This is a genomic window from Rhizobium sp. P1_E1, from assembly GCF_056406015.1.
On the sequence record NZ_JBFUAY010000006.1, the window covers coordinates 56,797 to 108,420 of the forward strand.

The window sequence follows — 51,624 nt, forward strand, 5'->3', positions numbered from 1 at the left end:
CTTGGCGGCCGGGATGAGCTGATCCGGCTCGACCACCTGATGCACGAGGTTCATCGCCTTGGCGCGGGAGCCGGTCAGCGACTGGCCCGTCGTCATCATCTGCAGCGCATCCTGGGCGTTCGCCAACCGCGGCACACGCTGCGTGCCGCCGGCGCCGGGGAAGATGCCGACCTTCACCTCGGGCAGTGCAATCTTGACGCTCTTGGCATTGGAGGCGACGCGGCCGTGGCAGGCAAGCGACAGTTCGAAAGCGCCGCCCATGCAGGTGCCGTTGATGGCGGACACCCAGGGCTTGCCCGATGTTTCGAGCTTGCGGAATAGGCCGCTCATGCGGCCGACCAGGCCGAAGAGGTTCTGCACCGCTGTCTCTGGGCTCTTTGCCTTCTCCTCCTGATAGGAGCTGAACATCGACTTGATCATCGACAGATCAGCGCCGCCGGAGAAGGAGGATTTGCCGGAGGTGACGACGACACCCTTGACGGCGGCATCGGCGGTCGTGGCGTCGATAATGGCGTCGAGTTCGGCCATCACCTCGGCGGTGAAGACGTTCATCGATTTGCCGGGCATGTCCCAGGTGACGAGAGCGATGCCGTCGGCGTCGGTTTCGAGCGTGAAATTGGTGTAGGTCATTGGGTTTCCTCCCCGATCAGGCCGGCAAATGGCTGCGCTGCGCGTCTAAGGTCTTCGTCTTTTCGGTGACGACATCGCCGGTGTGCTTGGTCTGCGACGGCTCGAAAAGCACGATCCAGCATTCCTCAGGCGCAACCGGATTATGCTCGACTCCTCTCGGCACGACATGAAAATCACCGGCCTTGAGATGCACATGCGGGCGGTCGCGATATTCGATGGTAAGCGAGCCCTTCCAGATGAGGAAAAGCTCGTCCTCGTCGCGGTGGGAATGCCAGGTCAGTTGGCCCTGGACCTTGGCGAGCTTGACGCTCTGGCCGTTGAGATCGGCGATGACGCGGGGCGACCAATGCTCGGTGACCTCGGCATATTCGGTTTCGATCGTGCCGGTGTTGAAGCCCATCGTCAGACCCTTTCGATAACCGTTGCGGTACCCATGCCGGCGCCGATGCAGAGCGTCACCAGCGCGGTGTTGAGGTCGCGGCGTTCAAGTTCGTCCAGCACCGTGCCGAGGATCATCGCGCCGGTGGCTCCAAGCGGATGGCCCATGGCGATGGCGCCGCCATTGACGTTGATCCTGTCATGGTCAATGTCGAAGGCCTGCATGTAGCGCAGCACCACGGCAGCGAAGGCCTCGTTGAGTTCGAAGAGGTCGATGTCGGACAGGCTCATGCCTGATCGTTTCAACAGCTTCTCGGTGACGTCGACGGGCCCGGTCAGCATTAGGGCCGGATCGGAGCCGATATTGGCGAAAGCCTTGATGCGGGCGCGCGGCTTTTTGCCCATGCTCTCACCGCCGGCTTTGGAGCCGAGCAGGACGACGCTGGCGCCATCGACGATGCCGGAGGAATTGCCGGCATGGTGGACATAGTTGATGCGCTCGATCTCCGGATGGGCCTGGATGCCGACGGCCTCGAAGCCGCCCATCTCGCCGGGCATCTGGAAGGACGGATTGAGGGAGGCGAGCGCCTGCATATCGGTGCCGGGGCGCATGTGTTCGTCCTTTGCCAGGATCGTCAGGCCGTTCTGGTCCTTGACCGGGATGACCGACTTGTCGAACCAGCCCTCTTCCCAGGCATGGGCAGCGCGCTTCTGGCTCTCGACCGCGTAAGCGTCGACATCGGTTCTGCTGAAGCCGTATTTGGTGGCGATCAGATCGGCCGAGACGCCCTGCGGCATGAAATAGGCCGGGAAATTCACGGAAGGATCCATGAACCAGGCGCCGCCGGACATGCCGAGGCCGACGCGGGACATGCTTTCCACGCCGCCCGCGATGACGATGTCGTCGGCCCCTTGCGCGATCTTGCCCGCACCGAAATTGACGGCATCGAGGCCGGAGGCGCAGAAGCGGGAGATCTGCATGCCGGGCGCCTTGGTGGAGTAACCGGCTTCGAAGGCGGCGGCCTTGGGGATGACGGCGCCGGCATCCATGACCGGATCGACGCAGCCCATGATGATGTCGTCGACCGTGTCCGTATTCAGCCCGTTGCGGTCGCGGATTGCCTCCAGCGTCTTTGCCGCGAGGCGGACGGAGGGCACTTCATGCAGGGCGCCGTCCTTCTTGCCACGGCCGCGCGGCGTGCGCACGTGGTCGTAAATGAAAACCTCGGTCATTTCCTCATCTCCCTGACGGCGCGGCGGCGCCGGTGAATTTCGTTCTTCCCTCTTTCGCCCAACAGGCCACCTCTGCCTGGGTCGAGCCACCGGTCTCGACCCGTCCTTCGGACCCCCGCTGGGGAGAAGAGGGGCACAATCAAAACGCTTCGGCGGCCAGTTCCATCATCGTGTCGGCGCCGGCCTCGATGCGAGCCTTGCGAAGCGCGGTTTCCGGCATCAGGCGTTCCATGAAGAAGCGGGCGGTGATCAGCTTGTTCTTCAGGTAATCCTCGCGAGCCGCATCGCCTGATGCAAGGCCATCCTCGGCGGCTTTCGCCATCTTCGCCCACATATAGCCGAGAATGACGAGGCCGAAGAGGTGCATGTAGTCGGTCGAGCCGGCGCCGGCATTGTCGGGCTTGGCCATGGCGTTCTGCATGAACCACATGGTCGCGCCCTGGACGTCGTTCAAGCCCTTCTTCAGATGCTTGGTGAAGAAGGAGAGCTTTTCGTTGCTGCGGTTCTCCTCGCAGAAATCGCCGATTTCCTTGAACAGGGCCATGGCGGCGCGGCCGCCGTTCAGGGCCAGCTTGCGGCCGACGAGATCGAGCGCCTGAATGCCGTTGGCGCCTTCATAGATCATGGCGATGCGGGCATCGCGCACATACTGGCTCATGCCGTGTTCTTCGATATAGCCGTGGCCGCCGAAGACCTGCTGGGCCATGACGGCATGATCGAAGCCCTTGTCGGTCATCACGCCCTTGAGGATCGGGGTGACGAGGCCGAGAATATCGTCGGCCGTCTGGCGCTCCTTCTCGTCGGTGGCGCGGTGGGCGATATCAGATTTGAGCGCAGTCCAGAGCAGGAAGGCGCGGCCGGCCTCGTTGAAGGCGCGGATGGTCATCAGCGTGCGGCGAATATCCGGATGGACGATGATCGGATCGGCTTTCTTGTCCGGCGCCTTGGGGCCGGACAGCGAGCGGCCCTGGATGCGGTCGCGGGCATAGCTGGCGGCGTTCTGATAGGCGATCTCGGAAATGGCGATGCCCTGCAGGCCAACCATCAGGCGAGCCTCGTTCATCATTACGAACATAGCGTTGAGGCCGCGATTTTCGGCGCCGATCAGGAAACCCTTCGCCTCGTCGTAATTCATGACGCAGGTGGCATTGGCGTGGATGCCCATCTTGTGCTCGATCGCGCCGCAGGAGACAGCATTGCGGGCGCCGAGCGCGCCGTCGTCGCCGACCAGGAATTTCGGAACGATGAAGAGCGAGATGCCCTTGGTGCCCTCAGGCGCACCCTCGATGCGGGCGAGCACCAGATGGATGACATTGTCGGTCAGGTCATGCTCGCCGGCGGAGATGAAGATCTTCTGGCCTGATATTTTGTAGCTGCCGTCAGCCTGCGGCACTGCCTTGGTGCGCAGCATGCCGAGATCGGTGCCGCAATGCGGCTCGGTCAGGTTCATGGTGCCGGACCACGTGCCATCCACCATCTTCGGCAGATAGGTGGCCTTCTGCTCGTCGGAGCCGTGGACGAGCAGCGCGGCGATCGCGCCCTGGGTCAGGCCGGGATACATCATCAGCGACATGTTGGCGGCCGAGGTATATTCGCCGACGGCGGTATGCAGCGTGTAGGGAAGCCCCTGCCCGCCGAATTCCTCCGGCACCGCAAGACCGATCCAGCCGCCGTCGCGATAGGCCTTGTAAGCCTCCTTGAAGCCCTTCGGCGTCGAGACGCTGGCATCATCGTGGCGCGTGCAGCCTTCCTGATCGCCGGAATAGTTCAGCGGAAAGAGAACTTCCTCGGCAACCCGTCCGGCCTCGCCGAGGATCGCTTCGATCATATCGGGGGTCGCGTCGGCAAAACCGGGCAGATTGTTGTAGCGTTCGAGGCCCAGCACGTCGTTCAGGACGAAGAGCGTATCGTTCACCGGGGCCTTGTAGACTGGCATCTCTCGAATTCCTCCCATTCGGCTGACCGGCTCGCGCCGGCCTTGGGCACTGTCTTACAAAATATTGACGTTTGCGTAAACGTCAAATTCTGCAGTTGTGAAGTCTTTTCATGAAAAAATTCGAGAGCGCGAATCCGCGGGCATGCGGCGCTGGGAGGAGACGCCATCTCATCTTCCTTGTCCACCGCAGAACGGCGTATAAGCTGAGGCGTCTTTCAAGCCGCAATCGCGGCAATGTTTCACGAGGGCCGCCGGCATGATCAGTTTCGAGGCGATAAGACAGCGTGCCGAGGAGCGAAAAGGCGGCGCGGCTGCACTTCAGGCATTGCTGGAAAATTACCGGCCGGATCATGAGCGGCTGCGCGCCATGCCCGACGATCGTATCCTGGCGGATATGACGCGACGCATCTTCTACAGCGGCTTCGTCCAGAAGGTGATCGATGCTAAATGGCCGGGTTTCGAAGCGGCGTTTTCCGGTTTCGATCCGGCGACGCTGAATATCGCGCCCGACGACTATTGGCACGCCCTGACGTCGGATGAGCGGATCATCCGCAATGGCGCCAAGATCATGTCGGTTCGGGCCAATGCCGCCTTCATCCGGGAACTGGCGAAGGAATATGGCAGCGCCGGCGTCTTCTTCGCCGACTGGCCACGGGACGACCAGATCGGGCTTCTCGACCTGTTGAGCAAACGCGGCAACCGGCTCGGCGGCATGACCGGGCAATATTTCCTGCGGGGCATCGGCCGCGACAGTTTCATTGCCACGATCGACGTGCTCGCCTGCCTCAGATCCGCCGGCGTGTCGCTCTCCTCGTCGGGCACGACGAAGAAGGACCAGCAGTCGATCCAGCAGGCCTTCAACGACTGGGCGGGGGAAACCGGCCTTTCCTTCATCCATCTCTCGCGCATCAGCGCCTATTCGATCGATTCGGCGCAATCGCACTGAAATTCCAGTCGAGTGGTGGTGCAAACCGTCCGGGCTTCCTACGTCATCAGGACGATCCATCGAGGAAGATATCATGACCGACTTTCCCTATGAGAGCGCACTCATCGTCGGCGCCGGCTCCGGCATCAGCGCATCGCTTGCCCGGCAATTGTCGGCGCAGGGCGTCAACGTCGGGCTCGCCGCCCGCAATATCGAGAAACTGCAAGGGCTCATCGCGGAGACCGGCGCCAGCGCCTTTACAGCAGACGTTTCACAGCCGGCGAGCGTCGCAGCGCTGTTCGACGAGGCCGCTGCCGCAATCGGCGGACCTGACGTGGTGATCTTCAATGCCAGCGCCCGCCTGCGCGGCCCGCTCGCCGAACTCGATCCCGCCGAGGTCGAGAAGTCTATCGCGACCACCGCTTTCGGCGGTTTCCTGGTGGTGCAGCAGGCGGCGCGGCGGATGATTCCGCGCGGCCGCGGCGCCATCCTCATCACCGGCGCCTCGGCAAGCGTGAAGGGCTTTGCGCAATCGGCCCCCTTCGCCATGGGCAAGTTCGCATTGCGCGGCCTTGCCCAGAGTGCAGCCCGCGAACTCGGGCCGATGGGTATCCATGTCGCGCATTTCGTCATCGACGGCGCCGTGCGCTCGCAGATCCGGCCGGACCGGGCAGATAGCCCGGATGGCACGCTGCTGCCGGAGGCGATCGCCCAGACCTATGTCGACGTGCTTCGCCAGCACCGCAGTGCGTGGTCGCTGGAGGTGGAAGTCCGGCCCTGGACGGAGAGCTTCTAAGCCCCTGCTAACGGCGGACAAGGCAACTTTCGCGGCGGTTTCAAACAGGCTAGACTTTGCCGTCAACGCTGGCTGGGAGGATACCAATGCCGCGCCTCGACCATGTCACCATCGAGACCCGCGATGCGCCTGGGATGATCGGCTTCCTGGAAGCCGTGCTCGGCGTCAGGGAAGGCTATCGGCCGCCCTTTCCCTCGCCCGGCCATTGGCTCTATCTGGACGACCGCCCGGTCATCCATCTCAGCCTGACATCGCGCAGCACCGATTTTCCACCCGGCATCTTCAACCATGTCGCCTTCAGCCTTTACGAATTCGGGCCGGCGCTGGAACGCATCAAGGCGGGCGGCTATCGCTACGAATATTACGATATTCCCGACACCGATCTCGGCCAGGTCTTCGTCTACGGGCCCGAAGGCGTGAAGATCGAGCTGCAATATCCCAGGCCCGCCTGAACGCGCCGTCGCCATTCGATGTGACGCGTTCGGGGGCAATTGCCGCCAAAAACGGCGTTTGGAACACAAACGTTAAAAAATTCCCATCGGCATTAACGGCTTGTTTACCACGTTTCGTGAAAGGTGCGGATTGAGCAGTAGCGATCCGCATTCCTTTCCCCAGTCTCGCGTTCCTAAGAGATGCCGCTACATCGTTCAGCTTGAGGAAAGTCTAATTGACTATCGTCTTATGAATGATGCGCTCCGGTCCGCGTAAAGACGCGGGCAGCAGACGGAAAAGCCAAAGATCGAGCTCTGACGAGAGGTCGAGCAGTCGAAGCGAGCAAGAAGATGAACGGATCGCGATCAAATCCTTCCCGACAGTCCGACAGGACCTCGCTCGATGCGCTGAACCGCACGATCGAAGGGCTGGAGGCACGCATCGAAGGGCTGATGGGCAGCGGGCGCGAGCAGCGGCCGCGCACGGCAACGGCCGAGCGCGACCCATATGCCGGCTCCCACGCTCCCCGGCCCGCAAAGGCCCCACCAGAGCCGCGGCCGGATCCGCTCGCCGAAATCCGTCAACGCCAGCGCACGCTCGAAGCCGGCCGCGAACGGCCCTACGCACGCGAACAGGCCCCGCAGCTTCGTGAACCCACGCCCCGCGCCGCCGCCCCAGTGCCGGCGCCCGTCTTCCGCGCCGGCGACGACACGATGACGGAGATCGCCCAGGCGCTCGTCAACCTGCGCCAGGACCTGAAGCGCGACATTTCCGAGGGCGTCACCCGCGAGATGAACGCGCTGCGCGCCGAGCTGCGCGAAATCAAGACAAATGCCGGAGACGGCCATTTCGCCGACGACATGCGCGCCGATATGGGCCGCCTTGCCCAGAGCATCACCCAGCTGACCGGCCGCTCCGCCGCGCCGGAGGCCACCGGCCTTCGCGAGGATTTCGAAGAGCTGCGCTCGCTGATGGACGGGCTGGCGCGCGAGGATTCGCTGCGCCACATGGAAAACCGTTGGGACGGTTTCGAAAACCGGCTTGCGGCGCTCGATACCGAAGGGCTGCAGGAAGAGCTCGTTTCGCTCGCCTATCGGCTCGACGACATCAAACGCCATATCGGCGGCATGGGCGAAAGCCCGGCCGTTCGGGCGCTGGAAGACAAGCTGATCTCGATCGCCACGGCGATGGAGCATTTCGGCAATATGATCCAGCCGCACGACCGGGTGATGTCCGAACAGTTCGCCGCCATGGATATGCGGCTCGACGAGATCAGCCGGGCGATCGCGGCAAGCGGGCGCACGGCCGCCACCAATGATCCGGGCCTGATGCAGCGGTTGGAAAGCCGGCTTTCGGCGCTGGCCGATCAGATCGACCTGATGAGCCATGACGCAGCCAACCGCGTGAACCCGGCCGACGAGCTGGCGATGCGGCTGGAGGCGCTGACGGGACGCGTCGAGGAGCTGACCAAGGCGGAAGCGACGTCGCGGCTCGACGAACGGCTGGAACATCTCTCCTATCTGTTGGAGCGCACGCAGGAGACGGCGCCGCAGCCCGACCTTACCGGCCCGCTTTCCGATATTTCCCGCAAGATCGACGCGCTTGAGAACGGCGCCGTCAACGATGTGCTGGCTCAGCGGCTCGACCATCTCGCCCGGCGCATCGACGAGATGGCCCATCAGCAGCAGGCGCCGGCGCCTGCCGCTGTGGCCGACGACGGCGCTTTCCGGCGCCTCGAAGGACGGCTGAGCGACATCGCCGCCCGGCTGGAGGAAAGCACATCGGCAGCGCCGACCGATCCGCGCGCACTGAAGAACCTCGAAGACCAGATCGCCAATCTTTCGGCACTGATGAGCGCGCCGCGCGAGAGCGCCGTAATACCCCCCGAACTCGATCAGCGCATGGGCGCGATCGAAGACTATATGGCGACGAGCGATGAATATATCATCGAGGCGGCACGCCAGGCGGCAGAGGCCGTGGTCGAAGCCTATTCGCGCCATGGCGGTCCGCAGGGTGTCATGCCCGCCGCCGACATGTCGGCGCTGACGGCGCTGGCCGAGGATCTTCGCCACCTCGAGGATATCAGCCGCGACAGCGAGGAACGCACCCACAAGACTTTCACGGCGCTGCACGAGACGCTGGTGCATATCGCCGATCGCCTCGACGGCATGGAAGATCGCGGCCGGCCGGTCGCCCAGATGCCGGTCGCCGACGTCGATTTCGATGTCGATCCCTATGCGCTGATGGTGGCCGAAGCGGAGATGGCCCGGACGCCGGCCGCTGCCCCGACAGCGAAGGCTTCTCCTGTTATCCGCACGGCCGAGGTCGCAGCCGAACCTGCCGCCCCGGCGCAAGCCACCGCCATGAGCGGAACGAGCGCGATCGCCATCGAAGCCGCGACCAGGACGACGGAAGCTGCGACAGCGGCCCGGGCACAGGTCCCGGCGAAGGCCAGCCTGCTCGCCAGCCTCGGCAAGCGGCTGCTGCCCGGCAAGAAAGCCGAGAGCCGGGCGAGCGAACGTCCGATGATCGACCCCGCGCCGTCGATCGATCCCACCGACGTGGTGCCGACGGATGCGTCGAACGAATTGCTCGAGCCGGGCTCGGGCGCACCTGACGTGAAGAAGATCCTTGAGCGGGTTCGCGCCAGCCAGAGTGCGGCACGCGGCAAACCTGCCGGCGAAACCGATCGCGCCGATTACATCGCTGCTGCGCGCCGTGCGGCGCAGGCGGCCGCGATGGAGGTGGATGCCAATCCGAAGCAGCCAGCCGTCAAGGCCGAGAAGAAAGGCGCGACCGCCGACAAGGCCGGCAAGGCTTCTGACAAGACAGGCAAGACCAGCGCCTTTTCGCGCTACCGGCGGCCGATCCTGCTGGCGGTCGGCGCCGTGCTGCTCGCCATCATGGCCTTTCCACTTGCCCGAACGCTGACGAGCGGCGAGCGCGCGCCGCAGCCGCCAGCGGAAGTCTCGGCACTGACCGGTGCTGCGGAAAACCCGGCGGCGGCCTTGCCTGAAGCGACACCTGCCCAGCCGGATGCCGCCGCTCTCGGAACGACCACTCCGGCAATGGAAGCTGTTCCGCCCGCCGCCGAACAGGCGCAGCCGGAAGCAACCCCACCGGCCGGTGGTGACCATCTGACCGACATGACGCCGCTTGACGGCGAAGGGGCAGCGACCCTTGCCCCTCCCGGTCCGTCCGGCGCAGCGCAGGAAACATCGGGCTTCGTTCCCGCACCCGCACCGCAGGCCGCCATCACCATTCCCGACACCGTCCAGCCGAAATCGCTTGCCGATGCGGCGAGCGGCGGCGATGCGCTGGCGCTGTTCGAAATCGGCGCGCGTTATTCCGACGGCCGCAACGGCATGACGGTCGATCAGAAGCAGGCGGCGAACTGGTACCAGCTTGCGGCCGACAAGGGCTTTGCGCCTGCGCAATACCGGCTCGGCAGCATGTACGAGAAAGGCAACGGCGTCGAACGCGACATCGCCAAGGCAAAGGGCTTCTACGAGCAGGCGGCCAACCAGGGCAATGCCAGCGCCATGCACAATCTCGCCGTCCTCTACGCCTCCGGCGCGCTGGGCCAGCAGGATTATGCAACGGCCGCTTCGTGGTTCACCAAGGCTGCGAACCTCGGCATCACCGACAGCCAGTTCAACCTGGCGATCCTCTGTGCTAGGGGCAACGGGGTTCCGGCGGATCTCGAAGAGTCCTACAAATGGTTTGCGATCGCCGCCAAGGCCGGCGACAAGGATGCGGCGCAGAAGCGCGACGAAGTGGCCAAAGCCATGAAGCCCGACCAGCTCGAACGGGCGCGCGGCAAGGCTGATCTCTGGAAGCCGGAGCCGGTCGACCACCGCACGAACGCCATCGACATCCCCGACGAATGGGCAGGCACCGGGGCGAAGACGGCGACCGTCGACATGAAGAAGGCAGTCCGCAACATCCAGGCGATCCTCAACAATAACGGCTTCGACGCCGGAGTGCCGGACGGCGAAATGGGCGCGAAGACCGTGACCGCGATCAAAAACTTCCAGAAGTCCGTCGGGCAGGAGCCGGACGGCAAGGTGACCGATGCGACCGTGAAGGCGCTGCTCGAACACAACAAGCAGGGCAGCAAGGCGATCTAAAGGGGCCTGGCGGCACTACAGCGCCGCGCGTCTTTTCAGACGCGCAATTGACGCTGTAACCCGCTGAATTACTGCTTAATTTATCCTTCAATCGGAATCGATTTAAGGATAAATTATGCGGTAGGCCGCAAGGCTTTTTCCAATTTTGCCGTCGCCTGTCACAAAACCTGAAAAAAGCCGGATTATGCCCGGACATATCGATCCGCGCATCCGGCGAATCCTCTGCCACCGATCTCTCCGCCAATCTCTATGGCTAATCACGGGGCCGATCGAAAGCCTCTGGCAACGATTTCACAGTATGGTGCGCATTCGAACGGGGACGTGACAAGAAACCGCCCGGCAGGAGCGGTCATCATTCGGGGTCGGCTGTGACAATCTATCTGCCCATCGCAGAATTGTCGGTGAACATTTTCATCATTCTCGGCATGGGGGCGGCCGTCGGATTCCTGTCTGGAATGTTCGGCGTCGGCGGCGGCTTTCTCATCACCCCGCTGTTGATCTTCTACAACATCCCGCCCGTCGTCGCGGTCGCGACCGGCGCCAACCAGGTGGTGGCGTCGTCGATATCGGGCGCGATCACGCATTTCCGGCGCGGCTCGCTCGACGTCAAGCTCGGCACGGTGCTGCTGGTCGGCGGTCTTACCGGGGCGACAGTCGGCATCTGGATCTTCTCGCTGCTGCGCGCCATCGGCCAGCTCGATCTGATCATTTCGCTGATGTATGTCGTCTTCCTCGGCACCGTCGGCGGACTGATGCTGCTCGAAAGCATCAATGCCATGCGGCGAGCAGCGCGCAACGAACCGCCCGCACCGCGCAAGCCTGGCCACCAGCACTGGGTGCACAAGCTGCCGCTGAAGGTGCGTTTCAAGAAATCGAAGATCTATCTCAGCGTCATTCCAATCGTCGCACTCGGCTTTGCGATCGGCATCCTCACCTCGATCATGGGTGTCGGCGGTGGATTCATCATGGTGCCGGCGATGATCTACCTGCTGCGCATCCCGACCAATGTCGTCGTCGGCACATCGCTGTTCCAGATCATCTTCGTGACCGCCTATACGACGATCGTGCAGGCGGCGACGAACTTTTCCGTCGACATCGTGCTTGCCTTCATCCTGATGGTGGCCGGTGTCATCGGCGCGCAATACGGCGTGCGGGTCGGCCAGAAGCTGCGCGGCGAGCAGCTGCGCGCCCTGCTCGGCCTACTGGTGCTTGCCGTCGGCCTGCGTCTTGCAATCGCGCTGGTGGTGGCGCCGGCCGACGTCTATTCGGTGGTGATGGGAGCGGGCAACTGATGCGCCTGCTTGTTTTCGTCATCGCGTTGCTTTGCCTGCTGCCGGCCTCTGCCGGAGCCCAGTGGCTGCCGGGGCAGGCATCGGAGGCGGTCCGTGAAGGGTTGGAAATCGGCACGTCGACCAGCGAAATCGCCATCACCTCGGATTTCCACGGCGCGGATCTGACCATCTTCGGGGCGCTCTCGAATACCGACCAGCTGCTGCTCGCCGTCGGCCAATATGACGTGGTCGTGGTGCTGGAAGGCCCGCGCGAGGACGCGACGGTGCGCAAGAAGGAACGCGTCTTCGGCATCTGGGTGAACACCCGCTCGATGACCTTCGAAGCGGTGCCGCATTCCTATTCGATGTCGAGTTCACGCATGATCGACGACATCGTGACGCCGCTTGACCTGATCGATCAGGGGATCGGCATCGACCACATTCCGCTGACGCCGGTCGGCTTCGTCGGCGACGGCAGCAATCTCGGCGAGTTCCGCGAGGCCTTCCGGCGACTGCAGCAGGGCGGCGGGCTCTATGACCGCAATCCGAGCGGCGTGCGGTTCGTTTCCTCCAACCTCTTCAAAGCGAGCCTGCGTCTGCCGGCAAACATTCCGAACGGGGTGCACAGCGTGCGCGCCTATCTGTTCAAGAGCGGCATTTTCGTGACCGAGAAATCGCTGCCGCTGCGGGTCATCAAGACCGGCATCGAGCAGACGATCACCGATGCGGCGCATGATCAGCCGATCCTCTACGGCTGTGCGGCGGTGCTGCTCGCCGTGATCACCGGCTGGGGTGCCAGCCTAATCTTCCGTAAGGACTGATCCGCCGCAAGGCGCTCAAGCGGATTTCTTCCTGAAAATAGGCTCGGCAAGACACCCGGGCACGAGGAGCCTGCCCGGCGGCAGCTGCTTGCCCGGATGTTTTGGCGGCAGTTCATCCATGCCTCCAAAAACCGCTTGCATTTCGCTATCAGTCGATCTAGTTTCAACCAGTTGCACCTCGCAATCGGTTTTATCTCGGTTGGCAATTCAGAAGGAGGATGGAAATGAGAAAGCTTGTTGTCTGGAACCTGATGACGCTCGATGGTTATTTCGAAGGCACGAAGCCGTGGGATATCGACTTCCACAATCTCGCCTGGGGACCTGAATTGCAGCGCTATGCCGAACAGTTCGGGAGGGAAGGCGATCTGCTGGTATTCGGCCGCAAGACCTATGAGGGCATGGCCTCCTACTGGCCAAGCGCCGAGGGCGAAGGTGAGATCAAAGCCTATATGAACGGCATCGCCAAGATCGCCGTGTCGCGGACGATGACCGAGCCCGGCTGGAACAATGCCCGTGTCGTCAACGATCCGGTCCCCGAACTGACGAGGCTGAAGCAGGAGGACGGCAGGACGATCTTCATCTTCGGCAGCGCCGAGCTTGCCGACAGCCTGCTGAAAGCGGGGCTTATCGACGAAATCAGGGTTTGCCTGGTGCCTGTCATTCTCGGCGGCGGCAATCCGCTTTTCAAACAGGCAGAGGGCCAGGTGCCGCTGAAGCTCATCGAATCCTCGACGACGGAGGGCGGCGCGGTGATCCTGCGCTACGAGCCCGTCAAGGCTTAGCGGCGCTCACCCATTGAGATTTTGACACGATGCCGTCCCGATGGTCAGGCCAGGGTATCCATCCCTGGTCGCACAAGAGAGCAGCCTGGGAAGTTCGCATTCGACTAAAAACCGGTTTTTAACATTTACGAGTTAGTAATCTCTCGGAAACGAGAGGTTTTGTCATGCGTACTCGTATCGTTCTGACGGCCATGGGTCTCGCGCTGCTTGCCGGCTGCGCGACGGCGCCGAAGCAGACGAGGAACATCTGTGCCGTCTTCGACGAGCGCGACGGGCTTTTCTCCAGCTGGCAGAGTGCCGCCGAGCGGACGGAGAAGAAATATGGCGTGCCCGTACCGATCCTGATGGCGACGATGTATACCGAATCCGGCTTCCAGCCCTATGCGCGGCCGCCGCGCACCAAACTGTTCGGCTTCATTCCCTGGACCCGGCCTTCGACGGCCTACGGTTATTCGCAGGCACTCGACGGAACCTGGGATCACTATCAGTCGCAGACGGGGAACTGGACTGCGCGACGGGCGAACTTCGCCGACGCGATCGATTTCATCGGCTGGTATCACTACCAGAACAGCGTGGAGACCGGCATTCCTCTGAACGATGCCTATAATCTCTATCTCGCCTATTATTCCGGGCCGACGGGATACAAACGCGGCGACTGGCGCTCGAACGGGCAGCTGCAGCAGACGGCGCAGAAGTTTGCGCGGATGGCCGGGACGTATCAGCGGCAGTTGCAGGAGTGCGATTGAGGATAGTTGAGGGCGTGCCATGTCCGCCCCTCTGCCCTCAAATAACAGGCGCTATCCCCACAAATTGCCGTATCTGACAGAATAGATCCGGTCCTTGCCAAGCAGATGCGCGATCAGCGACCCCCGGTCGAAAAGACCGTGCATCGCCTTGTGGCGAAGGTCGAGACCGCCGCTCATGACGCCGAAGGCCGGCATCAGTAGGCGGGCGCCGTCGGTGGCAAAGCAGGGGCGGCGGACGGATTTCTCGCGACGGCGGACGGTCGCCGACGGATGCAGGTGGCCGGCGATTTCTCCACTCTGCAAGCCGTTCTTCGGCTCGTGCCGGAAGGTCAGGCCGGCATAATGCATCTCGTCAGCGGATGTGCCCGGCAGATCGACGATGCCATCCGGATCATGGTTGCCATTGATCCAGATCCATTCGCGGCCGCGGGCCATATTGACGATCAGCGTGCGGAAATTCTCCGGCAAATGCTTCGAACCGATGCGGTCGTGGAAATTATCGCCGAGCGAGATGACGAGCTTCGGATCATAACGCGAGATGACGGCGGCAAGGACGGTCAGCGTCGCCAGCGTATCGTAAGGCGGCAGCATCATGCCGCGGCGGGCGAAAGCTGCGCCCTTTTCCAGGTGCAGGTCGGAAACGACGAGCAGGCCGGCATCGGGCAGATATAGGGCGCCGAGCGGATCACAGACCGCGGCAATGCCGTGGACCGATGTCTCGATGCCCGGCATGGCGGCCAGTCCTGATATGTCGCGCGCCAGCGCCAGGCGGTTCATCACGGTCGTCATTCCCAAATCGTCGTCGGGCCTAAATCGTCGTCAGGCCTAAATCGTCGGGCCCTAATTCTCATCAGGCCCGATTCTCGTCAAGCGAGCGCTTCGGCGATCAGATCGTCCGCCGCTTCGGCGAGCAGCGCGTCATGGGCCTCGCCCGGCACCGCCTCGCGTCCGATTTCCAGCATCACCGGCACGGCGAGCGGGGAAATATGGTCGAGAGCGCGGTGGGTGATGTGGCCCCTGATTCGTCTCAGCATATCGCCAAGACGGCCAATATCCAAAAGTCCCGTCGCCGCATCCTGCCGCGTCGCCTGCAAGAGGATGTGATCCGGCTCGTGGCTGCGCAGCACGTCGTAGATCAGATCGGCGGAGACGGTGATCTGGCGGCCGCTCTTTTCCTTGCCCGGATGACGGCGCTCGATCAAGCCGGCAATCACGGCGCAATTGCGGAAGGTGCGCTTCAACAGGAAGGATTCGTCCAGCCAGGCTTCGAGGTCGTCGCCGAGCATGTCTTCGTCGAAGAGGTCGGAGAGGCTGAGCCGGCCATTGCGGATCATCAGCCCCATATCCTCGAGGCCCCAGATGGCAAGCGAATAATCGGTGGCGACGAAACCGAGCGGCTTGGCGCCTATCCGCTCCAGCCGGCGGGTCAGCAGCATGCCGAGCGTCTGGTGGGCGAGACGGCCTTCGAAGGGATAGGCGACCATATAGCCGCGGCTGCCGCGCGGGAAGGTTTCGATCAGGAACTCGTCACGCTTCGGCAGCATCGACTTGTCGTTCTGCAGCGACAGCCAGTCGCGCACCTGATCCGGCAGGTGGCGCCAGCGATCGGGATCGGCGATCATCGCCCGCACCTGCTCGGCGAGATAGGTCGACAGCGGAAACTTGCCACCATTATAGGAGGGGATCTTCGGATCGAGCGAAAAGGCCTGCGACGCCAGGCATTCGTTTTCGCGGATGCCCTCGAAGCGCAGCACCTTGCCGGAGAAGACGAAGGTATCGCCCGGCGACATCTGCTCGAGGAAATATTCCTCGACCTTTCCCAACGTAGCGCCGCCGCGGCCGATCCTGCCGCCCTCGCCGCGCTTGACCATGCGGATATTCAGCATCGGGCTTTCGACGATGGTGCCGAGATTGAGGCGGTATTGCTGGGCGACTGCAGGATTGGAGACGCGCCAACGGCCCTCCTTGGTCTTGCGGATACGGGCGTAACGCTCATAGGTGCGGAGCGCATAACCGCCGGTGGCGACGAAATCGACGATGCGCTCGAAGGTCTCCCAGCTCAGATCGGCATAGGGCGAGGCGCTGGTGACTTCATCGTAAAGTTCAAGCATGTCGAAAGGCTCGGCGCAGGCCATGCCGAGCACATGCTGGGCGAGCACGTCGAGCGCGCCGCGGCCGACAGGCGGGGTATCCTGCGCGCCGATATAATTGGCGTCGAGGGCGGCCTGGCACTCCATGACCTCGAAGCGGTTGGCGGGCACAAGGATCGCCTTCGAGGGCTCGTCCATGCGGTGGTTGGCACGACCGATGCGCTGGGCAAGACGTGAGGCACCCTTCGGCGCACCGACATGAATGACGAGATCGACATCGCCCCAGTCGATGCCGAGATCGAGGGTGGAGGTGGCAACGACGGCGCGCAGCCGGTTTTCGGCCATCGCCGCCTCGACCTTGCGGCGCTGGGCGACATCGAGCGAGCCATGGTGGAGGGCGATCGGCAGGTTGTCGTCATTGATCGTCCAGAGCGCCTGGAACAGCATTTCGGCCTGGCTGCGGGTGTTGACGAAAAGCAGCGTCGTGCGGTGTTCAACCAGTTGCCGGTAAACATCGGGAATGGCGTATCGGGCGGAATGGCCGGACCAGGGAATGCGCTCTTCGGTCGACAGAATCGAGATATCGGGCTTGGCGCCGCCTTCGACGACGACGAGGCCTGCATGATGCTCGCTGCCCTCTTCCTGTCCGACCAGCCATTTCTGCAGATCCATGGGTTCGGCGACAGTGGCCGACAGACCGATGGTCTTGAAGCCGGGGGCAAGGCGGCGCAGGCGGGCAAGGCCGAGCGAAAGCATATGGCCGCGCTTGGAGGTGACCAGCGAATGCAGCTCGTCGAGGACGATATATTTCAGGTCCTTGAAGAAGCGCTCGGCCTCGCGGTTCGCCAGAAGCAGGGCGACCTGTTCGGGCGTCGTCAGCAGAATATCCGGCGGGTTGAGTTTCTGGCGCTGGCGCTTGGCGTTCGGCGTGTCGCCGGTGCGGTTTTCTATCGTGACCGGCAGGCCCATCTCCTCGACCGGCTTCATCAGGTTGCGCTCGATATCGATGGCAAGCGCCTTCAGTGGCGAGACATAGAGCGTATGGATGCCGGTGAAGGCGGAGCCGGGCGGGATCTTGCCGCGACGGGTGAGATCGGTGAGCGAGGGCAGGAAACCGGCGAGCGTCTTGCCGGCGCCGGTCGGCGCAATCAGCAGCGTGCTTTCGCCGGCCTCGGCGCGGGCGAGCAGTTCCAGCTGATGGGCGCGCGGGCGCCAGCCCTTTTCCGCAAACCAGCGGGTAAAGGCGGCAGGAAGCAGGGCACGGGCTTCGGAATCGATCTGGTCCACGCCCTGAAACTAGTGAAACGCCGGGGAAAGAGAAGAGCGGCCAAAGCATGTCGCGCAAAAGTGTGCCGCGGTTTTGCGATAACGACATGCGTAAAAACAAAGACCTAAAGTGCGATGAGCGAATCTGAAAGATCGCGACGCGCTTTAGCAATTCACATGGCGATATAGCGATCCTTGCGGTGGTTGATGGCGATCGTGAGGTTGAGAACGATCGCACCGAGCACGGAGCAGGCGATGATGAAGGGGCTTGCGACGAAGAAGGAGAGCGCCAGGATGACGCCGTCGAAGCCGAGCTGGACGAAGCCGGCGCGCCAGCCGAAGCGATCCTGGATATAGAGGGCGAGAATGCCGATGCCGCCGAGGCTGGCGCGGTGGCGGAAGAGCGCCAGCATACCGGCGCCGATGACGAGGCCGCCGAAGAGCGCACCAGCGATAGGATCGACATGCGCCATGCTGATGAAGCCCGAGATGAATTCCGACAGAACCGAGGTGAGCGCGATGGCGGCGAAGGTCTTGATGGTGAAGGCAGCGCCCAAGCGGCGGAAGGCGAGATAGTAGAAGGGCAGGTTCACGACGAAGAAGCAGAGGCCGAAGCTCAGGCCGGTCGCATAATGGGCGAGGAAGGCAAGGCCTGCCGTGCCGCCGGCAAGCAGCCCCGCGCCGGAGAGAAGCGATACGCCGAGCACGGCGAGCATGCTGCCGGCGACAATGCCCTGGGCGTCGTCCAGCAGCGAGTGACGATCGGCGCTGGAATTCAGAAGGCCTGCGAAAGCGTTGGATGCCATGTTGTTCCCCTGTCGGCTTTGCCGTCTTCTATCCGGGGTCAGGATAAAGGCAAGTGGCAAGCAACGAGGACACCTCTTGACAGCCAGCATAATCGTGGATATTTTTTATCCACGAATTGAGGAGGCCAGGTGCATGAAGATGGGCGATGGGGTCGAGCAGGCCATTCACAGCGTTGCGATGCTTTCCGGCCTTTCCGAAGGCGGTGTGCTTTCGGCCGCCGCGCTGGCGGAATTCCACGGCGTTTCGACAAGCTATCTGCTGAAGCATCTGCAGGCGCTGTCTGGCGCCGGCATCCTCGATACGGTTCCGGGGCCGAAGGGCGGATATCGGCTGGCGAAGGCGCCGAAGGAGATTTCGTTGCTCGACATCGTGCTCGCGGTCGAGGGGTCTGCCCCGGCTTTCCGCTGCGCCGAAATCCGCCAACGCGGGCCGAACCCGGTCTCCGATCGCTTGTTCGCCCAGCCCTGCACCATCAACGCGGCGATGCTGAAAGCCGAACGGGTCTATCGCGCCGAACTCGCCAAGACGAGCCTCGCCGATATCGGCATTGAACTCACCGCCGTCGACGACGGATCGATCGCAGCTAGAGGCTGCGCCTTCCTTGAAATCCATGAACGCAAGACGGCTCGTTGAGCCACCAACAAAGGAGAAAGATCATGCAACCACGCTTCAACTTCGCCAAAGCCGCTCCCGATGCCTACAAGGCGGTCGCCGCACTCGAGCAATATGTCCAGTCCTCCGGGCTGGAGCGCCGCTTCATCCACCTGATCAAGCTGCGCGCTTCGCAGATCAATGGCTGTGCCTATTGCGTCGACATGCATGTGAAGGAAGCCCGCCATGATGGGCTCAGCGAACAATGGATCAACCTGATGTGCGTCTGGCGGGAATCGCCGGTCTATGACGCCCGCGAACGGGCGCTGCTCGGCTGGGTGGATTCGGTGACCAATATCGCCAAGACAGGCGTGCCTGATGCCGACTACGAGACGCTGAAGGGGCATTTTTCTGAAGAAGAAATGACGAAGATTACGGTGGCGATCGGCGCCATCAACATCTGGAACCGGCTTGCCGTCGGCTTCCGCTCGCAGCATCCGCTCGATGCGGCAACGAAGGCAGCCTGAGATTTCTGCTGAGAGGGAAATCATCCTTGCAACCGACCCGAAAATCTCGGGTCGGTCGAATATCGGATCACTCGTGATCCCGAGTGGCCCGTACGGCAACGGCGTCAAACCGATTGCCCGGGAGGTCGATGCTGTTGAATATGTCTCGGACGACTTTCGCAATTTCTTCTGCGGAAGCGCCCTTGGCGTATTCTTCCTGCATACGGCGTCTGACAAGTTTTTCCAAATCTGACATAGTTCACCTCATCAAATCCGGCGCGAGATGAGTTTCGCGCCGAGACCGATCACAGGCAAGTTACGTTTTATTTAGAATGGCTTACCGATTGGTAATGTTAGCATCTCGCGCAAAAGTGTGCGGCGGTTTTGCGATAACGACATGCGTAAAGTTAAAGCGCGATGTAGCGATCAGCCCGGTGATTGATGGCAACGAAGAGGTTGAGGACGACGGCGCCGAGCACGGAATAGAAGACGACAGGCGGCGTGGTGACGAAGAAGGCGGCGGCGAGCACGCAGATGTCGATGGCGAGCTGGACGAGGCCGGCTCGGATGCCGAAACGTTCCTGCAGGTAGATGCCGAGAATGCCGACACCGCCGAGGCTGGCGCGGTGGCGATAGAGCGCCAGCAGGCCGAAGCCGAGCAGCAAGCCGCCGAGAAGGGCCGCCCAGGCCGGATGGATGCTCGAAATGGACAGAAAGCGCGACTGCACATCGGCAATCACCGAGGTCAGGCCGATGGCGATGAAGGTCTTGACGGTGAAGGCCATGCCGAGGCGCTTCCACGAGAGATAGAAGAACGGCAGGTTGAGCAGGAAGAAGGCAAGGCCGAAATTGACGCCGAAAGCATAATGCAGGAGGAAGGCCACGCCGGCGGTGCTGCCGGTGAGAAGGCCGGCGCTGGCGAGCACATAGAGGCCGAGAGCGGCAACCAGGCTGCCGGAGAATATGCCCTGCACATCTTCGATCGGGGTGTGGCGCGTCGCAGTCGTATTCCAGAAGCCAAGGGCATTGATGAGCTGTGTCATGTCGCCAGTCTCCACGGCAGACGATTTTAAAAAACGCGCTGGGAGAGGCCCGGGCGCAACGGAATTTTGCATAATGAAAGAAGCCGGAGCGCCTCGGCGATAATTGCCGGGCATCTCTGCAGATGCAGTGCAATATCGGGTTTTTCGGTCTTTTGATCAAGCAAAATAGGTAAGCAATGCTGACCTATTAAAAAATCGCAAGAAATGTTCGCTCACGCTGGTTTGCGCGTAAGGAACAGAATGCCGGCAACCGGTTTTCCGCCATCTTTGCGAATAACCGACTTGACGGTCGCAAGGATTTGCAAGCCATAACGGGCAAGAAGCATCCTGACATAGCTTTCCGAGTGGGCGTAACGCAGCGACTGAGCGAGATGAAAGCCCTCGCCGTCCCCGGCATCCTCGACGGAAAAGGCGATATCGGCGCCTGATGCAGCGAGTTCTCCGACGATGGCAAAGACGCTCTCGAGATTGCCGAGATACATCAGCACATCGGCTGCCGTCACCAGATCGGCGCGATGGCGCGCGGCCTCCGCAAACAGGCCGGAGAGCTCGGGCGCGAGCGAGAGATCGGCCTGGGCGAGACTGTCATAGACCCGTTTCTCGGCAGCCTTCACGAGCATATTCTGCGAGAGGTCGAAGCCTTCAAGGCGGTCGACATTGGCGCGGATCTCCGGGCCGAGCAGACCGGTGCCGCAGCCGAGATCGACGGCGTGTTCGTAGCGCCTGCCGGTGGAGGCGACGAGCGCTGCGAGCTTCTGCGGGACGTTGTAGTCGAGCTTGTCGACAAGGGCTGATTCGAACCGATCGGCATAGTCGTCGAAGAGGCGCTCGACATAGCGGCTCGGCGGGCGGTCGGGCGTGGCCGCGTAGCCGAGAAGGGCAAGCTTGAGGGCGGCACCAAACATGTCGTCGGGATCGAGGGCAAGCGTCTTGCGATAGGCCTCGATCGCGGCTTCGCCCCTGCCCGCCTTTTCGCGATAGGTGGCGAGGCGATACCAGCCGGCGGCCCAGGCGGGCACGAGTTCGAGGGCCTGTTCCATCAGCTCAGCGGCCGCTTCCGGCTCGCCGCCTTCTTCAAGCATCCTGGCATAATCGGCGCGGCGGTCGGCGATAACGTCGCCTGAGGAAAGCTGGTGGGGCTGCATCAATGGACCTAATTGGTTGGCCCGCATTTGGCGGCGGCCACAAAAAAACTCAAGTCCTATTTCAGAGGCGAAGCGGCCAATTCCGGAAAGGGCTTGCGGGTGGCACGCCGCGACCTTATTCCAAGGGCAAACAGGAGATGGCTTATGTCCGATCAGGCGAACAGGTTCCTCGGCGATTCGCTCGGCCGTACATTGATAAAGCTTGTCGTGGTGTCGCTGATCGTCGGTTTCGTCATGACCGTCTTCGGCCTGACGCCGTGGAGCATCATCGATGGCGTCCGCGACTTCGTCCTGGAAATCTGGCATCGGGGCTTCTCGGCCCTCGGGCGCGTCGGCGACTATCTCATCCTCGGCGCGACGATCGTCATCCCGCTCTTCGTCATCCTTCGTCTTTTCAGCTACCGCCGGTAACATGACATCCATCGATCTTTCCAGGCGTGGTCTGCTGCGCCTTTCCGGACTTGCACTCGCCGCCGGCATCGCCGGTTGCACCACGACCCCGCGGATGGCCGGCACGCCTTCCGACGGCGAGGACGAGACGGCGAGCGTGCTGCCGCTCGTCAACCAGCTGCGGGCGAAGCACGGCCTGCCGCCGCTTGCCGCCGATCCGGCGGCGAGCACTGCCGCCCTGTTCCAGGCGAAACGCATGGCGAGCGCCGGCAAGATGGCACATCTGATGGGGATGACCGACAGTTTCGGCGCGCGCGTCAAGGCGAGCGGCGTGCGGCTACCGGCGGCCGAAAACATCGCCTCCGGCCAGCAGAGCGTCGATGCCGTGGTGACGGCCTGGATCAACTCGCCGCATCACCTGGAAAACATGCTCGGACGTTATGACGGCCTTGGCGTCGCCGTCGCCCATAATACATCTTCCAGGAACCTGCCCTATTGGGCCATGGTGCTTTCCAGCTGAGGTGATTCCGCCTGCAGCAGTTCAAGTGATGCAGCGTCTTTTGCGCGTCTAACGACGCTTGGCGCTGCCGCGACGAGGCCGGCATGGATACACGCAGCAATCACAACGCGCTTGCTTTTGACGTGACGCACCGGCTGGTGCTGGCGATCGCCATTCCGATGACGCTCGGCTTCATGACGACGCCGCTGCTCGGGCTGACGAACACCGCCGTGGTCGGCCGTATGGGCAATGCGGAAGCGCTGGCCGGGCTGGCGATCGGCGCCATGCTCTTCGATCTGATCCTCGGCAGCTTCAACTTCCTGCGCGCCTCGACCACAGGCCTGACGGCGCAGGCCTATGGCCGGCGGGATCAGCACGAGCAGCAGGCGGTCATCGCAAGGGCGATGATTTCGGCGCTCGGCTGCGGACTGGCGCTGCTCTGTCTTTCGCCGCTGCTGATGGCGGCGGGGTTGAGGCTGATGGGCGCGGAAGGAGCGATCGCCGAGGCAACCGGCACCTATTTCTCGATCCGCATGCTGGCAGCACCGGCGGCGCTGGCGAATTACGCCATCCTCGGCTTCGTGCTCGGGCGCGGACAGGGCAATATCGGACTGCTGCTGCAGGCGATCATCAACGGCATCAACATCCTGCTTTCGATCTATCTCGGCCTGACGCTCGATTGGGGCGTGGCGGGGGTCGCCTGGGGAACAATGGCCGGCGAAACCGTCGGCGCGCTCGCAGGGCTTGCCATCGTGCTGCGCGGCTTCGGCAAGGCAGCGCGGCCGGCATGGTCCGAAGTCTTTTCCCGGCACCGGCTGGCCGAGCTTTTCGCGCTCAACCGCGACATCCTGATCCGCACCTTCGTGCTGATCGGCGCCTTCACCATCATGACGCGGATCGGCACCAGCTTCGGCGCGGTGACGCTTGCCGCCAATGCCGTGGTGATGAATTTCTTCCTGCTGTCCGGCTATTATCTCGACGGGCTTGCCAATGCCGCCGAACAGATCATCGGCCGGGCGATCGGCGCGCATTACCGGCCGGCCTTCGACCGCGGGCTGAAGCTGACGACCTTGTGGTCCTTCGGCCTGGCGGCGATCGGCTCCGCCTTCATCTTCCTCGCCGGCCCCTGGCTGATCTCGGTGCTGACGACCTCACCCGAGGTGCGGCAGGCGGCCGAAACCTATCTGCCCTGGGCGGCGGTGACGGGCCTTACCGGCGCACTCGCCTTCCTGATGGACGGGGTTTTCATCGGCGCCACGTGGTCGGCCGAGATGCGCAACCGGATGCTGATATCTTTTGCCGGCTATCTCTTGATGCTCGCGGTCTTCGTGCCGCTCTTTGGCAATCATGGCCTGTGGCTGGCGATGAACGCCTTCCTGCTCTTCCGCGGCATCTTCCTGGCGATGCTCGTCAAGTCGCGGGCCGATCAGACCTTCCGCGCCGCCCAATAATCCAGCCGGGTATCGCGCAAGTCGCGGATCGAGGCGGCTTTTTCGCGGTCCAGCAGTTTCGAGAGGCCGCGGACGATATCACCGGCCAAGCCGGGGCCTTCATAGACCATGCAGGAATAGAGCTGGACCAGATCGGCACCCGCCCTGATCTTCTCCAGCGCCGTCTCGGCCGAGGAGACGCCGCCGACGCCAATGATCGGCAGATCAGGGCCGACGCGCTTGCGCATCCTGGCGAGCACGGCCGTCGACTTTTCGAATAGCGGCACGCCGGAAAGGCCGCCCGCCTCCTTCGCCTGCCGCTGATCCTTGAGGCCATCGCGCGACAGCGTGGTGTTGGAGACGATCAGGCCGTCGAGCGCATGCGAGAGCACTTCCGCGGCGATATCGTCCATGCCTTCCTCGGTCAGATCAGGGGCAATCTTCAGAAAAACCGGGATCTTCCGGCCGGATGTCGCCGTCATCTCATCGCGCGCCGCAAACACTGCGGACAGCAGTACCGCAAGGCTTTCGCGCCCCTGCAGGTCGCGCAGGCCGGGGGTGTTCGGCGAGGAGATGTTGGCGGTGAAATAGCGTGCGACGGAATAAAAGCGGCGGATGCCGGCGACATAATCGGCGATGCGGTCCTCGCTGTCCTTGTTGGCGCCGATATTGACGCCGATCATGCCACCGCCGCTTAGCGCGGCGAGGCGCTCGAAAGCGACATCATGCCCTTCATTGTTGAAGCCGAGACGGTTGATGACGCCTTCATCCTCCACCAGGCGGAAGATGCGCGGGCGCGGATTGCCGGATTGCGGCTTCGGCGTCACCGTGCCGATCTCGGTGAAGCCGAAGCCGAGCTTCAGCAGCGCCTCCGGCACCTCGGCATTCTTGTCGTAGCCTGCGGCCATGCCGAGCGGATTTTCGAAGGTAAGGCCGGCAACGGTCTGGCGCAGGCGCGGATCGGGCGTGAGCTGGCAGGCGGGCACGAGGCCGGATTTCAAGGCGGCGATCGACATGCCGTGCGCCGTTTCCGGATCGAACAGGAAGAGACCCTTGCGGGCGAGACGCTTGAAGGGATCGATCATGGCTGCAGCTCCGGGAAAATATGGGCGCCGGCTTCGTCGAGCGGCAGCGGCGCCTCCCAGAGCACGGTTGCAAGCGGCAGGTCGGCGTAGAGATGTGGGAAGAGATCGCCGCCGCGCGAGGGCTCAAAGACCAGCTTGTCGCCAAAGCCGCGGCCATCGACGGCAATCAGCAGCAGGCCGGACTGGCCGGCAAAGTGCAGGCCAGCGGTCTGCTTCACCTGGTCCGCCGTCGAGAAATGGATGAAGCCATCTTGGAGATCGATGCCGGCGCCATGAAAAATGCCGGTTTGTCTGGCTTGCTGCCAGAGCGTTTCCGTCACGATCTTGTAAAGGGTCGGTGTCAGGGTCATCATGGCCTCACGATGGGCTGTTCCTTGGTCACGAGGGCTTTGCCGGAAAGAGGCGGCGATGTCCACGCCCCGGCGCGAAAAACGGGACCGCCACAAGCAAAATCCGGAGGATGAGACGATGAAGGTTTTGATTCTGACGCTTGGCGTTTTTCTCATGCCGTTGGCGGCCGCGGCGGCCGAAGCCGATGCCGGCCGCTTCCAGCTGGAGAAGAGCGGCGATCATTTCGTCCGGCTCGACCGGCAGACCGGGGCCATGTCGATCTGCCAGGACAAGGACGGCGCCCTCGTCTGCCGGATGGCAGCCGACGAGCGGGCGGCCTATGAGGACGAACTCGACCGGCTGGCAAAGCGGGTGACGGCGCTCGAACAGGGCAATGTCGCCCAGCGCGCGCTGCCGAGCGACGCCGAGGTCGACCGTTCGATCAGCATCATGGAGCGGATGATGAAGAGTTTCATGGGGATGGTGAAGGAGTTCCAGGCTGAGGAAAACACCAATCCCCTTCCGCAGAAGACCTGATCTGATATAGTCATGTCAGCAAGCCGACATGCAACGCGGAGGGATGGCGTCGCATGCAAGGCATGATCGGGCTCTTGGGAGGGAGTTTTCGATGCAGGAACAGACCATCATCATTGCGGACGATCATCCGCTTTTCCGCGACGCGCTGCGCCAGGCAGTGATCGGCATGGAAGGCCGGCAGGCGATCGTCGAGGCCGGCGATTTCGCTGCCGCACGCAGGGCGGCAGGCGCCCATGCGGACGCCGACTTGATGCTGCTCGACCTCGCCATGCCCGGGGTCAGCGGCTTTTCCGGCCTGATGGCCTTGCGCTCAGAATTTGCCAGCCTGCCAATCGTCATTGTGTCGGCAACCGATGACGCGACGACCATCCGCCGGGCGCTGGAACTCGGCGCGTCCGGCTTCATTTCGAAATCCTCCGGCATCGAGGATATTCGCCGCAGCATCCAGACGGTGCTTGCCGGCGACATCGCCACGCCTGAAAGCTATCGCGACGGCCAGGAGCAGGATCCCGATGTCGCCGACCTGATCCACCGCCTGCATACGCTGACGCCGCAGCAGAGCCGGGTGCTGACCATGCTTGGCGAGGGGCTGCTGAACAAGCAGATCGCCTACGAGCTCGGCGTCTCCGAGGCGACGATCAAGGCGCATGTCTCGGCGATCCTGTTGAAACTCGATGTCGACAGCCGGACGCAGGCGGTGATCCAGCTCGGCAAGATCAACATGGCGATGGTCGCCTGAGCGCAGCATGCCATAACAGGATTTTATTCCTCTTCTATCTTTACTCAGGCGGCGCGGTCGGTTAATATTCCGCCGGGTTGGAGCGCGGCGTTGAATGAGCCGCGACGGAATCGCGCATGCTGTCACACGACCAGATCTGGGAAGCGCTCGACAGGCTTGCCGAACGGCACGAGCTGACGCCATCCGGACTTGCGCGCCGCGCCGGCCTCGACCCGACCTCCTTCAACAAATCCAAACGGCTTTCCGCCGATGGGCGCCTGCGCTGGCCCTCGACGGAATCGATCGCCAAGGTGCTCGACGCCACAGGCGCGAGCATGGAGCAGTTTATGGCCTTCATGCGGCCGGATGCCGGCTCGGCACAGCAGGAAGGCGCATTTCCTCAACGAGGCGGCTCCATTCCGCTGCTCGGCTTCGCGCAGGCGGGCGCCGGCGGCTTCTTCGACGATGGCGGTTTTCCGGCCGGCCAGGGCTGGGACGTGGTGGAATTTCCGGCGGCCCCGGCACAGAAATCAGGCGTCTATGCGCTGGAGGTGCAGGGCGAGAGCATGATGCCGCTCTACCGCGACGGCGATGTGTTGATCGTCGAGCCGGGGGCGCAGGTGCGCCGCAATGACCGCGTCGTCGTGCGGACAAACGAGGGCGAGGTGATGGCCAAGGTGCTGCTGCGCCAGAGCCCGCGATCGATCGAGCTGATGTCGCTCAATCCCGAACATCCCAACCGTATCCTCGAGCTTTCCGACGTCGCCTGGATCGCCCGCATTATCTGGGCCAGCCAATAGGAAGATATTCCATGCGCCCTGCCGCCTTCATTACAGGTATCACGGGGATGGTAGTGGTGGTCGGCCTGCTGATGGCGGGCGAAGCAAGGCTTGGTGGCGGCACGGCCGACGAAGAAACGGCGTCCGCAGGGGAGACAGAAACCGCACCGGCGAATGCTGCCCCGGACGCCGGCAAGCCCGCGACGATGTCGGACGACCGTGCCGAAATGATTGCTCGCTCGGTCGAACCGGCGGCCCCACCCGCTCCAGACCCGGGCGACGGGGTGACATCCAAACCGGCCGATCTGCCGCTACAAGCGGAGACGGCGATCGGGAAAACGGGAGGTCCGACGACGAAAAGGGCGATGGAGCTGGCGCGGCCGGCGGTCGACAATGCCGGCATCCTTTCCTTTGGCGAGCGGAGGCTTGAGCTTGCCGGCATCGTGCCGACGCCGGTCGACAGGATTTGCGGGCCGGCGGACCGGCAATGGCCCTGCGGCATGATGGCGAAGACGGCGCTGCGCCTGCTGTTGCGCAACCGCAGCGTCACCTGCGACCTCGAGAGTGCGGAATGGAAGGAAACGGCGACGACTGCCTGCCGGCTCGGCACACAGGATCTCGGCTCATGGCTTGCCGAAAACGGCTGGGCGGAAGCAGCGGCGGGTTCGCCGCTTACGGAGATCGCCGAGACGGCCAGGCAGGCCAGAAAAGGCATTTACGGCGACGATCCGCGCCGCAAATGAACCGGCAGCCTTGGCAAGCGATCGGAGAGCCCGGATCGGGCCGATCCCTTGTAATGGCTGTCGCCAATTCCTAATCTGGGCTGATCGAAAAAGGAATCAGAGATGAATAAGCCGCTTTCCGCCCATGATGCGCTGATCTACGTGATGGTGATGGCATCCGCCGTCGACAGCACGATGAACGACAGGGAACTGGAGAGGATCGGCCAACTGATCGGATTCCTGCCTGTTTTCCGGGATTTCGATGACGACAAGCTGATTGCGGTGGCGCGCGACTGCGCCTCTCTGCTCGCCGGGCCGGAGGGCCTCGACGTCGTGCTCGAAACCGTGCGCGACACCCTGCCCGCAAAACTTTACGACACGGCCTATGCGCTGGCCGTCGAGGTGGCATCGGCCGATCTCTCGGTCAAGGCGGAGGAGTTGCGGCTGCTCAGCCTGCTGCGCGACCGGCTCGGCCTCGACAAGCTCACCTGCGCGGCAATCGAGCGCAGTGCGATTGCCCGGTTCCGCAAGGGCTAGGGGCTAAAGCGCGTCTCGCGTCTTTTAGCGGCTTCAATAGAGCCCGTAGGGAAAGTAGCGCAGATAGATTTCCTGGAGGCGGCCGTTGCGCGACAGCGTGGCGAGCGCGTGGTCGATGGCGGATGTCAGCACACTGTCCTTCTGCCGCAGCATGATCGTCATGCCCTCGCCAAGAAATTGCTCGGAGAGATAGGGACCGTCGAACAGCGCGCAGCATTTTGCCGAGGCCGGCGAAAAGACCCAGAAGGAAAGCTGCAGCGCATCGGCAAAGGCGGCATCGACCTTGCGATCCTTGAGCGCCGCCAGCAGGGCGTCCTTTGTGTCGAATGGCTCGGCCTTGATCGCCGGGAAGAAGGCTGCCAGCATTGCCTCGTGCACCGTACCCCTGACCACACCGACCGGATGTTTCGACAGGGCGGCAGCGGTCTTTCCGTCGAGCGGCACGGCGAGATTGCGCACGAAGCGCGCCGGCAGCATCAGGTAAGGTCTGGAGAAGACGAATTTCCGGCGCAACTCCGGGGTCACGGCAAAACCGGCGATGACGGCATCGCCCTGCGAGGCGGCGAGCGCGTCCCTGAGGTCGGCGAAGGGGAGTGCCTGGATCTGGCACTTGTCTGAAATCTCCAACTCGCTGCAGATTTCGCGGGCGAGGTCGACATTGAAGCCGGAGAGCTTGCCGTTCTGATCGGTGAAATTGAAGGGCGGGAAGTCGACCGAGGTCAGGAAGCGCAAGCGCACCAACGAGGAGAGATCGGGCTTGGCAAGACGTTCGCGTGCATCGAAGAGCAGCGGCAGCGAGGGGGACGCCTGCTGGGCGGCTGCGGCCAAACTCGAAAGAAGCACGCCCAGAAACAGGCCGAACGCGAGAAAACCCTTCAGAGTCAGGGATGCCAGCTTGGATTGCATCATCGTGATCTTGGTCTCTGGGTTAAGCGCGAAGCATTACGGCGTCGGCGAGATGTATCAGAGTCATGCGTGGTGGGGAATATGCGTGGAGGTGAGCCGGATCGTGGCGAGGGCACGTCCCCTCACCCCGTTTGTTACGCGGAGAGGGTTAGGGTGAGGGCAGCCGGCGCGGACCGACAGCCGTGGCAACGCACCCGAGATGACAATTCAGCCCCTAAAAATCACAGTCATCCGCCGCCCGGTGTTAGCGCGGAATTAAAGAATATCGCCTTTATTTGTCGCGACGACATCGGACCCCGCCAGCCGATCGCATGATGCAAGCGTCAGCCCAAACGTAATCCCTAAACCGCAATATTGAAGCAGCGTTTTTCTGCAACAATTGATTTCAAAAGCACCGGGCGCGCGACACGCCCCGTCAATCGGGTGACATTTCCATGCTGAAACATCTGAAAATCCGCACAAAAATCATATCGGTCGTGGCGCTGCTCGGGCTGATCACCATGGCCGGGCTGATCTATGTCATCTCCGAATTCCGCCGCGCGGATGCGGCCTACAGCGCCTTCATCGATCATGAGGCGCAGGCCTCGATGCTGAGCGCGCGCGCCAGCGCATCGGCGGTGGCCTCGGTGTTGCAGGTCACCCTGCTTGCCGACATGAAGCCCGATACGCCGGCATTCCAGACGGCGCTCGCCACTCCGAGCAAGCTGCCGCAGGCGCGTGACCGCATGAAGCAGGCACTGGCGCTGGTGCCCAGCCGCAAACCGGCGATCGATGAAATCCAGGCGGGAATCGATGAGATCGAAACCCTGGCAAACAAGATCACCGAACAGAGCAAAGCCAAGGACAGCGCCGGCGCGCTTTCGAATGTTGCCCTGATCAATGCCAAGCTCAATGCGCTGACGCCGAAGATGATCGCCAACAATGATGCGATGATGGCGATGCTCAACGATGGCGGCGACGCGCTCTCGGCTTCCGTCAACGGGCGGATCGTCTTCTGTTTCGTGCTGATCGGCATCGCGGTTCTCGCCGCCGTCGGCTTCAGCGTTTTCGTCGCCCAGATAGGCATCGCCGGCCCGATGGCACAGCTGCGCCAGCGCATGACGCGGCTTGCCGAGGGTGACACAACAAGCGATGTCAGCGGCCTCGACCGCGGCGACGAAGTCGGACAGATGGCAAAGGCCGTTTTGGTCTTCCGTGACAATGCGATCGAGCGGGCCCAAATCGAGGCACGCGCCGAAGCCGACCGCAACGTCAGCGACAGCGAGCGCCGCGAACGCGAAGCGCAGAAGGTCCGCGAAGCATCCGAACTGGAACGCGCCGTCACCGCACTCGGCGACGGCCTGCGCCGCCTTGCCGCCGGCGATCTCGCCTCGCATATCGACGAACCCTTCGTCGCGCATCTCGATGCGCTGCGTGCGGATTTCAACAACTCGGTCGAGAAGCTCAACGAAACCCTGCATACGGTCGGCGCCAATGCCCGGGCGATCGGCGCCGGCGCCAATGAAATCCGCTCTTCCGCAGACCAGCTTTCGCAGCGGACGGAACAGCAATCTGCCTCCGTCGAAGAAACGGCAGCGGCGCTGGAGGAGATCACGACGACGGTGCGCGACGCCGCCAAGCGGACCGAGGAAGCGAGCCAGCTCGTCGCCCGTACCCGCCTCGGCGCTGAAAAATCGGGCGAGATCGTCCGCAAGGCGGTCTCCGCCATGCAGCAGATCGAGAAATCTTCGGGCGAAATCTCCAACATTATCGGTGTCATCGACGACATCGCCTTTCAGACCAACCTTTTGGCTCTGAACGCCGGCGTCGAAGCGGCGCGTGCCGGCGAAGCCGGCAAGGGTTTTGCGGTCGTCGCCCAGGAAGTGCGCGAGCTCGCCCAGCGCTCGGCCAAGGCGGCCAAGGAGATCAAGGCGCTGATCAGCACCTCTGGCACGCATGTGCAGACCGGCGTCTCGCTGGTCGGCGAAACCGGCAAAGCGCTCGACGCGATCGTCGCCGAGGTGCAGGAGATCAACCAGCACGTCCACGCGATCGCCGAGGCCTCCCGCGAACAGTCGATCGGCCTGCAGGAGATCAACACCGCCGTCAATTCCATGGACCAGGGCACACAGCAGAATGCGGCGATGGTCGAGGAATCCACTGCCGCCAGCCACAACCTCGCCACCGAAGCGGCAGCGCTCAACAATCTGCTTGGCCAATTCAGGCTGACCGGCACCGGCGGCTTCACCGCCAGCGCGCCTATCGCCACAGCAGCACCACGCGCGCCCGCCCGCCCGGCAGCAAGGGCAGCCCCGATCCGCGTCGCTAGGGAAGGCACCGCCCGCCCGGCCGCCTCGCCGGCCCGTGCGCTCGGCCAGAAGATCGCCAACGCCTTCGGCGCCGGCGGCAGCACGTCGCCGAGCCAGGATCCTGACTGGACGGAATTCTGAGCCGGTCAAAACAGGCATTGGCAAGGGCGGCTGCGGCCGCCCTTGCTATTTGGGGACCTAACCCTGTCGCCAGCCGATCTCGACCAGGATGTTTCCGGGCGCCGTGCAATAAAATAGCCAGCCGCCGCGCATGGCGGCCGGCGGGCCGGACAGCGCAGCACCGGCAGCCGCAAGCCCGGCATGGACCGCATCGACATCCGCCCTTTCGGGCAAAATGAAGCCGATATGATAGGTCTGGCGCCCGATCTCCACCTGATCGGCGGTGCCGAACTTGGCGATGGCGTGGCTGAGGACAATTTCGAGGCCGGCATCGTCTTCCAGGATCGCGAGGCCGTTCTGGCCGCGCATATCCTTAAGTCTCAGGCCGAAATGACGGATCAAGAAATCCGCCGTGGCAGCAATATCGGGAACGTGGAAATCGAGATGGTTCAGGCGCATGACAGTCTCCGTTCGAAAAAATCCCGGGACTGCCTTTTTGCCGTCTCCGCACGCCGCCGGGATCCCGCATCTTCATGCGGATCACGTCGCGGGTTCTCGTGCCATGGCACGGAGCAGAGCTTCGCCGGAGCGCTTAACGCTCCAGCGGAAGGGACCGGGCTTACCTCAACCGATCCTGCCTTTTTCGACGATGCCGATCTAGCAGATGGCACCGGTTTCGGCAATGGATGCGTCGGTGCACCACTGGTGGAACGGGATTGTCACCCTAATATCAATAGGTGGCCGTCGGCCACTCGATCACAGCGTCCCCGGCGACGCTTCCCGAAGGGTTGAAGAGCGGCATGGGCATTCGTGTCGTGAACCCTCTCCGGCAAGGCGTAGAGTGATACTGTTCACGGCATTCGGAGGGATGGACATGAAACCTGCAATCATCGGCCTCATCGGCACGCTCGTTCTCGCCGGATGCAGCACCGTCACCTATGGCGGCCCCGGCCTCGAACCCATACCGGGAAGCATCACCTATAGCGGCCAGCCCCGTACCAAGCTCACCAAATCACCGGTTGGTTCCGCCTTTCCGCATGATTTTATCGACCAGTACGGCCAGCAGGTGGAGGAAACCTACATCATCCAGCCCGACAGAAGCCTGATCATCGCGCATCGTCGGTACAAGCCGATCCGGTTTTTCGGGGATTAGGCGCATCAGGTATAGTTTGCGGGAGCTGGAGCGGGTGAAGGGAATCGAACCCTCGTATTCAGCTTGGGAAGCTGCTGCTCTGCCATTGAGCTACACCCGCGATGAAGCGAGATTTCCAACAGATGGGGGCCGCTGTCAAGTCGCGGCCGCCGGGAAGGCTCAGATGCGGAAGTGCTTCGAGAGCTTGAGGCCCTGGGCCTGATAGTTGGAGCCGAGGCCGGAGCCGTAGAGGCTGGCGGGCTTTTCCTGCATGTGTTCGTAGACGAGGCGGCCGACGATCTGGCCGTCTTCGAGGATGAAGGGCACTTCGTGGCTGCGCACTTCGAGCACGGCGCGGCTGCCGCGCCCGCCGGCAGGCGCATGGCCGAAGCCCGGATCGAAGAAGCCGGCATAATGGACGCGGAATTCGCCGACCAGCGGATCGAAGGGGGTCATTTCGGCGGCATAATCCGGCGGCACGTGCACGGCCTCGCGCGAGACGAGGATATAGAACTCGTCCGGATCGAGGATCAGTTCGTTGCGGCCACGGCTGTAGAGCGGCTCCCAGAAATCATAGATGTCGTGCTGGGCCTTCTTGTCGACATCGACGACGGCGGTGTGATGCTTGCCGCGATAGCCGATCAGGCCTTCCTTGTCTCCGGCGAGGTCGATCGACAGCGCGATGCCGCCGCCGGAAACGTTGGGCAGCTTACTGGCGACCAGCGTCTCGCTTTCATGCAGCTTCAACAGTTCCGGCTCGCCGAGCAGAGCCTGGCCGACGCGAAAACGGATCTGCGACAGGCGCGAGCCGCGGCGCACGACGATCGGGAAGGTGCGTGGGCTGATTTCGAGATAGAGCGGGCCGGCATAGCCTGATGGAATCTTGTCGAACTCCTGGGCGTAATCGGTGATGACGCGGGTGAAGATATCGAGGCGCCCGGTCGAGCTCTTCGGATTGGCCGAGGCCGACATGTCGGCCGGCAGCGCCAGGCTCTCCATCAGCGGCACGATATAGACGCAGCCGGTTTCGAGCACCGCCCCCTCGGAGAGATCGATCACATGCAGGCTCAGCCGGTCGAGCTTGTCGGACACCAGATGCGAGGGGCCGGGCATGAAGCTGGCGCGCACGCGAAACGCCTTGGCGCCCAAGCGCAGGTCGAGACTTGCCGGCTGGATCTGGTCACGGTCCAGCTCCCGTTCGGAGATCAGACGCTCCGTTTCGAACAGCGCGGAGATCGCGCGATCCGCCAGAATTCCCGTTTCACGAGCCATCATGCCTCATCCATCATTTGCCGCCGACAAAACCAAACTCGGGGAATTGACGCAAGCAGCTAACAGCAGTATTGCAGAATTATCCCGTGGTGATTTGGCCGGTCGGCTTGCAGCCACGTTAAACAAGTGGCTAAAAAGACCGGGTTGAAACCGGTCTGCTTTTGCGACCGGTTTTTTTGTTATGTGAAGGTGATGGCATGAGCAAGACCTGGCGCCCGGCAACCCAACTCGTCCACGGCGGCACGCTGCGTTCGCAATATGGCGAGACGTCCGAGGCAATCTATCTCACGCAAGGGTTCGTCTACGAGACGTCGGAGGCAGCCGAAGCCCGCTTCAAGGGCGAGACGGAGGGCTTCATTTACGCCCGCTACGGCAGCCCGACCAATGACATGTTCGAAAAGCGCATGTGCATGCTCGAAGGCGCCGAAGACGCCCGCGCCACCGCTTCCGGCATGGCCGCCGTCACCGCGGCGATCCTTTGCCAGCTGAAGGCCGGCGATCATATCGTCGCTGCACGTGCCCTCTTCGGCTCCTGCCGCTGGGTCGTCGAGACGCTGGCGCCGAAATACGGCATCGATTGCACGCTGATCGACGGCCGGGATCTTGCGAACTGGGAAAAGGCGATCACGGCGAAGACCAAGGTGTTCTTCCTGGAAAGCCCGACCAACCCGACGCTCGAAGTGATCGATATCGCAGGCGTCGCCAAGCTCGCCAACCAGATCGGCGCCAAGGTCGTCGTCGACAACGTCTTTGCGACACCGCTCTTCCAGAAGCCCTTGGAGCTCGGCGCCCATATCGTCGTCTATTCCGCCACCAAGCATATTGACGGCCAGGGCCGCTGCCTCGGCGGCGTTGTCCTTTCCGACAAGGAATGGATCGACGAGAACCTGCACGACTATTTCCGCCATACCGGCCCGGCGATGTCGCCGTTCAACGCCTGGACTTTGCTGAAGGGCATCGAGACGCTGCCGCTGCGCGTGCGCCAGCAGACCGAGAATGCGGCGAAGATCGCCGATTTCCTGGCCGAGCAAGGCAAGATCGCCAAGGTGATCTATCCCGGCCGCAAGGACCATCCGCAGGCCGATATCATCGCCAAGCAGATGACCGGCGGCTCGACGCTGGTCGCCTTCGAGCTGAAGGGCGGCAAGGATGCGGCCTTCGCGCTGCAGAACGCGCTTGAGATCGTCAAAATCTCCAACAATCTCGGCGACAGCAAGAGCCTGATCACCCATCCGGCGACGACGACGCACAAGAACCTGACGGAAGAGGCGCGCGCCGAACTCGGCATCTCGCCTGGTACGGTCCGCCTTTCGGCCGGCATCGAGGATACCGACGACCTGATCGAGGATTTCGCGCGGGCGCTTGCCAAGGTTTCGGCCTGACCTAGGGATAAAGGCGGCCGGACCTCATTTGGGGTTCGGCCGTGCCGGATCTCACAAAGTGAGGCCGGGGGAACAAGTTTGCCCGCCGCGGCGTTCCGAACCGGAATTAACACTGACAATTAGGCTTAACGATCGAAAACCCTTCGAACCATAGCCGTTTCAGCGATGATAATTGTTCCGTTTCTTGACGGACAGGGCCTCTTATAAGATACGGGTAACATATCTTGACTAAGGTGCAAGGCATGTATCGCGCCCTCACAAGAGACATCGAAGTTGTAGTCGAACCGTTCTATCTGGAGGAGCAATCCGATCCGGACGACGATCGTTATGTCTGGGGTTACCGGATTGTTATCAGCAACAATTCCGGCATCGCCGTTCGCCTGGTCAACCGTTACTGGAACATCACCGACCAGAACGGACAGGTGGACGAGGTCACCGGTCCCGGCGTCGTCGGCGAGCAGCCGCGGCTCAGCCCCGGCGACACCTACGAATACTCCTCCGGCTGCCCGCTCGACACGCCCTCAGGGCTGATGTTCGGCCATTACCAAATGGAAACGGATGAAGGCGAGATGTTCGATGTCGACATCCCCGCCTTCTCGCTGGATTCCCCCGGGCTGCTGCGCGTGCTTAACTGAGGCGATAGCGCACCGCCTCTTTTCAGAACTATTCGGCCGGCTGAAGCTCGGCCGGCTCGAAGCGGTAGGTGGTCGAGCAGAATTCGCAGGTGACGGCGATCTCGCCATCTTCCTGGCTGGCTTCGATCTCTTCGGCCGAAAAACCCTTCAGCACACCCTTGATCTTGTCGCGCGAGCAGCTGCAGCGATCAAAGACGGCGCGCGGTTCATAGACGCGCACGCCGCGCTCGTGGAACAGGCGAAACAGCAGCCGTTCGGTACCGACAAGCGGGTCGGTGAGTTCATCGGCGTCGATGGTCTCGACTAGCGAACGGGCTTCGACCCAGGCATCGTCCTCGCCATGCGGGCGGTTGCCGGTGTCGCCGTCGCCGCCGTGGAGATCCGGCTGGCGCATGCGCTCCGGCGCTTCCGGCAGGAACTGGGCGACGAGGCCGCCTGCCCGCCAGCGATGGCGCGGCTTGCCGGCATCGTCACGATCGAAGAGTTCAGCGGCGGCAAGGCGGACGCGCGTCGGGATCTGCTCCGACTGGCGGAAATAGACGCCGGCAATTTCTTCGAGCGTAGTGCCGTCGAGCGCGACGATGCCCTGGTAAGGCTGGCTGAACTTGCCCTGGTCGATGGTGAAGGCGAGCACGCCCTTGCCAAGCAGTTGCTCCGGCTCGGTTTCACCAGACTCGATCGCCTTGTTGAGCAGCGCCTGATCGAAACGGGCATAGGCGCGGACATTTTCCGGCGTCGAGAAATCGGCGACGAGGAGATCGACCGGGCCATCGCCCTTGGTCTGCACCGTGAACTTGCCGTCGAACTTCAGCGAGGTGCCGAGCAACACCGTCAGCACGACGACTTCGGCAAGCAGCCGGGCAACGGGTGCGGGATAATGATGGCGCTCGAGGATCGCATCGAGCATCGGGCCGAGCTGGACGGCGCGGCCGCGCACATCCAGCCCCTCCACCTGGAAGGGGACGACATGGTCATCGCCGGCGAAATCAAACTGGCCGAGGGCGGCTGCAGCTTCTGCCATGGCTTTCACTCCTAGTTTAGAGCGATGGGCCAGCGTGCCCTTCGCTCACGCGGTCGCGAGTTTGTGACTCGCGACGTCCGATTATGGTTCAGATCGCGCCCAGGCACCAAGCAAGAATCGACTTCTGCGCATGAAGACGGTTTTCCGCCTCATCGAAGACCACGGATTGCGGACCGTCGATCACTTCGTCCGTCACTTCCTCACCGCGATGGGCGGGCAGGCAATGCATGAACAATGCATCATTGCCGGCTTTCGCCATCAAGGCCGCGTTGACCTGATAAGGCTGGAAGACATTGTGACCCCGGGCCCGATGTTCCTGATTCATGGAGACCCAGGTATCGGTCACCACGCAATCGACGCCGGCGACCGCACGGTCGGCATCATGGCAGAGCATGATTTCGGCGCCCTCATTGCGGGCCCAGTTCAGATAGTGATCCTTGGGCTCGGAGCCAAGGGGTACGGCCATGTTCATGCGGTAGCCGAAACGCGCGGCACCCTCGACCAGCGAATGCAGCACATTGTTGCCGTCGCCGGTCCAGGCGATGGTCTTGCCCTTGATCGGGCCGCGGTGCTCTTCGAAGGTCATGATGTCGGCCATGATCTGGCAAGGATGGGTGTCATCCGTCAGCGCATTGATCACAGGCACGGTCGCATGCTCGGCAAGCTCGACCAGCCGCGAATGTTCGGTGGTGCGGATCATGATCGCATCGACATAACGTGACAGCACCTTGGCGGTGTCGCCGATCGTCTCGGCGCGGCCGAGCTGCATCTCGGTGCCGGACAGGAACAGCGTTTCGCCGCCGAGCTGGCGCATGCCGACGTCGAAGGAGACGCGGGTGCGCGTCGACGGCTTCTCGAAGATCATCGCCAGCATCTTGCCGGCGAGCGGCTTGTCGCCCTTGCCGGCCTTGAAGGCCTGCTTGCGGGCGAGCGCATCGTTCATGATGGTTCTGAGATCGGCTGATGTGACCGCCGAAAGATCGAGGAAATGTTTAGGGCTCATATCGTCTTCTTACCTGTGCTGCGCCCGAAGGCGGCAATCTCTTCAAGCCGTCTTCTTGACCTTGGAGGCGCGAATGCTTTCGGCGGCGCGCTCGATGCGGGCAAGGCCCTCGCGGGCTTCCTCGGCGGTAACCACGAGGGGCGGAAGAAGGCGGATGACGTTGTCGCCGGCGGGTACGCCGAGCAGATGGGCGGCGCGGATCGCCTGCAGCAGTTCGGCGGAGGGAACGGCAGCCTTGATGCCGAGCAACAGCCCCTCGCCTCTGATATCTTCGATCACATCGGGATAACGATCCTTCAGCGAGGCGAGGCCCTGGCGGAAGACCAGTGCGACGTCGCGCACATGCTGGAGGAAGCCATCGGCAAGGATGATGTCGAGCACGGCACTGCCGACGGCCATGGCGAGCGGATTGCCGCCATAGGTCGAGCCATGCGTGCCGGCCTTCATGCCGGAGGCGGCCTCTGAAGTGGCAAGGCAGGCGCCGAGCGGAAAACCGCCGCCGATGCCCTTGGCGACAGCCATGATGTCGGGGGTGACGCCCGCCCATTCATGGGCGAAGAGCTTGCCGGTGCGGCCGACGCCGGTCTGGACCTCGTCGAGGATCAACAGCAGGCCGTTGTCGTCGCAGAGCTGGCGGAGCGCCTTCATGAATTCGGTGGTGGCAGGACGGACGCCGCCCTCGCCCTGCACTGGCTCGATGAGAATCCCAGCCGTGGCATCGGTAATCGCGGCGCGGACCGCTTCGATGTCGCCGAAAGCCACCTGATCGAAACCCGGCGCCTTGGGGCCGAAGCCTTCGAGATATTTCTCCTGGCCGCCGGCGGCGATCGTCGCCAGCGTCCGTCCGTGGAAGGCGCCTTCGAAGGTGATGATATGGAAGCGCTCGGGATGGCCCTTGGAAAACTGATAGCGGCGCGCCGTCTTGATCGCGCATTCGAGCGCCTCGGCACCCGAATTGGTGAAGAACACCTTGTCGGCGAAGGTGGCGTCCGTCAGCCGCTTTGCCAGACGTTCCTGACCGGGGATCTCATAGATGTTCGACAGGTGCCAGACCTTGTCGGCCTGCTCCTTCAGTGCGCCCACAACATGCGGATTGCTGTGGCCGACTGACGTGACGGCAACGCCAGCGCCGAAATCGAGATATCGCTCGCCGCTTTCGGTGATCAGCCACACGCCCTCGCCTCGCTCGAACCGCAGCGGGGCACGAGAATAGGTGTCATAAAGCGGCGCGGCTTCAGCCATGGCGCGATCTCCATCAAAGTTGCCGGGCAATGACTCCGGCTAAGGAAACCAGGCCCGAAAAATCAAAAATGCCGCCTTGCGGCGGCGAGGGGCACTATTTCCTTTTCGCGCTGCAATGTCAACAAAACTGCGCCCTTAGCGTATGCAGCAAGGGTGTACAGCGGCATTTTCAGTCTTCAACAGGCATTATTGCAGAAATGCCACGCAGAGGCAGCAAGTTGGGGAAAACTACGAATTCGATTCATCCGGATTCATGCGACTCTTGTCACGGAGTCAGCCTCACACTAGGTTAAAGATCAATTACTAGACTGCATGCGGCGGAACTAGTCACCAAAATTGATCAAGCGTTTCTTGTTTCGGAGCTCCCGGGACAACGGTGAGGGATTCTGCCATCACCAACGCAAAAGGTGGAGACAGGGCATGAACTGGACAGACGAGCGGGTCGAGAAACTCAAGAAACTTTGGGCCGAAGGACTGAGCGCCAGCCAGATCGCTGCGCAGCTTGGCGGAGTCAGCAGAAATGCGGTCATCGGCAAAGTGCACCGGCTGAGCCTTCCAGGCCGTGCCAAGGCTGGCGGCACCAACACCGCCGCACGAACGCCAAAGCGCAATACATCGGCGCCGCGCGCACCGAACTACACCTCACGGGTCGCCACGCGCACCGTTACCCGCCAGCAGGGCGCGACCATGCTGAAGGAAGAGATCGAGATCGAAACGATCGAGGAAATGGAATACGTGCCGAGAGGCAACGTGGTCGTGCCGATTTCCCGACGCCTCGGCCTGACGGAACTGACCGAACGCACCTGCAAGTGGCCGGTCGGCGATCCGCTGAAGGACGACTTCCATTTCTGCGGCTGCGAATCCCCCGACAATTCGCCCTATTGCAGCTACCACCAGAAGCTTGCCTACCAGCCGGTCAACGAACGCCGCCGGGCAGCCGCGCGGGCCAGCTGAGCGGGCTGACCATCGTTAGAATGCAGAAACGGGCCGAGTGGCCCGTTTTTTTGTTGCTGGATGGAAGCTCAGGTTTTCCTCCGTCATGCTCGGCCTTGTGCCGAGCGCAGATCCTCGGCACGAGGCCGAGGATGACGTCGCGGTTTTGCCAGGGATTTGTCAGCAACTCAAATGGAAGCCCTCAGGCTTCCATCGAATAACCGGCGCCGCGGACGGTGCGGATGACGTCCTGCATGTTGGAAAAATTCAGCGCCTTGCGCAGGCGGCCGACATGGACGTCGACGGTGCGCTCGTCGACATAGATATCGTGGCCCCAGACGCCGTCCAGAAGCTGCGAGCGGGAGAAGACCCGACCCGGTGACGACATCAGGAATTCCAACAGGCGGAATTCGGTGGGGCCGAGGCGGACTTCGCGGGTCTTGCGATGGACGCGATGGGTCTCGCGGTCGAGCTCGATGTCACCGCATTTCAGTACCGTCGACAGCACCTCGGGGCGGGCGCGCCGCAGCATCGCCTTGACGCGGGCAACGAGCTCGGGGGTCGAGAAGGGCTTGACGACATAATCGTCGGCGCCCGTCGACAATCCGCGAACACGCTCGCTTTCTTCGCCGCGCGCCGTCAGCATGATGATCGGCAGGCGCTCGGTTTCCGGCCGCATGCGCAGACGCCGGCAGAGCTCGATGCCGGAGACGCCGGGCAGCATCCAATCGAGGATGAGAAGATCGGGCGTGCGCTCCTGAAGCCGCATTTCGGCTTCGTCGCCACGAAGGATGGTATCGACCTCGAAGCCTTCCGCTTCGAGATTGTAGCGAAGAAGCACGCTGAGGGCTTCCTCGTCTTCAACAACTGCAACTCTCGGGATCATGCGTGTCGGTCTCCTCGCGCATGATCCTTAAACCGGGGGTGATTTAAGCAATGCATCCTGCGCAAATTCAGAAATTGGCTGCGACCTCGTGCGCGCCCGGATGGGCGCGCACGCAAGTGGCGGGGTGTGGGCGGTTATTCGGTGACCGCGCCGACGGTGTTGGCGCTGTCGTCCTTCGGACGGTCGCCTTCCGGCTGAGCGCCTGTCGTCATGTAATAGATCGTCTCAGCGATGTTGGTGGCGTGGTCGCCGATGCGCTCGATGTTCTTGGCGCAGAAGAGAAGATGTGTGCAGCTGGTGATGTTGCGCGGATCTTCCATCATGTAGGTCAGGAGCTCGCGGAACAGCGAGGTGTACATCGCGTCGATCTCATTGTCCCGTTCGCGGATCGCATTCGCCTTGTCGGCGGAACGATTGGTGTAGACGTCGAGCACTTCCTTGAGCTGAACGAGCGCCAGCTCGGACAGATGCTCGAGGCCGCGAGCGAGCTTGCGGGGAACGCCGGTGCTTTGGACGGCGATGACGCGCTTGGCGGTGTTCTTGCCGAGGTCGCCGACACGTTCGAGATCGGCGGCGATGCGGATCGAACCCATGATTTCGCGCAGGTCCGAAGCCATCGGCTGACGGCGGGCGATGGTGACGATCGCCTTGTCGCCGATTTCGCGTTCGGCGTGATCGAGGATCACGTCGTCGGAGATGACCTTCTGCGCCAGCGCGGTATCGCCGTTGACGAGAGCGCGCACGGCTTCGCTGACCATCTGCTCGGCCAGGCCGCCCATTTCGGAAATCCGCCTGGACAGGAACTTCAAATCATCATCATAGGCAGAAAAAATATGTGTCGATGCCATGGGGCTTTATCCTCGAATAACGGGAAGGCTTGGTGTCGCCAAGATCAGCCGAAGCGACCCATGATGTAGTCCTGGGTGCGCGGATCGTCGGGATTGGTGAACATCTTGTCGGTGTCGTTCTCCTCGACGAGATTGCCGAGGTGGAACATGGCGGTGCGCTGCGAGACGCGCGCGGCCTGCTGCATGGAGTGGGTGACGATGACGATCGTGTAGTTCTCGCGCAGCTCGTGGATCAGCTCCTCGACCTTGGCGGTGGCGATCGGGTCGAGCGCCGAGCAGGGCTCGTCCATCAGGATGACTTCAGGGCTGACGGCGACGGCACGGGCAATGCAGAGGCGCTGCTGCTGACCGCCCGACAGGCCGGTGCCGGATTCGTGCACGCGGTCCTTGACTTCGTTCCAGAGACCGGCGCGCTGCAGGCTGGTCTCGACGATCTGGTCGAGATCGGCCTTCGACTTGGCAAGGCCATGGATGCGCGGGCCGTAGGAGACGTTTTCATAGATCGTCTTCGGGAACGGGTTCGGCTTCTGGAAGACCATGCCGACGCGGGCGCGAAGTTCGACGACGTCGATATCGGGATCATAGATATCGTCGGTATCAAGCGTGATCTTGCCGGTGACGCGGCAGCCGTCGATCGTGTCGTTCATGCGGTTGAGGCTGCGCAGGAAGGTCGACTTGCCGCAGCCAGACGGGCCGATCAGGGCGGTTACGGTGTTTTCGCGGATGTTCAGGTTCACATCGAAAAGCGCGCGCTTTTCGCCGTAGTAAACCGAGACATCCTTTCCGATCATCTTATACGGGACGTTGCTCATCTTGTGATCCAGCGCCTTTTCAACTGCAGCTTCTGTCAACATGTTCATGATGTTTAACTCCGTTTACCAGCGGCGCTCGAAGCGACGACGCAAGAGGATGGCGCCCATGTTCATGACGATCAGGAACAGGAGCAGGACGATGATGGCACCCGAAGTACGCTCAACGAAGGCACGTTCGGCCTCGTTGGCCCACATATAGACCTGCACGGGCAGAGCCGTCGAGGGATCGAGCGGTGTCGTCGGCGCGTTGGCGACGAAGGCGACCATGCCGATCAAGAGCAGCGGCGCGGTTTCGCCGAGCGCATGCGCCAGGCCGATGATCGTGCCGGTGAGGATGCCGGGCATGGCGAGCGGCAGAACATGGTGAAACACCATCTGCATCTTCGACGCCCCGAGGCCGAGCGCTGCGGCACGGATCGACGGCGGCACGGCGCGCAGCGCCGCACGCGTCGCGATGATGATCGTCGGCAGGGTCATCAGCGTCAGCACCAGGCCACCGACCAGCGAAGCCGAGCGCGGCAGGCCGATGAAGTTGATGAAGACGGAAAGACCGAGCAGGCCGTAGACGATCGAGGGAACCGCGGCGAGGTTGTTGATGTTGACCTCGATCAGGTCCGTCAGCTTGTTCTTCGGCGCGAACTCCTCGAGATAGATCGAGGCGGCGACGCCGATCGGCAGAGCGAGCACGAGCACGATCAGCATCAGGTAGAGCGAGCCGATCAGGGCGACGCCAAGGCCTGCGGCCTCCGGACGGCTGGAATTGCCATTGACGAAGAGGCCGGTGTTGAACTGCTTGTGGAGAGCGCCGCTCGCCTTCAGCTCGTTCATCCAGGCAACCTGCTTGTCGTTGACCTTGCGGTTCTTCTCATCGACCGACAGATCGATCTGGCCCTTGTTGGCGCTGTCGACATTGGCGTCGGCGAGTACCGTGACGTTGACCGTCTTGCCGATGATCGACGGATCGGCGACGACCATGTCGCGCAGCTGGACCGGCGCACCCTTGGAGAGCATCGCGGATGCATCGCGCACATCGGGACGGCTTGCGGCATTGACGTTCAGCTGCTTGACGATCGCGTCGCGTAGGAGAACCGGGTAGTTGGCGGCGATCAGCACCGAAGGGTCGGTCGCACGCTTATTGTTCGGGTCGATCGTCTTCTCGGAGAATTCGATCGGCAGGGTAATCGCCGTCTGCTGGAAGGCGGTGTAGCCTTTGCCGATCACCGTCCACAACAGGATGAAGAGGAAGACGAGGCCGAAGGTGATGGCGGCGATGCCATAGGCCTGGAACCGGCGCTCGGCGGCGTAGCGGCGCTTGATGCCGATATCGCGGCGCACTGGCGCCTTGGAAACCGTGACGCCTGAAGTGGGAGAAACAATATCCGTCATTCGTACTGCTCCCGGTATTTGCGCACGATGTAGAGCGCGTAGATATTGAGGCAAAGCGTGATGCAGAACAGCGTGATGCCAAGGGCAAAGGCAACCAGCGTCTGCGGCGAGGTGAACTCAAGGTCACCAGTCAGCTGGTTGACGATCTTGACGGTCACCGTCGTCATTGGCTCGAAGGGGTTGATCTGGATGCGGGCGGCGACACCGGCGGCCAGCACGACGATCATGGTTTCGCCGATGGCGCGCGAAGCCGTCATCAGCAATGCGCCGACGATGCCGGGAAGAGCGGCGGGGAGAACCACTTTCTTGATGGTTTCGGAGCGTGTGGCCCCAAGACCGAGCGAACCGTCACGCAGGGCACGCGGCACGGCGGTGATGATGTCGTCCGACAGCGAGGACACGTAGGGGATCAGCATGATGCCCATGACGATGCCGGCCGTCAGAACGCTCTGCGCCTGGATGAAGTTGCTATAGTTGCCGCTGAGAAGACCGCTGATTTGGGCGGAGAAATCGCGCAGGAACGGGCCGACGGTGACGAGCGCGAAGAAGCCGTAGACGATTGTCGGAATCCCGGCGAGCACTTCGAGGAGCGGCTTGGCGACCCCGCGCACTTTCGGCGAAGCGTATTCGGCCATGTAGATGGCGGCGAAGAGGCCGACCGGCACGGCGACCAGCATCGCCACCAGGCCGATATAAATCGTGCCGAGCAGCAACGGGATGAGGCCGAACTGGCCGAAGGACGAGCTGCCGGCGCCGGCAAAGCGCGGATCCCAGACGGTGCCGAAGAAGAAGTCCATGGCGGGAACGGCCGCAAAGAAGCGCGCAGCTTCCGACAGCATGGAGAGCACGATGCCGATCGTCGTCAGAATGGCGATCGAGGAGGCGAGCAGTAGGCCCCAGAGCATGACGCGCTCGACCCGGTTGCGGGCGCGGAAGCGCGGAGCGATGGAGCGCAGCGCATAGAAGGCGCCGGCAACCGCGAGAGCGAAGACAACAGCCGTCATGGCGATGCGGCTCGTCATGCTCATGGTGTTGAGCTTTTTGGCGGCGTCGAGCATGTAAGGCAGCGGCTGGCCGGCAAGCGGCACACCCTTTTCGAGGAGCTTGGCCTGCAGGGCTGCCGGATCGCTGGAGACCGCCGCAGCTTCATCCGCGGTCAGCATCGTCAGGCCGCGGGCGACCGTCGCCACCATCGAATAACCAAGATCCTGCTCGACCGAGGCTTGAGCCTTGATGTCGTCGGGGACAGCGCCGCGAACCGAGGACTGGATGATGCCGGGGCTGATGGAAAGCCAGAGGCAGAGGACGATGAGGGCAGGAAGAACCGCCCAGATCGCGGCATAGGCGCCGTAATAGGCCGGCCGCGAATGCAATGCGGAGGATCGGCCTCCGGCAAGCGCCGTGGCCCGGCTGCGCGCGACCAGATAGGCGGCGGCTCCGATCACCACAAGGCACAAAAGTATGATGGATGTGCTCATTCGTTACGTCCCCAGGCCCATAGCCCCAAAAAGCCCGGCGGCTTCATCAGCCTGCCTTCAGCTTCCAATCATGGAGAAGGAATTCCAACCCTGCAGCTCCAGAACCGCCGGCGCGCAGGGACATAAGGCAATGCCGGCGCGGGCTGAAAGGCGCCGCGCCGGCAAAGTCATTACATGGACTTGCCTGCTTCGACGTCCTTGCGGATCGCGTCGCGTTCGGCATCCGGAGCGGCAACGAGGCCGTATTCGACGAGCGGGCTGTCGGGGCCGATCATCTGGTCGGATACGAAGAAGTTGACGTATTCCTTCAGACCCGGAACGGCGCCGAGATGTGCCTTCTTGACGTAGAAGAACAGCGGGCGGGAAACCGGGTAGGTGCCGTTAGCGATCGTTTCCGTGGACGGAACGATACCGCTCATGCTCGCAACCTTGAGCTTGTCGGCGTTGTTTTCGTAGAAGGAAAGGCCGAATACGCCGACGCCGGTCTTGTTGGCGGCGATGCGTGCGAGGGTTTCCGGATAGTCGCCGTCGATGTCAACGGCAGCGCCGTCCTTGCGGACTGCGACGCAGGCCTTGCCCTGGGCAGCCTTGTCGGCGATTTCCTTGGCGATGACGTCGGTTGCACCAGAGGCCTTGCAGCCGGCGGCGAGAACGTTCTGTTCGAAGACTTCGCGGGTGCCGTGCTTTTCGCCCGGGATGTAGGCAGCGATATCAACAGCCGGAAGCTTCGGGTTGACTTCCGACCACTTCTTGTAAGGGTTGGCGACGAGCTTGCCGTCGACGACGACCTGGGCTGCGAGGGCCTTGTAGATGTCGGCAGGAACGTAGGCGACGTCAGGGTTGGAAGCGTCGGTTGCGAAGACGATGCCGTCGTAGCCGATCTTGACTTCCTGGATGTCGGTTACGCCGGCAGCCTTGCAGGCTTCGGCTTCGTTCTTGTTGATCGGACGCGAAGCGTTCGCAATGTCGATGGTGTCTTCGCCAACGCCCTTGCAGAATTCCTTCAGACCAGCGCCCGTGCCGCCGGATTCAACGACCGGCGTCTTGAAGTTGGTGAAGGTTTCGCCGAAGGACTCGGCAACGATCTTTGCGTAAGGCAGGACGGTGGACGAACCAGCAACCTGAATCTGGTCGCGGGCGACGGCAGCGCCAGCGAAAGCGGCGGTTGCAGCGAGCGCGGCAACGGTGAGCTTGAAGGTGTTCATGTAAATCTCCCGGCATTGGGCTTGTGTGAGTGCGGCCTTTAGAGAGGCCCTCGCAGTGCCTTTTTTCATCGGCGAGACTCTCTTAGCGCTGTAAGCACCGTCCTTTTATGTCAAAGCGATGAAACATTTGTGACAGGTTAACTCATTGATTTATAATGATATATTTTAAATAGGCCGATCGACCATGTCGGGCGGCCAGCAAAGACCGGCAGTCAATCCACCTTGCGTTGCAAAAATCGGCTGCATATCGGTGGCAAATAGCGAAGCGGCGGCTTTCCGGCTTGCGCTCTTTCATCAAAGTCGTTCCGCGTTATTTGCATCCGGCTGCCGTCACCGCCCTTCGGACCCTCGTAGACGGGGCGAAGGGACATGCCGCAGCGTCTCGACTCCCTCTTCTCCCCTCGGGGAGAAGGTGCCCGTAGGGCGGATGAGGGGGCCAGCGAAGCCGGTCTTTCCTATAACCCGTGCAGGCGTCGTCTCGACCAATCGTCAAGGCCCTTGGGCAGGTGTCGCGGAATAGGTTTTACGTGAGAAGTGTGCCGTGTGGCCCCCTCATCCGCCTGCCGGCACCTTCTCCCCGAGGGGAGAAGAGATTTGCGGCAACCTCTCGATTCCTCGTGCGCCTCTCATAGGGGACGCATACGTCAGAAACGGACGGTAAAGTCCGTACCCTTGCCGACTTCCGACTTGACGATCAGCCGCGCCCGGTGGCGGGTGAGGATGTGCTTGACGATGGCAAGGCCGAGGCCGGTGCCCTTCTTCGAGCGGCTGTCCTCGATGCTGACGCGATAGAAGCGCTCGGTCAGGCGCGGCACATGCTCGGCGGGAATGCCGGGGCCCTTGTCGACGATGCTGACCTCGACCGGCTGGCCGGTGCCGTTCTTCAGCCAGACATCGACGACCTCGCCCTCCTGGCCGTATTTGCAGGCATTTTCCATCAGGTTTTCGAACACCTGGACAAGCTCGTCGCGGTCTCCCAGCACCTCGACCTTACCCTCGGGCAGATGCAGGTTGATGTCGACGCCGACATCCTTTGCCAGCGGCACCAGTGAATCCCTGACATGGCCGAGCAACGGCACCAGGTCGATCTTCTCATCCGGCGCGATGTGCGATTTCAGCTCCAGGCGAGAGAGCGACAGCAGGTCGTCGACCAGCCTGCTCATGCGCGTCGCCTGATCGAGCATGATATTGAGGAAACGCGCCTGCGCCTTCAGATCGTTCTTTGCCGGCCCCTGGATGGTCTCGATGAAGCCGCGCAGCGAGGCAAGCGGCGTGCGCAGCTCGTGGCTGGCATTGGCGACGAAATCCGAGCGCATGCGGTCGATGCGGCGGACCTCTGAAATATCGCGGAAGGACAGGATGAAATAGCGCTCATGCGGGCCGTCATCGGCCGCGAATTCAATGGGCGCGCTGCGCACGATATAGACGCGCTCGGAGGGCAGCCGCTCGGAATGCTCGATCTGGTTCGGCGCGTTGGTGGCGATGGTTTCGCGCACCATGTCGAGCACACCCGGCGAGCGCAGGCGGGCCGATATATGGGCGCCGAGCGCCACCTCGCCGAAGGCCTTTTCGGCAGCGCGGTTCTGGAAGAGCACCGAGGCATCGTCCGACAGCAGCATGACAGGAAAATCGAGGCCGGAGAGCGTGGCGGAAACCTCCGGCAGGCGGCTTGGCGGCGCCTCCGGCTTGATCTCCACCGGCGGGGCGGGTTCGGTCGCAATGACGGGCGCCTCGTTGAAAAGCGCGGCGAGGATCATCACAAGCAGCAGGACAAGCACCACCCACTTGTTCATGCCGGTGGCAAGCGCGGCGAGCGCGCTGAGGATTGCCGCAAGCAGCACCGGCCGCTCGCGCCTTATGCGCGCCAACAGGCTTTTTCTCCATGGAGTGTCGTCTGGCAAGTGCCCTCGCGGCGTCGATTCGTTTTTCTTTATATTGAACTCTGCCTGATAGCGGCAATTCATGACAGAAGTTTTCGGCTGGCCGTCTGAGATGGGAAAGGCCGCAGCCGAAGCTTAAGAAAAATGACCGGCCGGCCGCGAAAGATTTGATTTTCAACGGTAACTATGTTCGCCTGCACGAGAGAAACGATCAGGCCGAGGAGGAGCATATGGACGAGGACGTCGAAAACAGGGCCGTGGAGCTGGAGATCCGCGGAAAGAAACGCACCTTTGATGTCGACGATCCCATTCTGCCGGACTGGGTGGACGAGCACGCGCTGGAATCCGGCGATTTTCCCTACAAGAAGAAGCTCAAGGAAGAGGACTATCTGGAGGAGCTGGAAAAGCTGCAGATCGAACTCGTCAAGGTGCAGTTCTGGCTGCAGGCGACCGGCAAGCGGGTGATGGCGCTGTTTGAAGGGCGGGACGCCGCCGGCAAGGGCGGCGCGATCTCCGCCTCCTCCGCGCATATGAACCCTCGCCTTGCGCGCGTCGTGGCGCTGACCAAGCCGACCGAGCGCGAGCAGGGGCAATGGTATTTCCAGCGTTATGTCGCGCAGTTTCCGACGGCCGGCGAATTCGTGCTGTTCGACCGCTCCTGGTACAACCGCGCCGGCGTCGAGCCGGTTATGGGTTTCTGCACGCCGCAGCAATATGAGGACTTCCTCAAGCAGACGCCGCAGCTCGAAAAGATCATCGCCCATGAGGGCATCTTCTTCTTCAAATTCTATCTCGATATCGGCCGCGAGATGCAGCTGAAGCGCTTCCACGACCGCCGGCACGATCCGCTGAAAGTCTGGAAACTGTCGTCGATGGACATCGCGGCGCTGACGAAATGGAGCGATTACAGCGACAAGCGCAACCGGATGCTGAAGGAAACCCATACGGATTTTGCGCCTTGGACGGTGATCCGCGCCAATGACAAGCGGCGGGCGCGCCTCGAGCTGATCCGCCACATGCTGAACAAGATGGATTATGACGGCAAGGACAAAAAGGCGCTGGGAACGGTCGATGCGGAGATCATCGGCTCAGGCCCAGGTTTTCTGAAATAGGGCACCGGCTCCGCCGGGGCTGAGATCATTGCCCCGGCAGAATGCGGATGGCGAAGAGGTTGATGCCGCGCGCCTTGCCGTCGAGATCGCTATTGATCGTCAGCGTGCCCGGCGAATTCGGCGCCAGCGAGCGGTCGAACTTCACCTGCAGCAGCGCATCCGATTTTTCCCGGGTGACGTTGAAGCGATGGCGGGCGCAATTGCCGAGCGTCTGGAAATTGCACTCGACGGTGATCTGGGTCGGCTCGTCGGTGGTGGATTGCAGTGTCAGCGCGATCGTCGAGGATTTGCCGGCAAGCTGCTGCAGCACCGAGGGGGGTACGCTGATCGAGATGTTGCCATCGGCCGTACCGCTCTCGGAAATCAACCGCACGGCAGGGCCGTCATTCTCGGCGATCTTTTCGGTGCGCGCCCGCGGGCCGCTTTGGATCTTGTCGGCGTCTTCAGGCTTGAACAGCGGGATCCAATCGGCCGAGAAGCTGTTCTGCGGATCGATGGTCACCGGCTGATCAGTGTGGGAGGCGGCATTGCCGTCGCCATCGTCATTGCCGGTGAAATCCTCGGGCTGGGTGCTTGCCGGCGGGTTGGCAACGCTGGTGTCGCGCTCTGCCGCCGACATCAGCAGACCTGATGTATGCGCCCACCAGGCGCCGATGCCGATGAAGGCCAGCAGGACGCACCAGACGAGCAGTCTCGAAAAGAATTTTCGCGGCTTGCGGCGGCCTGCCGCCCGCTCCGGACGGAAATCCATATTGGTGGCGCGCTGACCGCGGGTAAGGCGTTCCTCGCCGACGGGGGCGGCAGCCAGATGATCGGCACTCCCGGCATGCACGTCGTCGAGGCTGGACTCGTCGCCGCGGCTTGGGGCCACGTCGGGCGCACGGGTCTCGCCTGAGACCATGGGACCGTCAAACTGATCGATTTCGGCTTGGTGAACCGGCGGCGCCGGCATTTCCACCACGGGCGGCACGGGCACTTCAGGCGGCCTCTGGCGTGGGTGAAGGCGGTCGCGCTCTTCGCCTTCGATGGCGTGGATGGTGCTTTCCAGGCGATGGCGGTGATGGGCGACGACCTCGGTGTCGGTGATATCCTGCTTGCGCAGGCCGGCTTCCAGCGCCTGGCGGGCGGACTGATAGATCCTCGCTCGAACCTCCGGATTATCGCGATCGGAATTCTCGAGCGCAGTTCTGATGGCCGTTTCTAATCCGCTCACATTCAGTCCTTCACCTTGAATTCGGCATCGGACTGCAATCCCCGCCGTTCTCCATCAAAATTCGGTAGCGTCAAGTGCGGCAAACCGCAAGCCTTGCGAGGGCGGGCCGCCGTTGATCGGCGGGGATAATCGGCAGGTTTCACCGCTTGCGGGCCTTATTCTATTAGCTTTCTCGGACGTATATATTCGGGCTGAAATCGACGAAGGCATGGCAGCCACTCTTTTATCGCCTTTTCATCTCTGTTATGAGATTGACGTTTTCGTAAACGTCAATGGAAGCGACGAACCATGGCCCTGCCCCCGATCCTCAAGGAC

At 62.5% G+C, this 51,624-nt stretch carries 49 protein-coding genes, 1 tRNA gene and 1 riboswitch (1 of these 51 only partly in view); of the genes, 24 read left to right on the forward strand and 26 right to left on the reverse strand.

The window, feature by feature from the left end:
• The 4 genes from AC1D1Z_RS04455 to AC1D1Z_RS04470 form a co-directional block, all read right to left on the reverse strand.
• Positions 1–630, reverse strand: partial view of a 3-hydroxyacyl-CoA dehydrogenase NAD-binding domain-containing protein gene (locus tag AC1D1Z_RS04455; protein WP_477849624.1) — the beginning only. The gene continues 1,584 nt to the left of window position 1, outside the view; 630 of the gene's 2,214 nt are visible here — the first part of the coding sequence; it begins with the start codon at positions 628–630; its stop codon lies beyond the left edge, outside the window.
• 16 nt (positions 631–646) lie between these two features.
• The gene (locus tag AC1D1Z_RS04460) at positions 647–1,030 is read right to left on the reverse strand and encodes a cupin domain-containing protein (protein ID WP_130750701.1); all 384 of its coding nucleotides are present in this window, start codon (positions 1,028–1,030) and stop codon (positions 647–649) included.
• Between the two features lie 2 nt (positions 1,031–1,032).
• A complete protein-coding gene (locus AC1D1Z_RS04465; RefSeq protein ID WP_018447614.1) occupies positions 1,033–2,241 on the reverse strand; it encodes an acetyl-CoA C-acetyltransferase in 1,209 nt (402 codons plus the stop codon).
• A 139-nt stretch (positions 2,242–2,380) separates the two neighbouring features.
• Positions 2,381–4,177, reverse strand: a complete 1,797-nt coding sequence (locus AC1D1Z_RS04470) for an acyl-CoA dehydrogenase C-terminal domain-containing protein (RefSeq protein ID WP_130750699.1) — start codon at positions 4,175–4,177, stop codon at positions 2,381–2,383.
• A 256-nt stretch (positions 4,178–4,433) separates the two neighbouring features.
• Between AC1D1Z_RS04470 and AC1D1Z_RS04475 the strand changes: the two genes are divergently transcribed.
• From AC1D1Z_RS04475 to AC1D1Z_RS04510, 8 genes are all read left to right on the forward strand, one after another.
• A complete protein-coding gene (locus AC1D1Z_RS04475; protein WP_018447616.1) occupies positions 4,434–5,123 on the forward strand; it encodes a DNA-3-methyladenine glycosylase I in 690 nt (229 codons plus the stop codon).
• Between the two features lie 73 nt (positions 5,124–5,196).
• The gene (locus AC1D1Z_RS04480; protein ID WP_130750697.1) at positions 5,197–5,898 is read left to right on the forward strand and encodes an SDR family NAD(P)-dependent oxidoreductase; all 702 of its coding nucleotides are present in this window, start codon (positions 5,197–5,199) and stop codon (positions 5,896–5,898) included.
• Between the two features lie 86 nt (positions 5,899–5,984).
• Positions 5,985–6,350, forward strand: a complete 366-nt coding sequence (locus tag AC1D1Z_RS04485) for a VOC family protein (protein WP_018447618.1) — start codon at positions 5,985–5,987, stop codon at positions 6,348–6,350.
• Positions 6,351–6,680: 330 nt separating this feature from the next.
• Complete coding sequence (locus tag AC1D1Z_RS04490) at positions 6,681–10,460, forward strand: peptidoglycan-binding protein (protein WP_130750695.1); 3,780 nt, start codon at positions 6,681–6,683, stop codon at positions 10,458–10,460.
• A gap of 368 nt (positions 10,461–10,828) precedes the next feature.
• The gene (locus tag AC1D1Z_RS04495) at positions 10,829–11,752 is read left to right on the forward strand and encodes a sulfite exporter TauE/SafE family protein (protein WP_017966911.1); all 924 of its coding nucleotides are present in this window, start codon (positions 10,829–10,831) and stop codon (positions 11,750–11,752) included.
• Positions 11,752–12,552, forward strand: coding sequence for a TIGR02186 family protein (locus AC1D1Z_RS04500; RefSeq protein WP_130750693.1), 801 nt, complete (start codon positions 11,752–11,754; stop codon positions 12,550–12,552). Before AC1D1Z_RS04495 ends, AC1D1Z_RS04500 begins: the two co-directional genes overlap by 1 nt.
• 224 nt (positions 12,553–12,776) lie before the next feature.
• Positions 12,777–13,334 carry a dihydrofolate reductase family protein gene (locus tag AC1D1Z_RS04505; protein ID WP_130750691.1) on the forward strand — a complete coding sequence of 186 codons (558 nt, stop codon included), beginning with the start codon at positions 12,777–12,779 and terminating at the stop codon, positions 13,332–13,334.
• A gap of 164 nt (positions 13,335–13,498) precedes the next feature.
• Complete coding sequence (locus AC1D1Z_RS04510) at positions 13,499–14,080, forward strand: transglycosylase SLT domain-containing protein (RefSeq protein ID WP_018447621.1); 582 nt, start codon at positions 13,499–13,501, stop codon at positions 14,078–14,080.
• 51 nt (positions 14,081–14,131) lie between these two features.
• On the opposite strand, the gene pdeM is transcribed toward AC1D1Z_RS04510, so the two are convergent.
• From pdeM to AC1D1Z_RS04525, 3 genes are all read right to left on the reverse strand, one after another.
• Complete coding sequence (gene pdeM, locus AC1D1Z_RS04515; RefSeq protein WP_032998281.1) at positions 14,132–14,857, reverse strand: ligase-associated DNA damage response endonuclease PdeM; 726 nt, start codon at positions 14,855–14,857, stop codon at positions 14,132–14,134.
• Positions 14,858–14,946: 89 nt separating this feature from the next.
• On the reverse strand, positions 14,947–17,457 hold the full coding sequence (locus tag AC1D1Z_RS04520; protein WP_018244672.1) for a ligase-associated DNA damage response DEXH box helicase: 2,511 nt from the start codon (positions 17,455–17,457) through the stop codon (positions 14,947–14,949).
• A gap of 152 nt (positions 17,458–17,609) precedes the next feature.
• Positions 17,610–18,242, reverse strand: coding sequence for a YitT family protein (locus tag AC1D1Z_RS04525; RefSeq protein ID WP_018244671.1), 633 nt, complete (start codon positions 18,240–18,242; stop codon positions 17,610–17,612).
• Positions 18,243–18,375: 133 nt separating this feature from the next.
• On the opposite strand from AC1D1Z_RS04525, the gene AC1D1Z_RS04530 reads away from it, so the two are divergent.
• Positions 18,376–18,876 carry an RrF2 family transcriptional regulator gene (locus tag AC1D1Z_RS04530; RefSeq protein ID WP_018244670.1) on the forward strand — a complete coding sequence of 167 codons (501 nt, stop codon included), beginning with the start codon at positions 18,376–18,378 and terminating at the stop codon, positions 18,874–18,876.
• A 23-nt stretch (positions 18,877–18,899) separates the two neighbouring features.
• On the forward strand, positions 18,900–19,361 hold the full coding sequence (locus tag AC1D1Z_RS04535) for a carboxymuconolactone decarboxylase family protein (RefSeq protein WP_131647492.1): 462 nt from the start codon (positions 18,900–18,902) through the stop codon (positions 19,359–19,361).
• Positions 19,362–19,747: 386 nt separating this feature from the next.
• On the opposite strand, the gene AC1D1Z_RS04540 is transcribed toward AC1D1Z_RS04535, so the two are convergent.
• Both AC1D1Z_RS04540 and AC1D1Z_RS04545 read right to left on the reverse strand, forming a co-directional pair.
• Complete coding sequence (locus AC1D1Z_RS04540) at positions 19,748–20,383, reverse strand: YitT family protein (RefSeq protein ID WP_131647491.1); 636 nt, start codon at positions 20,381–20,383, stop codon at positions 19,748–19,750.
• Between the two features lie 212 nt (positions 20,384–20,595).
• Positions 20,596–21,528 (reverse strand): class I SAM-dependent DNA methyltransferase, encoded by a 933-nt coding sequence (locus AC1D1Z_RS04545; RefSeq protein ID WP_131647490.1) that lies wholly within the window; start codon positions 21,526–21,528, stop codon positions 20,596–20,598.
• Between the two features lie 144 nt (positions 21,529–21,672).
• Between AC1D1Z_RS04545 and AC1D1Z_RS04550 the strand changes: the two genes are divergently transcribed.
• From AC1D1Z_RS04550 to AC1D1Z_RS04560, 3 genes are all read left to right on the forward strand, one after another.
• Positions 21,673–21,939, forward strand: coding sequence for a DUF6460 domain-containing protein (locus tag AC1D1Z_RS04550; protein WP_131647489.1), 267 nt, complete (start codon positions 21,673–21,675; stop codon positions 21,937–21,939).
• 1 nt (position 21,940) lies between these two features.
• On the forward strand, positions 21,941–22,438 hold the full coding sequence (locus AC1D1Z_RS04555; protein ID WP_018244663.1) for a CAP domain-containing protein: 498 nt from the start codon (positions 21,941–21,943) through the stop codon (positions 22,436–22,438).
• 83 nt (positions 22,439–22,521) lie between these two features.
• Positions 22,522–23,868: an MATE family efflux transporter gene (locus tag AC1D1Z_RS04560; protein WP_131647488.1), complete on the forward strand. Its 1,347-nt coding sequence runs from the start codon at positions 22,522–22,524 to the stop codon at positions 23,866–23,868.
• Here AC1D1Z_RS04560 and AC1D1Z_RS04565 read toward each other — a convergent pair.
• Both AC1D1Z_RS04565 and AC1D1Z_RS04570 read right to left on the reverse strand, forming a co-directional pair.
• Positions 23,844–24,932: a quinone-dependent dihydroorotate dehydrogenase gene (locus AC1D1Z_RS04565; RefSeq protein WP_131647487.1), complete on the reverse strand. Its 1,089-nt coding sequence runs from the start codon at positions 24,930–24,932 to the stop codon at positions 23,844–23,846. The two genes, AC1D1Z_RS04560 and AC1D1Z_RS04565, sit on opposite strands and share 25 nt — an antisense overlap.
• The gene (locus AC1D1Z_RS04570) at positions 24,929–25,282 is read right to left on the reverse strand and encodes a DUF952 domain-containing protein (RefSeq protein ID WP_131647486.1); all 354 of its coding nucleotides are present in this window, start codon (positions 25,280–25,282) and stop codon (positions 24,929–24,931) included. Before AC1D1Z_RS04570 ends, AC1D1Z_RS04565 begins: the two co-directional genes overlap by 4 nt.
• A gap of 118 nt (positions 25,283–25,400) precedes the next feature.
• On the opposite strand from AC1D1Z_RS04570, the gene AC1D1Z_RS04575 reads away from it, so the two are divergent.
• The 5 genes from AC1D1Z_RS04575 (at position 25,401) to AC1D1Z_RS04595 (ending at position 28,555) form a co-directional block, all read left to right on the forward strand.
• Positions 25,401–25,799: a hypothetical protein gene (locus tag AC1D1Z_RS04575; protein ID WP_026230870.1), complete on the forward strand. Its 399-nt coding sequence runs from the start codon at positions 25,401–25,403 to the stop codon at positions 25,797–25,799.
• 91 nt (positions 25,800–25,890) lie between these two features.
• Positions 25,891–26,538 (forward strand): response regulator, encoded by a 648-nt coding sequence (locus tag AC1D1Z_RS04580; RefSeq protein ID WP_018447637.1) that lies wholly within the window; start codon positions 25,891–25,893, stop codon positions 26,536–26,538.
• Between the two features lie 116 nt (positions 26,539–26,654).
• A complete protein-coding gene (locus tag AC1D1Z_RS04585; protein WP_018447638.1) occupies positions 26,655–27,317 on the forward strand; it encodes a S24 family peptidase in 663 nt (220 codons plus the stop codon).
• 11 nt (positions 27,318–27,328) lie between these two features.
• Positions 27,329–28,039 carry a thermonuclease family protein gene (locus AC1D1Z_RS04590; protein WP_477849635.1) on the forward strand — a complete coding sequence of 237 codons (711 nt, stop codon included), beginning with the start codon at positions 27,329–27,331 and terminating at the stop codon, positions 28,037–28,039.
• Between the two features lie 102 nt (positions 28,040–28,141).
• Positions 28,142–28,555, forward strand: a complete 414-nt coding sequence (locus AC1D1Z_RS04595) for a tellurite resistance TerB family protein (protein ID WP_018072434.1) — start codon at positions 28,142–28,144, stop codon at positions 28,553–28,555.
• 33 nt (positions 28,556–28,588) lie between these two features.
• On the opposite strand, the gene AC1D1Z_RS04600 is transcribed toward AC1D1Z_RS04595, so the two are convergent.
• Positions 28,589–29,464 (reverse strand): transporter substrate-binding domain-containing protein, encoded by an 876-nt coding sequence (locus AC1D1Z_RS04600; protein WP_131647484.1) that lies wholly within the window; start codon positions 29,462–29,464, stop codon positions 28,589–28,591.
• 431 nt (positions 29,465–29,895) lie between these two features.
• Between AC1D1Z_RS04600 and AC1D1Z_RS04605 the strand changes: the two genes are divergently transcribed.
• Entirely contained in the window at positions 29,896–31,890 is a 1,995-nt protein-coding gene (locus AC1D1Z_RS04605) for a methyl-accepting chemotaxis protein (protein WP_018447641.1), read from the forward strand.
• A gap of 57 nt (positions 31,891–31,947) precedes the next feature.
• On the opposite strand, the gene AC1D1Z_RS04610 is transcribed toward AC1D1Z_RS04605, so the two are convergent.
• Complete coding sequence (locus AC1D1Z_RS04610; RefSeq protein ID WP_131647356.1) at positions 31,948–32,328, reverse strand: VOC family protein; 381 nt, start codon at positions 32,326–32,328, stop codon at positions 31,948–31,950.
• 415 nt (positions 32,329–32,743) lie between these two features.
• On the opposite strand from AC1D1Z_RS04610, the gene AC1D1Z_RS04615 reads away from it, so the two are divergent.
• The gene (locus tag AC1D1Z_RS04615) at positions 32,744–33,022 is read left to right on the forward strand and encodes a hypothetical protein (RefSeq protein WP_028731565.1); all 279 of its coding nucleotides are present in this window, start codon (positions 32,744–32,746) and stop codon (positions 33,020–33,022) included.
• 26 nt (positions 33,023–33,048) lie between these two features.
• On the opposite strand, the gene AC1D1Z_RS04620 is transcribed toward AC1D1Z_RS04615, so the two are convergent.
• Positions 33,049–33,122: transfer RNA gene (locus AC1D1Z_RS04620), tRNA-Gly, on the reverse strand.
• 59 nt (positions 33,123–33,181) lie between these two features.
• Positions 33,182–34,276, reverse strand: coding sequence for a 2'-deoxycytidine 5'-triphosphate deaminase (locus AC1D1Z_RS04625; protein WP_018244652.1), 1,095 nt, complete (start codon positions 34,274–34,276; stop codon positions 33,182–33,184).
• Between the two features lie 73 nt (positions 34,277–34,349).
• Positions 34,350–34,428, forward strand: a riboswitch (SAM riboswitch).
• A 42-nt stretch (positions 34,429–34,470) separates the two neighbouring features.
• Here AC1D1Z_RS04625 and AC1D1Z_RS04630 point away from each other — a divergent pair.
• Both AC1D1Z_RS04630 and apaG read left to right on the forward strand, forming a co-directional pair.
• Complete coding sequence (locus AC1D1Z_RS04630) at positions 34,471–35,655, forward strand: O-succinylhomoserine sulfhydrylase (RefSeq protein WP_018244651.1); 1,185 nt, start codon at positions 34,471–34,473, stop codon at positions 35,653–35,655.
• 242 nt (positions 35,656–35,897) lie between these two features.
• Positions 35,898–36,290 (forward strand): Co2+/Mg2+ efflux protein ApaG, encoded by a 393-nt coding sequence (gene apaG, locus AC1D1Z_RS04635; protein ID WP_003556205.1) that lies wholly within the window; start codon positions 35,898–35,900, stop codon positions 36,288–36,290.
• Between the two features lie 28 nt (positions 36,291–36,318).
• On the opposite strand, the gene AC1D1Z_RS04640 is transcribed toward apaG, so the two are convergent.
• The 3 genes from AC1D1Z_RS04640 to AC1D1Z_RS04650 all read right to left on the reverse strand — a co-directional run bounded on the left by AC1D1Z_RS04640 (position 36,319) and on the right by AC1D1Z_RS04650 (position 39,556).
• The gene (locus AC1D1Z_RS04640) at positions 36,319–37,311 is read right to left on the reverse strand and encodes an Hsp33 family molecular chaperone (RefSeq protein ID WP_130813261.1); all 993 of its coding nucleotides are present in this window, start codon (positions 37,309–37,311) and stop codon (positions 36,319–36,321) included.
• A gap of 88 nt (positions 37,312–37,399) precedes the next feature.
• Complete coding sequence (gene argF, locus AC1D1Z_RS04645) at positions 37,400–38,314, reverse strand: ornithine carbamoyltransferase (RefSeq protein ID WP_018244648.1); 915 nt, start codon at positions 38,312–38,314, stop codon at positions 37,400–37,402.
• A gap of 42 nt (positions 38,315–38,356) precedes the next feature.
• Positions 38,357–39,556: an aspartate aminotransferase family protein gene (locus tag AC1D1Z_RS04650; RefSeq protein WP_047617086.1), complete on the reverse strand. Its 1,200-nt coding sequence runs from the start codon at positions 39,554–39,556 to the stop codon at positions 38,357–38,359.
• 420 nt (positions 39,557–39,976) lie between these two features.
• Between AC1D1Z_RS04650 and AC1D1Z_RS04655 the strand changes: the two genes are divergently transcribed.
• Positions 39,977–40,510: a GcrA family cell cycle regulator gene (locus tag AC1D1Z_RS04655; protein ID WP_018244646.1), complete on the forward strand. Its 534-nt coding sequence runs from the start codon at positions 39,977–39,979 to the stop codon at positions 40,508–40,510.
• A 181-nt stretch (positions 40,511–40,691) separates the two neighbouring features.
• On the opposite strand, the gene phoB is transcribed toward AC1D1Z_RS04655, so the two are convergent.
• The 7 genes from phoB to phoR form a co-directional block, all read right to left on the reverse strand.
• On the reverse strand, positions 40,692–41,375 hold the full coding sequence (gene phoB / locus AC1D1Z_RS04660) for a phosphate regulon transcriptional regulator PhoB (protein WP_003545181.1): 684 nt from the start codon (positions 41,373–41,375) through the stop codon (positions 40,692–40,694).
• 134 nt (positions 41,376–41,509) lie between these two features.
• A complete protein-coding gene (phoU, locus tag AC1D1Z_RS04665) occupies positions 41,510–42,223 on the reverse strand; it encodes a phosphate signaling complex protein PhoU (RefSeq protein WP_018244645.1) in 714 nt (237 codons plus the stop codon).
• A gap of 44 nt (positions 42,224–42,267) precedes the next feature.
• Entirely contained in the window at positions 42,268–43,083 is an 816-nt protein-coding gene (pstB, locus tag AC1D1Z_RS04670) for a phosphate ABC transporter ATP-binding protein PstB (RefSeq protein ID WP_003556197.1), read from the reverse strand.
• A gap of 15 nt (positions 43,084–43,098) precedes the next feature.
• Complete coding sequence (gene pstA, locus AC1D1Z_RS04675) at positions 43,099–44,421, reverse strand: phosphate ABC transporter permease PstA (protein WP_018447650.1); 1,323 nt, start codon at positions 44,419–44,421, stop codon at positions 43,099–43,101.
• Positions 44,418–45,899, reverse strand: coding sequence for a phosphate ABC transporter permease subunit PstC (gene pstC, locus AC1D1Z_RS04680; protein ID WP_026230872.1), 1,482 nt, complete (start codon positions 45,897–45,899; stop codon positions 44,418–44,420). Before pstC ends, pstA begins: the two co-directional genes overlap by 4 nt.
• A 170-nt stretch (positions 45,900–46,069) precedes the next feature.
• On the reverse strand, positions 46,070–47,104 hold the full coding sequence (locus AC1D1Z_RS04685) for a substrate-binding domain-containing protein (protein ID WP_018244642.1): 1,035 nt from the start codon (positions 47,102–47,104) through the stop codon (positions 46,070–46,072).
• Between the two features lie 644 nt (positions 47,105–47,748).
• Complete coding sequence (phoR, locus tag AC1D1Z_RS04690; RefSeq protein ID WP_131647357.1) at positions 47,749–48,972, reverse strand: phosphate regulon sensor histidine kinase PhoR; 1,224 nt, start codon at positions 48,970–48,972, stop codon at positions 47,749–47,751.
• A gap of 242 nt (positions 48,973–49,214) precedes the next feature.
• On the opposite strand from phoR, the gene ppk2 reads away from it, so the two are divergent.
• Positions 49,215–50,096: a polyphosphate kinase 2 gene (ppk2, locus tag AC1D1Z_RS04695; RefSeq protein ID WP_026188606.1), complete on the forward strand. Its 882-nt coding sequence runs from the start codon at positions 49,215–49,217 to the stop codon at positions 50,094–50,096.
• A 25-nt stretch (positions 50,097–50,121) separates the two neighbouring features.
• On the opposite strand, the gene AC1D1Z_RS04700 is transcribed toward ppk2, so the two are convergent.
• Positions 50,122–51,309 (reverse strand): hypothetical protein, encoded by a 1,188-nt coding sequence (locus AC1D1Z_RS04700; RefSeq protein WP_018244639.1) that lies wholly within the window; start codon positions 51,307–51,309, stop codon positions 50,122–50,124.
• Positions 51,310–51,624: the final 315 nt, after the last annotated feature.

What these genes read in the sequence shown, in the direction of transcription:
- AC1D1Z_RS04530 (WP_018244670.1), top strand. Translation starts at nt 18,376, where the DNA reads ATGAAGATGGGCGATGGGGTCGAGCAGGCCATTCACAGCGTTGCGATG.
- pstA (WP_018447650.1), bottom strand. Translation starts at nt 44,421, where the DNA reads ATGACGGATATTGTTTCTCCCACTTCAGGCGTCACGGTTTCCAAGGCG.
- pstC (WP_026230872.1), bottom strand. Translation starts at nt 45,899, where the DNA reads ATGAGCACATCCATCATACTTTTGTGCCTTGTGGTGATCGGAGCCGCC.
- AC1D1Z_RS04590 (WP_477849635.1), top strand. Translation starts at nt 27,329, where the DNA reads ATGCGCCCTGCCGCCTTCATTACAGGTATCACGGGGATGGTAGTGGTG.
- AC1D1Z_RS04465 (WP_018447614.1), bottom strand. Translation starts at nt 2,241, where the DNA reads ATGACCGAGGTTTTCATTTACGACCACGTGCGCACGCCGCGCGGCCGT.
- AC1D1Z_RS04585 (WP_018447638.1), top strand. Translation starts at nt 26,655, where the DNA reads ATGCTGTCACACGACCAGATCTGGGAAGCGCTCGACAGGCTTGCCGAA.
- argF (WP_018244648.1), bottom strand. Translation starts at nt 38,314, where the DNA reads ATGAGCCCTAAACATTTCCTCGATCTTTCGGCGGTCACATCAGCCGAT.
- AC1D1Z_RS04580 (WP_018447637.1), top strand. Translation starts at nt 25,891, where the DNA reads ATGCAGGAACAGACCATCATCATTGCGGACGATCATCCGCTTTTCCGC.
- AC1D1Z_RS04500 (WP_130750693.1), top strand. Translation starts at nt 11,752, where the DNA reads ATGCGCCTGCTTGTTTTCGTCATCGCGTTGCTTTGCCTGCTGCCGGCC.
- AC1D1Z_RS04560 (WP_131647488.1), top strand. Translation starts at nt 22,522, where the DNA reads ATGGATACACGCAGCAATCACAACGCGCTTGCTTTTGACGTGACGCAC.
- AC1D1Z_RS04470 (WP_130750699.1), bottom strand. Translation starts at nt 4,177, where the DNA reads ATGCCAGTCTACAAGGCCCCGGTGAACGATACGCTCTTCGTCCTGAAC.
- AC1D1Z_RS04460 (WP_130750701.1), bottom strand. Translation starts at nt 1,030, where the DNA reads ATGGGCTTCAACACCGGCACGATCGAAACCGAATATGCCGAGGTCACC.
- AC1D1Z_RS04595 (WP_018072434.1), top strand. Translation starts at nt 28,142, where the DNA reads ATGAATAAGCCGCTTTCCGCCCATGATGCGCTGATCTACGTGATGGTG.
- AC1D1Z_RS04600 (WP_131647484.1), bottom strand. Translation starts at nt 29,464, where the DNA reads ATGATGCAATCCAAGCTGGCATCCCTGACTCTGAAGGGTTTTCTCGCG.
- ppk2 (WP_026188606.1), top strand. Translation starts at nt 49,215, where the DNA reads ATGGACGAGGACGTCGAAAACAGGGCCGTGGAGCTGGAGATCCGCGGA.
- AC1D1Z_RS04545 (WP_131647490.1), bottom strand. Translation starts at nt 21,528, where the DNA reads ATGCAGCCCCACCAGCTTTCCTCAGGCGACGTTATCGCCGACCGCCGC.
- pdeM (WP_032998281.1), bottom strand. Translation starts at nt 14,857, where the DNA reads ATGAACCGCCTGGCGCTGGCGCGCGACATATCAGGACTGGCCGCCATG.
- AC1D1Z_RS04550 (WP_131647489.1), top strand. Translation starts at nt 21,673, where the DNA reads ATGTCCGATCAGGCGAACAGGTTCCTCGGCGATTCGCTCGGCCGTACA.
- AC1D1Z_RS04510 (WP_018447621.1), top strand. Translation starts at nt 13,499, where the DNA reads ATGCGTACTCGTATCGTTCTGACGGCCATGGGTCTCGCGCTGCTTGCC.
- AC1D1Z_RS04655 (WP_018244646.1), top strand. Translation starts at nt 39,977, where the DNA reads ATGAACTGGACAGACGAGCGGGTCGAGAAACTCAAGAAACTTTGGGCC.
- apaG (WP_003556205.1), top strand. Translation starts at nt 35,898, where the DNA reads ATGTATCGCGCCCTCACAAGAGACATCGAAGTTGTAGTCGAACCGTTC.
- AC1D1Z_RS04650 (WP_047617086.1), bottom strand. Translation starts at nt 39,556, where the DNA reads ATGGCTGAAGCCGCGCCGCTTTATGACACCTATTCTCGTGCCCCGCTG.
- phoB (WP_003545181.1), bottom strand. Translation starts at nt 41,375, where the DNA reads ATGATCCCGAGAGTTGCAGTTGTTGAAGACGAGGAAGCCCTCAGCGTG.
- AC1D1Z_RS04685 (WP_018244642.1), bottom strand. Translation starts at nt 47,104, where the DNA reads ATGAACACCTTCAAGCTCACCGTTGCCGCGCTCGCTGCAACCGCCGCT.
- phoU (WP_018244645.1), bottom strand. Translation starts at nt 42,223, where the DNA reads ATGGCATCGACACATATTTTTTCTGCCTATGATGATGATTTGAAGTTC.
- AC1D1Z_RS04540 (WP_131647491.1), bottom strand. Translation starts at nt 20,383, where the DNA reads ATGACACAGCTCATCAATGCCCTTGGCTTCTGGAATACGACTGCGACG.
- AC1D1Z_RS04570 (WP_131647486.1), bottom strand. Translation starts at nt 25,282, where the DNA reads ATGACCCTGACACCGACCCTTTACAAGATCGTGACGGAAACGCTCTGG.
- AC1D1Z_RS04575 (WP_026230870.1), top strand. Translation starts at nt 25,401, where the DNA reads ATGAAGGTTTTGATTCTGACGCTTGGCGTTTTTCTCATGCCGTTGGCG.
- AC1D1Z_RS04615 (WP_028731565.1), top strand. Translation starts at nt 32,744, where the DNA reads ATGAAACCTGCAATCATCGGCCTCATCGGCACGCTCGTTCTCGCCGGA.
- AC1D1Z_RS04630 (WP_018244651.1), top strand. Translation starts at nt 34,471, where the DNA reads ATGAGCAAGACCTGGCGCCCGGCAACCCAACTCGTCCACGGCGGCACG.
- AC1D1Z_RS04525 (WP_018244671.1), bottom strand. Translation starts at nt 18,242, where the DNA reads ATGGCATCCAACGCTTTCGCAGGCCTTCTGAATTCCAGCGCCGATCGT.
- pstB (WP_003556197.1), bottom strand. Translation starts at nt 43,083, where the DNA reads ATGAACATGTTGACAGAAGCTGCAGTTGAAAAGGCGCTGGATCACAAG.
- AC1D1Z_RS04605 (WP_018447641.1), top strand. Translation starts at nt 29,896, where the DNA reads ATGCTGAAACATCTGAAAATCCGCACAAAAATCATATCGGTCGTGGCG.
- AC1D1Z_RS04535 (WP_131647492.1), top strand. Translation starts at nt 18,900, where the DNA reads ATGCAACCACGCTTCAACTTCGCCAAAGCCGCTCCCGATGCCTACAAG.
- AC1D1Z_RS04480 (WP_130750697.1), top strand. Translation starts at nt 5,197, where the DNA reads ATGACCGACTTTCCCTATGAGAGCGCACTCATCGTCGGCGCCGGCTCC.
- AC1D1Z_RS04490 (WP_130750695.1), top strand. Translation starts at nt 6,681, where the DNA reads ATGAACGGATCGCGATCAAATCCTTCCCGACAGTCCGACAGGACCTCG.
- AC1D1Z_RS04565 (WP_131647487.1), bottom strand. Translation starts at nt 24,932, where the DNA reads ATGATCGATCCCTTCAAGCGTCTCGCCCGCAAGGGTCTCTTCCTGTTC.
- AC1D1Z_RS04555 (WP_018244663.1), top strand. Translation starts at nt 21,941, where the DNA reads ATGACATCCATCGATCTTTCCAGGCGTGGTCTGCTGCGCCTTTCCGGA.
- AC1D1Z_RS04640 (WP_130813261.1), bottom strand. Translation starts at nt 37,311, where the DNA reads ATGGCAGAAGCTGCAGCCGCCCTCGGCCAGTTTGATTTCGCCGGCGAT.
- AC1D1Z_RS04505 (WP_130750691.1), top strand. Translation starts at nt 12,777, where the DNA reads ATGAGAAAGCTTGTTGTCTGGAACCTGATGACGCTCGATGGTTATTTC.
- AC1D1Z_RS04610 (WP_131647356.1), bottom strand. Translation starts at nt 32,328, where the DNA reads ATGCGCCTGAACCATCTCGATTTCCACGTTCCCGATATTGCTGCCACG.
- AC1D1Z_RS04475 (WP_018447616.1), top strand. Translation starts at nt 4,434, where the DNA reads ATGATCAGTTTCGAGGCGATAAGACAGCGTGCCGAGGAGCGAAAAGGC.
- AC1D1Z_RS04485 (WP_018447618.1), top strand. Translation starts at nt 5,985, where the DNA reads ATGCCGCGCCTCGACCATGTCACCATCGAGACCCGCGATGCGCCTGGG.
- AC1D1Z_RS04625 (WP_018244652.1), bottom strand. Translation starts at nt 34,276, where the DNA reads ATGATGGCTCGTGAAACGGGAATTCTGGCGGATCGCGCGATCTCCGCG.